The organism is Mitsuaria sp. CC2, from assembly GCF_048957715.1.
Classification (GTDB): Bacteria; Pseudomonadota; Gammaproteobacteria; order Burkholderiales; family Burkholderiaceae_C; genus Roseateles.
The window spans coordinates 171439-229109 of record NZ_JARVXN010000015.1; the positions used below are offsets into that span (position 1 = coordinate 171439).

General features: G+C 68.9%; 48 protein-coding genes (2 of these 48 only partly in view). 24 read left to right on the top strand and 24 right to left on the bottom strand.

Features of this window, described 5'->3' with window-relative positions:
• The 3 genes from PV762_RS11180 to PV762_RS11190 form a co-directional block, all read left to right on the top strand.
• A protein-coding gene (locus PV762_RS11180) for a bifunctional hydroxymethylpyrimidine kinase/phosphomethylpyrimidine kinase (RefSeq protein ID WP_421035105.1) crosses the window boundary here: on the top strand, positions 1–198 show its 3' end. The gene continues 1479 nt to the left of window position 1, outside the view; 198 of the gene's 1677 nt are visible here — the last part of the coding sequence; the start codon falls outside the window, past its left edge; it ends in the stop codon at positions 196–198.
• A gap of 269 nt (positions 199–467) precedes the next feature.
• The gene (locus PV762_RS11185) at positions 468–719 is read left to right on the top strand and encodes an AbrB/MazE/SpoVT family DNA-binding domain-containing protein (RefSeq protein ID WP_421035106.1); all 252 of its coding nucleotides are present in this window, start codon (positions 468–470) and stop codon (positions 717–719) included.
• Positions 713–1057, top strand: coding sequence for a type II toxin-antitoxin system ChpB family toxin (locus tag PV762_RS11190; RefSeq protein ID WP_421035107.1), 345 nt, complete (start codon positions 713–715; stop codon positions 1055–1057). Before PV762_RS11185 ends, PV762_RS11190 begins: the two co-directional genes overlap by 7 nt.
• Positions 1058–1126: 69 nt before the next feature.
• Here the strand turns inward: PV762_RS11190 and PV762_RS11195 are convergent, their stop codons facing one another.
• From PV762_RS11195 to PV762_RS11205, 3 genes are all read right to left on the bottom strand, one after another.
• On the bottom strand, positions 1127–2407 hold the full coding sequence (locus PV762_RS11195; RefSeq protein WP_421035108.1) for a hypothetical protein: 1281 nt from the start codon (positions 2405–2407) through the stop codon (positions 1127–1129).
• A 147-nt stretch (positions 2408–2554) separates the two neighbouring features.
• On the bottom strand, positions 2555–4615 hold the full coding sequence (locus PV762_RS11200) for an alkaline phosphatase (protein WP_421035109.1): 2061 nt from the start codon (positions 4613–4615) through the stop codon (positions 2555–2557).
• On the bottom strand, positions 4612–5190 hold the full coding sequence (locus tag PV762_RS11205; protein ID WP_421035110.1) for a hypothetical protein: 579 nt from the start codon (positions 5188–5190) through the stop codon (positions 4612–4614). Before PV762_RS11205 ends, PV762_RS11200 begins: the two co-directional genes overlap by 4 nt.
• Before the next feature lie 83 nt (positions 5191–5273).
• Here PV762_RS11205 and PV762_RS11210 point away from each other — a divergent pair, with 83 nt between their 5' ends.
• Positions 5274–5930 carry a class I SAM-dependent methyltransferase gene (locus PV762_RS11210; protein WP_421035111.1) on the top strand — a complete coding sequence of 219 codons (657 nt, stop codon included), beginning with the start codon at positions 5274–5276 and terminating at the stop codon, positions 5928–5930.
• Positions 5931–6019: 89 nt separating this feature from the next.
• On the opposite strand, the gene PV762_RS11215 is transcribed toward PV762_RS11210, so the two are convergent.
• Positions 6020–6385 carry a PspC domain-containing protein gene (locus PV762_RS11215; protein WP_421035112.1) on the bottom strand — a complete coding sequence of 122 codons (366 nt, stop codon included), beginning with the start codon at positions 6383–6385 and terminating at the stop codon, positions 6020–6022.
• A gap of 184 nt (positions 6386–6569) precedes the next feature.
• On the opposite strand from PV762_RS11215, the gene PV762_RS11220 reads away from it, so the two are divergent.
• Both PV762_RS11220 and PV762_RS11225 read left to right on the top strand, forming a co-directional pair.
• Positions 6570–7265 (top strand): alpha/beta hydrolase, encoded by a 696-nt coding sequence (locus tag PV762_RS11220; protein WP_421035113.1) that lies wholly within the window; start codon positions 6570–6572, stop codon positions 7263–7265.
• A 68-nt stretch (positions 7266–7333) separates the two neighbouring features.
• On the top strand, positions 7334–10552 hold the full coding sequence (locus PV762_RS11225; RefSeq protein WP_421035114.1) for a prolyl oligopeptidase family serine peptidase: 3219 nt from the start codon (positions 7334–7336) through the stop codon (positions 10550–10552).
• A 9-nt stretch (positions 10553–10561) separates the two neighbouring features.
• Here PV762_RS11225 and PV762_RS11230 read toward each other — a convergent pair whose 3' ends face one another.
• From PV762_RS11230 to PV762_RS11245, 4 genes are read right to left on the bottom strand one after another with little or no spacing between them, the layout of a single operon-like run.
• A complete protein-coding gene (locus tag PV762_RS11230) occupies positions 10562–11665 on the bottom strand; it encodes a M48 family metallopeptidase (protein ID WP_421035115.1) in 1104 nt (367 codons plus the stop codon).
• 16 nt (positions 11666–11681) lie between these two features.
• On the bottom strand, positions 11682–12962 hold the full coding sequence (locus PV762_RS11235) for a YjgN family protein (protein ID WP_421035116.1): 1281 nt from the start codon (positions 12960–12962) through the stop codon (positions 11682–11684).
• A gap of 42 nt (positions 12963–13004) precedes the next feature.
• The gene (gene speD, locus PV762_RS11240; protein ID WP_421035117.1) at positions 13005–13394 is read right to left on the bottom strand and encodes an adenosylmethionine decarboxylase; all 390 of its coding nucleotides are present in this window, start codon (positions 13392–13394) and stop codon (positions 13005–13007) included.
• An 8-nt stretch (positions 13395–13402) separates the two neighbouring features.
• On the bottom strand, positions 13403–13864 hold the full coding sequence (locus tag PV762_RS11245; protein WP_421035118.1) for a MerR family transcriptional regulator: 462 nt from the start codon (positions 13862–13864) through the stop codon (positions 13403–13405).
• A gap of 45 nt (positions 13865–13909) precedes the next feature.
• Here PV762_RS11245 and PV762_RS11250 point away from each other — a divergent pair, with 45 nt between their 5' ends.
• Positions 13910–14965, top strand: coding sequence for an MBL fold metallo-hydrolase (locus tag PV762_RS11250; RefSeq protein WP_421035119.1), 1056 nt, complete (start codon positions 13910–13912; stop codon positions 14963–14965).
• Between the two features lie 295 nt (positions 14966–15260).
• Here PV762_RS11250 and PV762_RS11255 read toward each other — a convergent pair whose 3' ends face one another.
• From PV762_RS11255 to PV762_RS11285, 7 genes are all read right to left on the bottom strand, one after another.
• Entirely contained in the window at positions 15261–16190 is a 930-nt protein-coding gene (locus PV762_RS11255; RefSeq protein WP_421035120.1) for a M48 family metallopeptidase, read from the bottom strand.
• Between the two features lie 15 nt (positions 16191–16205).
• A complete protein-coding gene (locus tag PV762_RS11260; protein ID WP_421035121.1) occupies positions 16206–17027 on the bottom strand; it encodes a lysophospholipid acyltransferase family protein in 822 nt (273 codons plus the stop codon).
• A gap of 5 nt (positions 17028–17032) precedes the next feature.
• Positions 17033–17683, bottom strand: a complete 651-nt coding sequence (gene gmhB / locus PV762_RS11265) for a D-glycero-beta-D-manno-heptose 1,7-bisphosphate 7-phosphatase (RefSeq protein ID WP_421035122.1) — start codon at positions 17681–17683, stop codon at positions 17033–17035.
• Positions 17684–17729: 46 nt separating this feature from the next.
• Positions 17730–19871, bottom strand: coding sequence for a glycine--tRNA ligase subunit beta (glyS, locus tag PV762_RS11270; protein WP_421035123.1), 2142 nt, complete (start codon positions 19869–19871; stop codon positions 17730–17732).
• Positions 19872–19890: 19 nt separating this feature from the next.
• On the bottom strand, positions 19891–20853 hold the full coding sequence (gene glyQ, locus PV762_RS11275) for a glycine--tRNA ligase subunit alpha (protein WP_421035124.1): 963 nt from the start codon (positions 20851–20853) through the stop codon (positions 19891–19893).
• A 99-nt stretch (positions 20854–20952) separates the two neighbouring features.
• Positions 20953–22446 (bottom strand): apolipoprotein N-acyltransferase, encoded by a 1494-nt coding sequence (gene lnt / locus PV762_RS11280; RefSeq protein WP_421035125.1) that lies wholly within the window; start codon positions 22444–22446, stop codon positions 20953–20955.
• On the bottom strand, positions 22446–23330 hold the full coding sequence (locus tag PV762_RS11285) for an HlyC/CorC family transporter (RefSeq protein ID WP_421035126.1): 885 nt from the start codon (positions 23328–23330) through the stop codon (positions 22446–22448). Before PV762_RS11285 ends, lnt begins: the two co-directional genes overlap by 1 nt.
• Positions 23331–23452: 122 nt before the next feature.
• On the opposite strand from PV762_RS11285, the gene PV762_RS11290 reads away from it, so the two are divergent.
• From PV762_RS11290 to PV762_RS11330, 9 genes are all read left to right on the top strand, one after another.
• Positions 23453–24616, top strand: coding sequence for a CobW family GTP-binding protein (locus PV762_RS11290; RefSeq protein WP_421035127.1), 1164 nt, complete (start codon positions 23453–23455; stop codon positions 24614–24616).
• 150 nt (positions 24617–24766) lie between these two features.
• Complete coding sequence (dksA, locus tag PV762_RS11295) at positions 24767–25411, top strand: RNA polymerase-binding protein DksA (protein ID WP_421035128.1); 645 nt, start codon at positions 24767–24769, stop codon at positions 25409–25411.
• Between the two features lie 76 nt (positions 25412–25487).
• The gene (locus tag PV762_RS11300; protein WP_421035129.1) at positions 25488–27251 is read left to right on the top strand and encodes a hypothetical protein; all 1764 of its coding nucleotides are present in this window, start codon (positions 25488–25490) and stop codon (positions 27249–27251) included.
• Positions 27252–27509: 258 nt separating this feature from the next.
• Positions 27510–28046: an ATP-dependent protease subunit HslV gene (hslV, locus tag PV762_RS11305; RefSeq protein WP_421035233.1), complete on the top strand. Its 537-nt coding sequence runs from the start codon at positions 27510–27512 to the stop codon at positions 28044–28046.
• On the top strand, positions 28043–29392 hold the full coding sequence (gene hslU, locus PV762_RS11310) for an ATP-dependent protease ATPase subunit HslU (RefSeq protein WP_421035130.1): 1350 nt from the start codon (positions 28043–28045) through the stop codon (positions 29390–29392). Before hslV ends, hslU begins: the two co-directional genes overlap by 4 nt.
• 82 nt (positions 29393–29474) lie before the next feature.
• Positions 29475–30299: a DNA polymerase beta superfamily protein gene (locus PV762_RS11315; RefSeq protein ID WP_421035131.1), complete on the top strand. Its 825-nt coding sequence runs from the start codon at positions 29475–29477 to the stop codon at positions 30297–30299.
• A gap of 223 nt (positions 30300–30522) precedes the next feature.
• The gene (locus tag PV762_RS11320) at positions 30523–30771 is read left to right on the top strand and encodes a hypothetical protein (protein ID WP_421035132.1); all 249 of its coding nucleotides are present in this window, start codon (positions 30523–30525) and stop codon (positions 30769–30771) included.
• A 101-nt stretch (positions 30772–30872) separates the two neighbouring features.
• Entirely contained in the window at positions 30873–31292 is a 420-nt protein-coding gene (locus tag PV762_RS11325; protein WP_421035133.1) for a YybH family protein, read from the top strand.
• Between the two features lie 106 nt (positions 31293–31398).
• Complete coding sequence (locus PV762_RS11330; protein WP_421035134.1) at positions 31399–31869, top strand: tautomerase family protein; 471 nt, start codon at positions 31399–31401, stop codon at positions 31867–31869.
• A gap of 39 nt (positions 31870–31908) precedes the next feature.
• Here the strand turns inward: PV762_RS11330 and PV762_RS11335 are convergent, their stop codons facing one another.
• Positions 31909–32691: a type III pantothenate kinase gene (locus PV762_RS11335; RefSeq protein WP_421035135.1), complete on the bottom strand. Its 783-nt coding sequence runs from the start codon at positions 32689–32691 to the stop codon at positions 31909–31911.
• A 181-nt stretch (positions 32692–32872) separates the two neighbouring features.
• Between PV762_RS11335 and PV762_RS11340 the strand changes: the two genes are divergently transcribed.
• Complete coding sequence (locus PV762_RS11340) at positions 32873–34744, top strand: methyl-accepting chemotaxis protein (protein ID WP_421035136.1); 1872 nt, start codon at positions 32873–32875, stop codon at positions 34742–34744.
• Between the two features lie 349 nt (positions 34745–35093).
• Positions 35094–36266 (top strand): YbfB/YjiJ family MFS transporter, encoded by a 1173-nt coding sequence (locus PV762_RS11345; RefSeq protein WP_421035137.1) that lies wholly within the window; start codon positions 35094–35096, stop codon positions 36264–36266.
• Here the strand turns inward: PV762_RS11345 and cobA are convergent.
• The 7 genes from cobA to PV762_RS11380 form a co-directional block, all read right to left on the bottom strand.
• The gene (cobA, locus tag PV762_RS11350) at positions 36234–37142 is read right to left on the bottom strand and encodes a uroporphyrinogen-III C-methyltransferase (protein WP_421035138.1); all 909 of its coding nucleotides are present in this window, start codon (positions 37140–37142) and stop codon (positions 36234–36236) included. The two genes, PV762_RS11345 and cobA, sit on opposite strands and share 33 nt — an antisense overlap.
• Entirely contained in the window at positions 37139–40009 is a 2871-nt protein-coding gene (locus PV762_RS11355; protein WP_421035139.1) for a molybdopterin-dependent oxidoreductase, read from the bottom strand. The genes cobA and PV762_RS11355 overlap by 4 nt, the downstream gene beginning before the upstream one ends.
• Positions 40010–40022: 13 nt before the next feature.
• Complete coding sequence (gene nirD, locus PV762_RS11360; RefSeq protein ID WP_421035140.1) at positions 40023–40403, bottom strand: nitrite reductase small subunit NirD; 381 nt, start codon at positions 40401–40403, stop codon at positions 40023–40025.
• A gap of 10 nt (positions 40404–40413) precedes the next feature.
• Complete coding sequence (gene nirB, locus PV762_RS11365) at positions 40414–42834, bottom strand: nitrite reductase large subunit NirB (protein ID WP_421035234.1); 2421 nt, start codon at positions 42832–42834, stop codon at positions 40414–40416.
• A 195-nt stretch (positions 42835–43029) separates the two neighbouring features.
• Positions 43030–43833 carry an ABC transporter ATP-binding protein gene (locus PV762_RS11370; protein ID WP_421035141.1) on the bottom strand — a complete coding sequence of 268 codons (804 nt, stop codon included), beginning with the start codon at positions 43831–43833 and terminating at the stop codon, positions 43030–43032.
• A gap of 63 nt (positions 43834–43896) precedes the next feature.
• Positions 43897–44769: a nitrate ABC transporter permease gene (gene ntrB, locus PV762_RS11375; protein ID WP_421035235.1), complete on the bottom strand. Its 873-nt coding sequence runs from the start codon at positions 44767–44769 to the stop codon at positions 43897–43899.
• 104 nt (positions 44770–44873) lie between these two features.
• On the bottom strand, positions 44874–46097 hold the full coding sequence (locus tag PV762_RS11380) for a CmpA/NrtA family ABC transporter substrate-binding protein (RefSeq protein WP_421035142.1): 1224 nt from the start codon (positions 46095–46097) through the stop codon (positions 44874–44876).
• 318 nt (positions 46098–46415) lie between these two features.
• Between PV762_RS11380 and PV762_RS11385 the strand changes: the two genes are divergently transcribed.
• Positions 46416–47396, top strand: coding sequence for a PEP-CTERM sorting domain-containing protein (locus tag PV762_RS11385; RefSeq protein WP_421035143.1), 981 nt, complete (start codon positions 46416–46418; stop codon positions 47394–47396).
• 69 nt (positions 47397–47465) lie between these two features.
• Here PV762_RS11385 and PV762_RS11390 read toward each other — a convergent pair whose 3' ends face one another.
• Entirely contained in the window at positions 47466–48095 is a 630-nt protein-coding gene (locus PV762_RS11390) for an ANTAR domain-containing response regulator (protein WP_421035144.1), read from the bottom strand.
• A 188-nt stretch (positions 48096–48283) separates the two neighbouring features.
• Here PV762_RS11390 and PV762_RS11395 point away from each other — a divergent pair, with 188 nt between their 5' ends.
• The 5 genes from PV762_RS11395 to PV762_RS11415 form a co-directional block, all read left to right on the top strand.
• Complete coding sequence (locus tag PV762_RS11395) at positions 48284–49312, top strand: PEPxxWA-CTERM sorting domain-containing protein (protein WP_421035145.1); 1029 nt, start codon at positions 48284–48286, stop codon at positions 49310–49312.
• 193 nt (positions 49313–49505) lie between these two features.
• Positions 49506–52811, top strand: a complete 3306-nt coding sequence (gene icmF, locus PV762_RS11400) for a fused isobutyryl-CoA mutase/GTPase IcmF (RefSeq protein WP_421035146.1) — start codon at positions 49506–49508, stop codon at positions 52809–52811.
• A gap of 81 nt (positions 52812–52892) precedes the next feature.
• Positions 52893–54272, top strand: coding sequence for a hypothetical protein (locus tag PV762_RS11405; RefSeq protein WP_421035147.1), 1380 nt, complete (start codon positions 52893–52895; stop codon positions 54270–54272).
• Between the two features lie 117 nt (positions 54273–54389).
• A complete protein-coding gene (locus PV762_RS11410) occupies positions 54390–55934 on the top strand; it encodes a methyl-accepting chemotaxis protein (protein WP_421035148.1) in 1545 nt (514 codons plus the stop codon).
• A gap of 200 nt (positions 55935–56134) precedes the next feature.
• A protein-coding gene (locus tag PV762_RS11415) for a methyl-accepting chemotaxis protein (RefSeq protein ID WP_421035149.1) crosses the window boundary here: on the top strand, positions 56135–57671 show its 5' portion. It continues 14 nt past the right edge of the window; the window shows 1537 of its 1551 coding nt (coding positions 1–1537); the start codon lies at positions 56135–56137; its stop codon lies beyond the right edge, outside the window.

Here is a 57671-nt window from a genome sequence, read left to right on the forward strand (position 1 = left end):
ACGACCAAGGACATGCCGTGGCTGCCGCAAGGCCTGGCACAGCTGCGCTGGTGGGCGCGCATGGCCGGCACGCCGGTAGTCGGCATTGGCGGCGTGCTGGAGGAGCGCCAGTGGCGCGCCGGCATGGCCGCCGGTGCGTCCGCCATGTGCCTGGTGCGGGCGGCGGAGGAGATGGTGGCGAATGGGAGGTTGAGGTGAGGCCCTCTTGCGTGGTGGCGTCGCATCCTGACTCTCCCATTTTCGGGATTCGCGACATCCCCTCCGATCCTACTTTCGCGTGATTCCTAATGACGGCCATCGTGCGCAAGATGAGGACTCGTTCGATGCGCGCCGGGCGGTCCGACCGCTCCCCGCTGCAACTGCCTCCCGATGGATCGCCCGGCGTTGCATTGAACGTATAACTTTGTTTTACACGAGCCACGCTGCTTCCTAGAATTCAGGGCAACCTGCAGATGGAGAGCGTGACCATGGAAGTGGTGTTGAAGAAAATGGGAAACAGTACTGCGTTGATCCTCCCCCCGACCGTGCTCCGCAACCTGGGTTTGGCCGCTGGCCACGCGATGACGCTGGAGACCACGTCCGACCGTCGCATCGTCCTGACGCCCAAGCGCAAGTACACGCTGGCCGAGATGATTGCCCAGTGCGATCTTTCCGCGCCTGCACCGGCAGACATGGCGGACTGGGACCGCATGAAGCCGGAAGGCGGTGAAGTGTGGTGAGGAAAGTCTTCGAACGGGGCGATATCGTCGCCGTGCCTTTCGACCCCGCGCGGGGACACGAGCAGCGCGGCACGCGTCCTGCCCTGGTCCTGACGACCAGCGAGTTCAACGCGCTGGGGGATGTTCTGGTGGCCCCCATTACCCAAGGAGGCGACTTCACACGCCATGCCGGCTTCGCTGTCACCCTGACCGGCACCGGCTGCAAGACCCAGGGCGCGGCGCTGGTCAACAAGATCCGGATGCTGGATCTCCAGGCGCGCAAGGCACGACGCATTGAGCAGGCGCCTGCGGAAGTCATCGACGATGCCTTGGCGCGCATCTGCGCGCTGATGCAATAGTTCGCACGCGCCAAGCGGACGAGAAGCCTGAGGGCCTCTCGTCGGTGCAAGTTCGAAAAGCCGGTTGCCTCACCAGTCGGCAGTCAGGGCATCCGCCTTGTCGCACCGGTCGGCGTAGGTGATGAAGCGCCTCTTGCCGGGATTCTTTTCGTCCGGCACGTACCGGTCATAAAGCGCCACGACCTTCTCGATCACGAAGTCATCGCCCTTGTCGGCTCGCCAGTCGGAGGGCGACTTCCCCCATTGGCGGAATGTGAAGCCTGGGCTTTGAACGAAGTTGATCGGCTTGCCGTTGTCGTCCTGGATGCCGACGGTATTGCCGATGAAGTTCTCCGCGGCAAAGAAGGGCGTCTTGCGCTCTCCGCTGTTCGGAGCAACGAAGAAGCAGGCATTCCCGCTCTTCGTCACCGTCATGGCCGCCATGATCTTTCCGTGGTTTGCCGTCGGCGTCCTCCAGATCGAGGTCTGCGCGATGCGTCCGGAATCCTCCAGGTGAAACCCGACCTGCTTCCCGAACTCGAAACCGAACAATGCTTCCTTGAGGGTCTGTCCCCGATAGACGGCCTCGTTCTTGAGTTCCACCTTGGTTCGCAGCGCCAACGACCGCCCCTCGGGCAGATTGAGATGCACGAGGATCGCGGGCTCGATCAATGAGTGCCATCCATTGCCCTCCGCGTCCTGCCAGGCGTCGCCCTTCGCGACGCGCGCGCCGAAGTCCTCGTCGATCTTGGGCGTCCGGCACCAGTGCCCCGGCTCGTCGTAGCTCTCCTCATCGAGCATGCGGCGATAGTGCGCCCCGCAGACGAGCGGACGGATCTCGGCCACCTTTGGAGGGGCGGTCTCGCCCTCCGTGGGCACTGTGCAGGACCTGCTGTCCGTGGAATGGCACATGACATCGCCGGCCGGCGTCTCGGCCAGCCATTTCTTCACCCCCAGGAAGGAGTAATCCACCCACTTCGCGAAGTGGGTCGCATACGCGGAGCGGCACCAATGAGTTTCGCCGTCATCGACGTAGTCAGGGTTCTTGATGTTGTCGTTGTAGCCATTGGTTCCCCACTTCGTCTTCCGGTGATCGGCACCGCACACCAGCGGTTTCAACTTCGACTCGTCGTAGGTTTGGGGCTCCGGCACTTGGTCGTGCCAAAAGCAGTTCTCCCCGTCGGGGCTGAGGCAGCTCAAATGGCGTTGAGGGCCGTAAGGCGTGATGACCTCGGCCTCGAGGCGCACCCATCCCCCACCCCACTGGATCCAGGCGGAGGGTGATGACGGCGGGATGGGAGGGTCCGCGGCAGCGAGGCCGGACCAGAGGCCACCGAGCATGAGCACGGTGGTCGCGATGATGGGACGCATGAAGGGCTCCTGATGAAACGAGGAGCCAGTTCAGTGTGGAGCGGTGCGACCGAACACCAAAGAAAAGGCCGTCGGGGACGGCGGCTTTTGCGAAGGTCCCGCGACAACCCGGCGGCGCCGGACGCCGCCCTCGCATCGGGCCGGAACTCAGCGCGCCGGCACGGCTTTCGCCGGCCGTTTCGCGCCGCTTGCATCAGCCGGAGCGGTCGCGCCCTTCACTACCGCCTGCGCGAGCTTGAAGAACACGTCCGTGTTGTCGATGACGCCGGTGAACGCCAGCGCGCCCGGGCCGAACGCCGAGAGCGGGATATCCGTCGCGGTGTGCACCGCCTGCTCGCCGGGCACCTGGCCTGTGACGAGGAACTCACCAGTCGCGTCGTCGCGCTCGGCGGCATTGGCGGGGTACCACTTCAGCGGCTCGGCCTTGGCCATCGGCTGCTGCGAATCCCGCAGCGGCGTGGCGTTCGTGCGCCAGTCTTCGTAGCGGTCCGCGTTCGCGCCGTAGCCCACCAGCAGGCGGTAGTCGATGTCGGTCGCTTCCGGATAACCGTCCTCGGCGATGCGGTAGCGCGGGAAGCCCGCCTTCTCGTACACGCCGACGACCTTGTCGCGCAGGTTGGCCGCCCCCTTCTTCGTCGCCGCGTCCAGCAGCGCCTGGTCCGTCAGCATCGAGCCGCCGATCAGCGCTGCGCCCGAGCACTCGTGGTCCGCCGTCACGATGACCAGCGTGTCGCCGTTCTCGCGCGCGAAGTCCTGCGCCACCTGGACCGCGCGATCGAACTCGATCGTGTCCAGCATCCAGCGCTCGCTGTCCATGTTGTGCGCCTGCTTGTCGATCGAGGCGCCTTCGATCATCAGCACGAAGCCCTGCTGCTGCTTCTTCAGCGTCGCGATCGCGGCCTTGGCCATCTCGTCGAGCATCGGCTGGTCGGGGAAACCGTAGTCGTCGACCACGCTGCCGCCCGCCAGACCCTTCTTCGCGCCGCGTCGGCCGTCGATCTTGTCCAGCGCCACGTTCATGTTGGAGAAGGCGAACAGGCCCAGCAGCTTGTCGGCGCCCGCGCCCGCCGTGGCGGCTTCGAGTGCCGTCTTCGTCGGCGCGTAGCGGTAGCCCGCGCCCTGGAATTCCTGGATCAGGTCGCGGCCCTTGTCCTTCGCGCCCGGCGCGGCGCCCCAGCGCTTGACGATCTCCGACGTGTGGGGATCGGTCGCCGAGAACGCGTAGTCGTTGCCGTCGGCGCGCTCCGATCCCGCCGTGCCCGCCGGCAGGAACCACTTGCGGCCGCCGCCCAGCAGCACCGTCAGGCCGGTGCGCGAGCGGTCGTCGAAGAACTGGTCCACGATGCCGGTGCCCGCGCCGCGGTTGCTCGTGTGCACCGCGTTGCCGGCCGGCGTCGCGTCGAACACGTCGGCCGTCGTCACGATGCCCAGCGCCTTGCCCTGCGTGCGATGCAGATACTCGGACAGGTATTCGATGCGCGGGTTGTCGAACGGTTCGATCGTGTCGTCGGGGAACACGCCTTCTTCATTGTTGTTGTTCTTGTTGCCCGAGACATAGGACGTCATGCCCGGCGACGAGTCCGTCACCACCGAGTTCAGCGACGCCGTCTTCACCATGCCTGTCGCCGGGAAGGTGTCCATCGCCAGCGGGTTGATCACCTTGCCCTGCGCGTAACCGCCCTTGACGATGCGGGCCGCGGTGCGTTGCGCCGCGCCCATGCCGTCGCCCAGCAGGATGATGATGTTCCTGACCTTCGGGCCCATCGCCGCGGCGAAGGGCACGACGTCGAAGTTGCCGGTGGCGGCGACCTTCTGGCCGTCCGACTGCGTGGCCTGGACGCTGAACTCGTGGCGTCCTGCCTTCTCCAGGCTCACCGCGCGGATCGTGGCGATCGCCGTCTCGGCGCTCACGCCCTTCACGCAACCGGTGGCGCAGTCGCGCAGCGCGACCGTCGCGTCGACCGGCTTGCCATCGATCACGAAACGCGCGGCCGTGATGCGCTGGCCGGCGTCCGGCTTGATCGTCGCCTGCAGGTCGAAGCGCTGGCCCGGCAGGAAGCGCGCGATCACGGGCTCCGGCTGGCCGGTGGAGAAGCGCTCGCTCGGCGGCGTCAGGCGCGTGACGGTGGGGGCGGCGAAGGCAGTGCTCGCGGCGCTCAGCGCCAGCAGCGCGCAGGCGCCGGCGAGCAGGGAAGGCAGGTGTTTCATCGTTGGGCGTTCACGTCGGGGGAATCGGAAAGGGCGTTGGTCGGCAGCTGCAGGCGGATCCAGGAGACCCGGCCGGTCTCGTCCTCGAGGCGACCGATCGACAACGTGCCGGTGAGCGTCACCAGGCCGTTGCGATGGGCGACGAGGCGGTCTTGCTGGGCCGGATCGAGCAGCACGGTGACCGTGGCGGCTGGCAGGTCATCTGCTTCGCCGTCGGCGTGTTCGCTCATGCGCACGGGGCGTGGCGTCAGCCAGAAGCGACCGGGCCTGGCCTGCTCCTGCGCAACCATGTAGCCGACCAGGCGAACCGGTCGGCCGTCGGCGGCGCGCAGCGCGTCGGACAGTTCCAGGCCCGCCGGACCGATCGGCGACTTGAAGAACTGCGAGAACTTCAGGTCGGTTGCCGCAGCGGACGCGGCGTCGGGCGGGGCGGACTCAGCATGAGTGCCGGATGCGGCCAGGGGAAGGACGATCGCGGCGCAGAGCGCGGCGATCGAGCGGGCGGCACGGCGGGCAAGCCGCATACCTGTGGTGAGTTGGACGCACATAGGGACGCGATTCTTTCGGTCCCGCATGACGGTTCCGTGACGCTCCGTTTTTCTTGCTTGACAGCGGCCTGCGCGCCACGCGAAGCTGGTCCGGCAGCACAAGGGAGTCCATGAACACGCCAGACCCCGGTCGCGGCCAGCAAGGCCGGGCCTCGAACGCGCTCTACGCGCGCCGTGCGCCGGTCTACGACTACGAGTTGATGCCGGTGGCGCCGCTGCGGCGAGAGGCCATCGCGGCGCTCGACCTGCAACCGGGGCAGACCGTGCTCGACATCGGCGCGGGCACCGGGCTGAGCCTGCCCGGCCTCAGCGCGGCGGTCGGACGCACCGGGCGTGTCGTTGCCGTCGAACCCTGCGAGACCATGATGCGGCAGGCCAGGCAGCGAGCGCGGGTGGACCGGCTGCCGGCACCGATCGACTTCCTGGGTGCCGCGGCGGAGGACGCCGACTACGCGTCCGTGCTCGGCACGCGTCAAGCAGACGCGGCGATCTTCTTCTTCACGCACGACGTGCTGCAGAGCGAGGAAGCCCTCGCCCGCGCTTTTGCAGCACTCAAGCCCGGTGCGCGCGTCGTGGCGGCGGGGCTTGTCTGGGCACCGCCGTGGATGCCCCTGAGCAACGTGTTCGTGCTTGGTGCGGCGATGCATTCGATCGTGCGCATGGACGGGCTCGACTGCCCGTGGCGCTTGCTCGAATCGCGGATGAAGAACGCGGAGGTCGAGCGCCGCTGGCTCGCCTCCGCGTATGTGCTGACCGGGCATCGCTGACTGGTGCCCTCTATCCCCTGCGCTCGCCCCCCGAGCCTCCCTTTCCCGCAGTGCGGGAGAGCGGATGAAACCCGAGGACGGGGGCCGTTTCAGTCCTCCAACGGCACAAAGATCCACAGCAGGAAGTACAACAGCAGCCCGCCGCCGGCGCAGGTCGTGAGCGCGACGAACACGATGCGCCAGAACCACGCCGCCAGGCCGCTCAGCCGGGCGAGTCCGCCGCACACCCCGCCGATCCAGCGGTCGTCCCGGCTGCGGCGGAAGGTGTTGATCGCGTTCACCACCGGCGCGCCGTTGCTGCTGCCGTGCGGCGTGGCGTAGGCATAGGAGGTCGAACTCGACGACCGCGCACTGGCGTTCAGCACGCGTTCCTTGGCCTTCGCGAACTCCTCGTCGCTGAGGATGCCGCGTTGATGCAGATCGGCCAGGCGGTTGAGTTCTTCGCTGTCGGACATGGTGTGCTCCTTTCCCGGAGGGTCGTGCATCGGAAGATGCGATGGAGTGAAGGCTACGCATCCGCTCCGTCCGGTGCGAGGCGCGTGCGACCGGCTGCGTCTGGGCGCGATGCGGAGCGGTTGAGCCGCGACAGGGCGTTTCCACCCAGTGCCGGCGCGGCGCGGCGGACTAGCATTCCTGCCCATGAACCTCGAAACCATCGAACTGCAGACGAAAGAGGCGCCCCGCTTCAGTCTGCTGGTGCTGCACGGCCTGGGCGCCGACGGCAACGACTTCGTGCCCGTGGTCCAGGCCCTGGACCTGTCGCCCGTGCTGGCGCTGGGCGGCCTGCGCGTCGTGCTGCCGAGCGCGCCCCAGATCCCCGTGACCATCAACGGCGGCATGCGCATGCGCGCCTGGTACGACATCCGCCACGGCGACCTCAGCCAGCGCGAGGATGCCGACGGCCTGCGCGTGTCGCAACGCCTGATCGAGGACCTGATCGCCCGCGAGGAAAGCGAGGTCGGCATCCCGCCGGAACGCGTCGTGCTGATGGGCTTCTCGCAGGGCTGCGCGATGACGCTGATGACCGGGCTGCGGTATCCGAAGCGGCTGGCGGGACTCGTCGGCCTGTCCGGTTATCTGCCCGTGCTCGACGCCACCGAGGCCGAACGGAACGCCGCCAACGCGGACACGCCGATCTTCCTGGCGCACGGCAGCAACGACGGCGTCGTCGTCCCCGCCCGCGCCCATGCATCGCTGGCCGAGCTGCGCCGGCTCGACTACGACGTCGAGTGGCACGAATACCCGATGGCCCACGAGGTCGGCATGGACGAGATCCAGGCCCTGCAGGCCTGGCTCGTGAAGACGCTGACCGGAGCGGACGCCGCGGGCGGCTGAGCCGCTTCCGCCCTCCGCCTCCCCTCCTCCCGCCTCTCCGCCCCTTTCCCGACTTCTTCCTCCGCCCTATGTCCACCACCCGGTCCTTCCTGTCCTCGCTCCCCGCGCTCTCGCTCGCCCTCCTGCCACTGGCGCCGCTGGCCGCCGCCACGCCTCCGCAAGCCGCCACGCCGGCCGCCGCCGCGGCCGCCGCCGTCGGGCAGCCAGACGCCGCCAAGCTGCCGATCACGCACGACGTCTACGCCACCTGGCGCAGCATCCAGCACACGCAGTTGAGCCGCGACGGTCAATGGCTCGCCTACGCGCTCGTCGCGCAGGAAGCCGACGGCGAGCTCGTCGTGCGCCACGTCGCCGACGGCCGCGAGTACCGCGCGCCGCGCGGCACCTCGCCGCAGTTCAGCGCCGACGGCCGCTTCGTCGCATTTGCCGTGCAGCCGACGCGGGTCGACCTCGACAAGGCGAAGAAGGACAAGAAGAAGGGCGACGATGCCCCCAAGGCCGGGGCGGCGTGGATGGATCTGTCGACCGGCCAGGTCGAGTCCGTCGACCGCGTGAAACGATTCGGTTGGGGCAAGGACGGAGGCCAGCATCTCGCGCTGCTGCTGGAAGCACCGGTCAAGAAGGATGCCAAGGACGCCAAGGACGTCAAGGAAACGAAGGCCTCCAGCGCGAAGGCCGATGTCGAGGGCGATCCCGGCAATCTCAGCGATGGCGACGATCGCTTCGACCAGGAAGCGCCGGCCGAAGGCGGCCCTTCCGCGAAGAAGACGCCCGGCAACGACCTGCTGCTGATCGACGCCGAGACGAAACAGCGCAACACCTTCAAGGACGCCTCCGACTTCGCCTGGAATAACACCGGCACGCTGCTGGCCTACGTGGTGTCCGTCAAGGAGCCGGCGAAGAAGGAGTCGGACAAGCAGGCCAAGCCGACCGCGCCGGTGCCTCCGGCTTCGGGCGGTTCCGCAGCTCCTTCCGCTGCTGGCGCTGCTGGCGCCGAAGCAACACCTGCCACCGACGAGACCGCCCGCGAAGGTGTCTACCTCATCGATCCGGCCGCGCCGACACAGGCGCGCGCGCTGCTCTCCGGCGCCGGCAGCTACAAGCAACTGCGCTTCGACGAGTCCGGCCGCCGCCTGGCCTTCGTGAGCAACCGCGACCATCTGGCGGAAACCAGGGCCGCCGACAAGGGCGAGAAGAAGGACGACAAGAAGGACGAGAAGGCCGACAAGCCCGATCCGACGCCCTTCAAGCTCTTCCTGTGGAAAGCCGGCCAGGACCGCGCCTCGATGCTGGTCAGCGGCCAGACCGCCGGCATGCCCGCCGGCTGGACGCCGAGCGAGCACGCCGCGCTCGCCTTCAGCAAGGACGGGTTGCGCCTGTTCCTCGGCACCGCCGAACTCCCCGCGCCGGACCCCAAGGAGGCGCCCGAACCGATGAGGGTCGACCTCTGGCACTGGAAGGATCCCGAGCTGCAGTCCGCTCAGAAATCCAAGGCCGAGCGGGAACGCGCCCGCAGCTACCGCGCGGTCGTCCACCTCGGGACCGACGTCGACGCCGCACGCTTCGTGCAGCTCGCGACGAAGGACCTGCCCACGATCCAGGTCAACGAGAACGCCACCGTCGCGCTCGGCCTGAGCGAGTTGCCGTATCGCCAGTTGATGTCGTGGGAAGGCCTCTACATGGATGCCTACGCCGTCGACCTGAACACCGGCGCGGCCAGGCCGCTCGCCCGCAAGCTGCGCCACGCGCCGACGCTGTCGCCCGCCGGCCGCTACGTGCTGGGCTTCGACGCCCCGGCCGCGCGCTGGATGGCCTGGCGGACCGACACCGCCGCCGCCGTCGATCTGACCGGCAGGATCAAGTCGCGCTTCGACAACGACGACCGCGACGTGCCCGACCTGCCCTCCCCCTACGGCAGCGCCGGCTGGACCGCCGACGACGACAGCGTCGTCGTGTACGACAAGTTCGACCTGTGGGCCGTGCAGCCGGCCACCGGCCAGGCGCGCAACCTCACGCAGGGCTGGGGCCGCAAGCAGCAGCTGCAACTGCGCGTCGTGGCGCTCGATCCCGAGGACGCCGACAAGAAGCCGCTGCCCGCCGACGCGTTGACGCTGACCGGCACGCATGACATCAGCCGCGCCAGCGGCTACTACCGCGTGGATGCCACCGGCGGCGCACCGAAGGTGCTGATCCAGGACGACCGCATGATCGGCGGCCTGATCAAGGCCAAGGACGCGGACCGCATCGTCTTCACGCAGCAGACCTTCACGCAGTTCCCGGACCTGTGGACGTCCACGCTCGCGTTCCAGCAGCCGCAGCAGATCAGCGCCGCCAATCCGCAGCAGTCTCGGTATGAATGGGGCACGCAGGAACTGGTCGAGTACACCGCCGCCGACGGGAAGAAGCTGCGCGCGCTGCTCGCCAAGCCGGCCGGCTTCGACCCGAAGAAGCAGTACCCGATGATGGTCTACATCTACGAGAAGATGACCGACAACCGGTACCGTTACATCCCGCCGGCGCCGTCGCAGAACATCAACGTCACGCGCTACGTGAGCAACGGCTATCTGGTGCTGCGTCCGGACATCGTCTACACGACGGGGCAACCCGGCAAGAGTGCAATGAACACGGTGCTGCCGGCGATCCGCCAGCAGATCGCCAAGGGTTACGTCGATCCCAAGCGCGTCGGCATCCAGGGTCACAGCTGGGGCGCGTACCAGATCAACTACCTGATCACGCACACGAACCAGTTCCGCGCGGCGGAGGCCGGCGCGTCCATGGCCAACATGGTCAGCGGCTACGGCGGCATCCGCTGGGGCGCGGGCATCAGCCGCGCGTTCCAGTACGAACACGGCCAGAGCCGCATCGGCGCCACGCCGTGGGAGCGTCCGGACCTGTACCTGGAGAACTCGCCGATCTTCCGTGTCGACAAGGTCACCACGCCCTACCTCACGATCCACAACGACGAGGACGACGCCGTGCCCTGGTACCAGGGCATCGAGTTCTTCACCGCCCTGCGCCGCCTCGGCAAGGAAGCCTACTGGTTCAACTACAACGGCGAGAAGCACGGCCTGCGCGACCGCGACAACATGAAGCACTACACCGTGCACATGGCCGAGTTCTTCGACCACTATCTCCTCGGCAGCCCGCGCCCGACCTGGATGGACCAGCCCGTGCCCTACCTGGAGCGCGGCAAGCGCGACGTGATGGGTCAGTTCAAGCCGGCGACGCCAGCGGAGAGCGCCGTGGCCAAGGGACAGGCGCCGTCGACGGCCCCGAGCGCGAAGTGAGGCGCGCGCTCAGGGCAAGGGATCGGCGTTCTGCGCCGCCCGCCGCGCGCCGTCGATGCGCTCGTTGATCGGCGGGTGCGTCGAGAGCCACGCCGTGCCGCTGTCGACGCGGCCGTCCCGCCGCATCTGCTCCAGCACCTTGATCCACGCGCCGACCAGCGTCTCGTTGGGCAGGTGTTCGAGCAGGATCAGGCGCTGGGCTTCGGCGTCCGATTCGCGCTCCGCGTCGCGCGCGTAGTGCAGCGTCTGCGCCGACGCGAGCGAGCCCGCCGCGACCGACGTGAAGTCGCCCGTCACGACGCCGGCCAGCGACAGCAGCCCGGCCCCTTGCACAAGGTGGCGCATCGCGTGGCGGTGCTTGACGTGCCCGGCCTCGTGACCGAGCACCGCCATCAGTTCATCGTCGCTCAACACTTCCGCGAGGCCGTCGAAGACGACGAGGGTGCCGTTCGGCAGCCCCATCGCGTGCAGTCCCGGACGGACGGCCTGCCGCGCGAAGCGGACGTCCAGGGGCATGCCGGGGAACACCCGCGCGGCGATGTCGGCGAAGCGCGCGCGGATGGCCTGCTGGCGCTGCGCGGGCAACTGCGACGGTCTCATCCAGGTGGCGGCGAGCTGTTCCTCGACACGCCGCCCCACGGCGACATCGAGCTGCTTCGGAATGAGCGGCAGCGCAACACGCGCCAGCAGGCTCACACCCTGGCGGTCGAACCACAGGACCAGCGCCGCGAGCACCACCAGCACGCACACGGCCAGACTCCAGCTGCCGGCCACCTGCGCCCGCAGCGTCTGCCCGCCAAGCACCCGGCCCATGGCGCTGTCCGCCGGGATCCAGATCGTGCCGCCGTCCGGCAGGCCGACCGGCGTGGGCGTGCCTCGCCACCATTCGCCGACCCGCAGCGCCTTGCGGGTGTAGCGGCGCAGGCCGGGCATGGACGGCCGGGACGCGGCCAACTCCGCCTCCGACGGCGGCATCGACGATGCCGACTGACCGCGCGGCGGCCAGGGCATGAATTCGAGGTGATTCCGGCTCAGGCGCACCCGCACTTCCTGCGACCGGCTCTCGGCGCCGTCGAACCAGCGGGCGGTGGCGGTGTGGATCTGGGGTCTCATGCCGAGTCCTCTTCGCTCACCAGCCGATGTCGAGGCCGAAGCCCCGGGCGGCCGCGTCGCCGGCCGGCCCGCGACCGGGACCCCGGCCAGGCCCATGGCGCTGGGGCGCCCGCACGACGATCGTGTCGATCGGCGCATCGGACAGCACCGTCAGCCCTTCGATGCGCAGCTTGGCGATGCGCACGGCGAGGAAGGGCCAGTACAGACCCAGTGTCAGCACCGTCAGCAGTCCGCCGACCAGCACCTGCCTGAAGAGTTCGACGACAGCAACCTCATACGCGAACTCGATGCCGCCAGTCAGGCGGGTGCTGCTCCAGACGAGGCGGTGCAGCCGCGCGACATACACCGGCCAGGCGATCACCCCGACCACGCCGAGCACGCCCAGCGGGAGCAGGGTCCCCAGCCAGGCGACCTGCGCGCCCATCATCTGCCTCAGTCCCGTCGACAGCCCCACCGCGAGCAGCCCGGCGACGGCGCCGGCGACGGCCAGGGCGGCGGCCAGCCACAGATACATCCCGAAGAACGCGTTCAGGGAGAACCGGAAGTCGAAGGCCGACTCCCCGTAGCGGGCGCGCCCCTGCTGGAACTGCTTGAGCCTGCCGTGCGCGAGCGGCAGCAGCAGCACCAGCGCGAGTCCGGCCAGACCATCGACCAGCGCCCCCAGCCCGAGCCCGCCGATGACCGACACCAGCGTCCAGGCCACCAGCATCGGCAAGCAGGACACGTAGGCGGCGACGGCATCGGCATCGAAACCGAAGCGCAGGCCGCGCCAGCTGGTGTTGGACAGCTTGAAGCGCTGGGCGCTCGCGAACAGCACCGGTCCGACGGCGTAGAGCACCGCCAGGAGGGCAAGACCCGCCACCGCGCCGGCATCGATCGCCCGCACGGCAGCCACCAGCATGACCAGCGCCAGCACGCGGCCGACGAGGATGCGACGCGGATCACCGTGGAAATCGAAGGGCTCGCCGGCCAGCAGCGTGTGCCGGGCGAACCAGCGCGCCTTGCGGCGCTTCGCCCAGGCGGAATAGACGCCGAGCGTCGCCAGCGTCAGCAGCGTGTTGAGGATCCAGACGCGGAAGTAGTCGCCCCCGGTGCCGGTGAACGCCAACCGATGCGCATGTCGCTGGACGGCCAGCGCCCCGGGCGCGGAGGACGCCCCCGACGTCCCGGACGGACGGCCGACCGCCCGGGCCGGCGCAGGCGCGGCCGGACCCTCGCCGCGCACAGGCGCGGACGGGGTGGGCACCGCCCGCGGCGCCTTGGGCACCAGCGTCAGCTCGGTCGTGCTCTCGATCAATCCCTCGACTCCCGGGCTCTAGGCGGCCCGGGCGAGAGTCTACTAAAGCGACCCGGCGCCCAGCCGCCCCCGGACGAGCGCGTGATGCCGGGCGTCAGCCGGTTGGAACAGCGCCACCAGGGTGGCCATCAGCGCGTGCGCCTTTTCGGAGTTGTCGCCCTCGTAATTGCAGACGTATACATCCAGCGTCACCGAAGCGATCTCCGGCCAGGTGTGCAGCGCGACATGGGATTCGGCCAGCAGCAGCATGCCGGTGATGCCGCCCGGCTGGCCGTCCGGCGCGTCGGGGAAGCGGTGCCAGTGGTCGCCGACGACGGTCAGACCCGCGACCTCCGCGGCGGCGTGGACCTCCCTGGCAAGACCTGGCCCGTCCGTCAGCAGGTCCTTGCTGGCGCAGCCGGCCAGGTCGGCGGTGAGATGCAGTCCGTTCATGGGCACTGTCAGTCCGCCGAGTGCCCCGCCTCGGACAGCAAGGCGTGGCAACGCTCCTCGTGCAGGGCGATCTCCTCGAGCGTGATCTCGATGTCGTTCAGCTGCTGCTGGAGCTGTCGGCGATGCTGTTCAAGGACCCCGAGAAACGCGCGCGCCTGGGGCACCGTGTCCGACTGGCTGTCGTACATGTCCACCAGCTGCTTGATCTCCTGCAGCGACAGGCCCAGGCGCTTGCCGCGCAGCGTCAGCTTCAGCCGCGTGCGGTCGCGCTGCGTGTAGACGCGGTTGCGACCGGCCCGGGCCGGGGTCAGCAGCCCCATGTCCTCGTAGAACCGGATCGCCCGGGGCGTGATGTCGAACTCCGCGGCCAGCTCGGTGATCGTGAACAAGGGGCCCGCGTTGTCGCCGGCCTCCGGCAGCGCGTCCTCGGACAGGTCGTCGGCCGGGGTCGGGCGGGGTGAGGGGCTCATGGCTACACTGGCAAATGACGTTGACGTAAACGTAAGTCTAAAGCCATGGCCAATCCTCGCGAATCGGAACTCTCCTACCCCCTGGGCGACACGCTGCCAGGTCCCGGCGAAGCGCTGGACCTGCTGCCCGGCGTGCGCTGGGTGCGGATGGGCCTGCCCTTCGCGCTGGACCACATCAACCTCTGGCTGCTGCGCGACACGGTGGACGGCCGCGAAGGCTGGACCATCGTCGACTGCGGCATCCACAACGACACCACGAAGGCGAACTGGGAACGGGTGTTCGCCGAACGCCTGGACGGTCTGCCGGTGCTGCGCGTGATCGTCACGCACTTCCATCCCGATCACCTCGGCCTGGGGCACTGGCTGACCGAGCGCTGGCAGTGCCGGCTGTGGATCAGCGCGACCGACTACCAGCTCGCGCGGGTCGCCTCCTCGTCGACGGTCGGAATGGGCGGGGAGGCCGCGGCGACCTTCTTCGGCAGCCACGGCCTCACCGACCCGGAAGCGCTGGACAAGATCCGCGGCCGGGCCAGCTACTACCCGAGCATGGTGCCGGCGATCCCGCCGGCCTTCCGCCGCCTCATGGACGGACTGACGGTGCGCATCGGCGACCACGACTGGCGCTGCCTCGTCGGCTACGGTCATGCGCCGGAGCACATCAGCCTGTTCAGCGAGACGCTGGGCGCGATGATCTCCGGCGACATGCTGCTGCCGAGGATCTCGACCAACGTGTCGGTGGTCGATGTGGAGCCGGAGGCCGATCCGCTGCAGCTCTACCTGGATTCGATCGCGCGACTGACCACCCTGCCTGCCGAGACGCTGGTGCTGCCCTCGCATGGCAAGCCCTTCCGGGGCCTGCATGCGCGCATCGATCAATTGGAAGAGCACCATCGCGAGCGCCTGGCCGAAGTGCTGGAAGCCTGCACCGCCAAGCCCTGCCACGCGGCGGAGCTGCTGCCGATGATGTTCCGCCGCCCGCTGGACCTGCACCAGACGACCTTCGCCATGGGCGAGGCGGTCGCGCATCTGCACCTGCTGTGGTTGGGCGGGCAGCTGCGTCGCACGCTGGACGAGGACGGCATCCACCGCTTCTCGGCGTGATGCCCGAGCCCGACGCCAAGCGGGCGTCGGCGCGCGAAAAACGAAAAAAGGGCTGCCAGAAAGACAGTCGCCGCCGCCCCGATCACGGGACGGCGGCGCTGGGCCTTTTATGCATCAGCTTGTCGGCTCTGAGCGCGGGTTGTCCTGGCGCAGCCTGTCGGCTGGGGAACCCTGGGCGCCGCCGGGAGCGGAACGCGGGAGGAAGTTCTGACTCAGATGCGAGTGATGACAGCAAGCATCAGTGTGTCCGCCACCCAAATCAGCGACAAGCCCCCCTGAAGGGGGAACACGCTTCTCAGGCCTCATCCATCAGCGGCAGCACCGCCTGCTTGAGGCGGTCGCGCGCGAGTTCGTACTCGGGGAACACGGACCGCACCACCGCCCAGAAGCGCGGGCTGTGGTTCATCTCCTTGAGATGCGCGAGTTCATGCGCGACGACGTAATCGATCAGCGCCGGCGAGAAGTGGATCAGCCGCCAGTTGAGCCGGATCATGCCGTCGGCGCTGGCGCTGCCCCAGCGCGTCTGCGCGGAGGAGAGCCGCAGCCCCGTCATCGTGACGCCCAAGGGCCCTGCGAAGTGCCGGCAGCGCACTTCGAACCGCTGCCGCGCCTGGCGTTGAAGCCAGGCCTGCACCGTGTCGCGGATCTGGTCGGGGGTCGCGTCCTGCGGCAGCCCGAGGTAGAGCATGCGACGCGGCACCGTGGCCAGCGTCGGCTGCGGATCGGTCTGCCCCTCATCCAGCCGCGCGCCCGTCAACGACGGATCGAGCACGACGATCAGCGGTTCGCCCAGGTAGGGCAGGCTGCAACCGTCCCCCCAATGGACGCGCGCCGCCTGCGTGCGCCGCGCGCGTTCGCGCTGCTCGACGAGCTTGCGCAGGATCCACTCGCCCTTCTGCTGCAGCGCCTTGTCGATGTCGCCCAGCGGCACCCACTTCGGCGCGGACACGCGCAGACCGTCCTCGCTGACAGTGAAGCCGATGCTGCGGCGTCGCGCGCGTCTCAGCTCATAGGGAATGGACTGTCCCTGGAGCAAGACCTGACGCGTGGACGCGCCCGCATCGCCGCGGGACCGCGGCGTGGGCGCGAGCGGTTCCGGCGCGGGCAGCGGAGGGGTCGTCGGGAGACCGGACGGGGGCTGGGGCTGAGGCTCGCTGTCGAACAGCGACAGCTGCGTGAAGCTGTTCAGCAGCGCGCCCAGTCCCCGCAGCTTGGAAGGCAGCATGGGCTGCGAGTGTAATCAGGCGGCGGCCGGCGTGGGCGGCGGCGCGGGAGGAACGGGCGGCGCGGGCGGCGCCTGGGACACCTCGCCCGACGCGGCCGGCGGATAGGCCCCGGGATCCAGCACCCGCATCTCGGTCTCGATCCAGGTCTGCACTTCCTTCATCAGCTCGGCCGGCGCCCGACCGGTGCTGGGGATCATCGGCCCGATGGACACATCGATGGTGCCGGGTTTCAACAGGAAGCTCTTGCGCGGCCAGCAGCTCGCGGAGTTCATCGCGATCGGCACCACCGGCACGCCGGTCTCGACCGCCAGGCGCGAACCGCCGGTCTTGTAGTCGCCGGCCTTGCCACGCGCCACGCGCGTGCCTTCCGGGAACATGATGATCCAGTTGCCCAGCGCCGCGATCCGCTTGCCCTGCGCGGCGACCTTGTTCCAGGCTTCGCTGCGCTTGCTGCGGTCGATGTGGATCATGTCCAGCCGCGCCATCGACCAGCCGAAGAACGGGATGTAGATCAGCTCGCGCTTGAACACGTAGGCCAGCGGGCGCGGCATCAGCATCGGGTAGGCGAAGGTCTCCCAGGTCGACTGGTGCTTGGACAGCAGGATGACCGACTGCGCCGGGTCGGTGGGCAGGTGCTCCATGCCGCGCACGCGCCAGTGCACGCCGCAGATGAGCTTCGCGCCCCAGATCGCGACGCGCAGCCAGTTGGCGCACATCCAGTACAGCTGGGTGCTGTTCAGGAACAGCGAGCACAGCACCACCGCGCTGCCCCAGGGGATGACGGTGACAATGAGGTAGAGGACGAACAGGAAGGAACGCAGCGCGGAGAGGAGCATCGGTATCAGCCCAGGTTGCCGGGGGCGGTATCGGGTTCGGCGGATTCGCCCCGCGACTCGGCGCGGGCGCGGCGTTCCGCGTGGATGAGGGTTTCGGCGAAGGCCGCCAGGTCCTGGTGCACGCGCGAGCCGGGCACGAGCGCGATCTGCTCCTGCAGCTGCGCCTCGTCGACGCCGCCCAGCCGGTCGCCGCGCACCAGGTGCGGCACGCAGCCGGCGTTGTGCGCGGTCTGCAGGTCCCGCACACTGGCGCCGACCATGTGCACGTTCTTCAGGTCCACGCCGAAACGCTCGCCGATCTGTTCGATCAGGCCCGGCAGCGGCTTGCGGCAGTTGCAGTTGTCTTCCGGTGCGTGCGGGCAGAAGAACGCGGCATCGAGCCGGCCGCCCTTCTCCGCCAGCAGCTGGTTGAGCCGCAGGTGGACGGCGTTGAGCGACGCCATGTCGATCAACCCGCGGCCGATGCCGGGCTGGTTCGTCGCCATGACGGTGTGCCAGCCCGCATGGTTGAGTCGCGCGACGGCCTCGAGCGCGCCGGGCAGCGGCTCGAGTTCCTCGGGCGACTTCACGTGGTCGTCGCGGTAGCGGTTGATCGTGCCGTCGCGGCCCAGGATCACCAGCTTCATGCCGTGCGAATGGTCGGACCGGGTGGGCATCGTGATCTCCAGTGGGCTGCGCGAGGGCGACGATGAGGTCCGACGATCAGACGGCCAGACGCGAGAGGTCGGCCACGCGGTTCATCGCGTCGTGCAGCTGTTTGAGCAGCGCCTGGCGGTTGGCGCGCAGCGCGGGGTCCTCGGCGTTGACCATCACGTCGTCGAAGAACGCGTCGACCGGCGCTTTCAACGCGGCCAGCGCCTTCAGCGATCCGGCGTAGTCGTGCTGCTCGAACAGCGCGTCGGCCTGCGGCTTCACGCCCGCCAGCGCGTCGGCGAGCGCCTGCTCGGCGGCCTCGGTGAGCAGCGCGGGCTTCACTTCGGTCGGCAGCTCGCCCTCGACCTTCTTGAGGATGTTGCCCACGCGCTTGTTGGCCGCGGCCAGCGAGGCCGATTCCGGCAGCGCGGTAAAGGCGCGCACCGCGCCCAGGCGCTTGGGCACGTCGCCCAGGCGCGCCGGGTTCAGCGCCAGCACGGCGTCGACCTCCTGGGCGCTGTAGCCCTGGTCGCGCAGGCTGACCGCCAGACGGTCGGCGAAGAAGCTCAGCAGCGGTTCGCTCGGGTCCTGGATCAGCTCGCCGAACGCGGGCAGCGCGCCCGCTATCAGCTCCGGCAGCGACAGGTGCATGTGGTTCTCGACCAGGATGCGGATCACGCCCAGCGCATGGCGGCGCAGCGCGAACGGGTCCTTGTCGCCGGTGGGCAGCTGGCCGATGCCGAACAGGCCGACCAGCGTCTCCAGCTTGTCGGCCAGCGCGACGACGGTGCCGGTGTGGTTGCGTGGCAGCGCATCGCCGGCGAAGCGCGGCTTGTAGTGGTCCTCGATGGCCTTGGCGACGCCGTCGCGCAGGCCTTCATGGCGCGCGTAGTAGCCGCCCATGATGCCCTGCAGCTCGGGGAACTCGCCGACCATGTCCGTCAGCAGGTCGGTCTTGGCCAGCAGCGCGGCTTCCTTGACCTTGCTGTCGAGCATGTCGAACTCGTCCTTGGCTTCCGCCGTGTACGGGTGCTGGGCCATGCGCAGCTGGTTGACGATGGCATGCGCGATCGCGCGGACGCGTTCGGCGCGGTCGCCCTGGCTGCCGAGCTTGCCGTGGTACACGACCTTGGCCAGGCCGTCGACGCGCGAGGCCAGCGTCTTCTTGCGGTCCTGGTCGAAGAAGAACTTCGCGTCGGCCAGGCGCGGGCGCACGACGCGCTCGTTGCCTTCGACGACCTTGGAGGCGTCGTCCGGATGCACGTTGCTCACGACCAGGAAACGGTGCGTCAGCTTGCCGTGGCCGTCCAGCAGCGGGAAGTACTTCTGGTTGGCCTTCATCGTGAGGATGAGGCACTCCTGCGGCACGGCCAGGAACTCGGGCTCGAACTGGCACGAGAGCACGTTGGGCAGCTCGACCAGCGCGGTGACTTCGTCCAGCAGCTCGGGCGCATCGATCGGCGTCAGGCCCAGCGGCGCGGCCTGCGCCTGCAGCTGGCGCACGATGTCGTTGCGGCGCTGCTCGAAGGACGCGATCACGCGGCCTTCCTCGCGCAGCTGCTGCTCGTAGGTGTCGGCGTTCCTGATCGAGATCGACGCGACCGTCGTCTCGAAGCGGTGACCGCGCGTCGTGCGGCCGGAGGTCAGGCCGAGTGCGTTGATCTCGACGAGTTCGTCGCCATGCAGCGCAATCAGGCCGTGAGCCGGGCGGACGAACTTGACGTCGCTCCAGCCGTCGGCCAGCTGATAAGTCATGACCTTGGGGATCGGCAGCTTCGCGAGCGCCTCGTCCAGCGCCTTCTGCAGGCCGTCCTTCAACGTGACGCCGGCGACGACGGTGTCCAGGAACAGCGCCTCGGCCTTGCCGTCCGGCGCGCGCTTCAGGCTGGGGACGACCGACGCGTCCGCGCCGACCGAGGCCAGCTTCTTCAGCAGCGCGGGCGTCGCGTTGCCCGAGGCGTCCAGCGCCACCGCCACCGGCATCAGCTTCTGCTGGACGGCGCGGTCGGCCGCCTTGGCGGCGACACCGGTCAGGTGCACGGCCAGGCGGCGCGGCGTGGCGAACGCGGTCACCGCGGCACCGGCATCGGCAAGGCCCTGCGCCTTCAGCGAATCGGCGAGCGCGGACGAGAACGCCTCGCCCAGCTTCTTCAACGCCTTGGGCGGCAGTTCTTCGACGAACAGTTCGACGAGCAGGTTCTTCGTGGTCATGCTGGGATGTTCCTCGTCGTCAGGCGGCGGTCTTCTTGTCGGCCTTCTCGGCTTTCGCCGCGACCTCGGCGCTCTTCTTCCCGATCTGCGCGATCACCTCGTCCGCCCAGTCCCTGGGCGCCATCGGGAAACCGAGCCGCGCGCGGCTGTCCAGATAGCTCTGCGCCACGGCGCGGGCGAGGTTGCGGATGCGGCCGAGGTAGGCGGCGCGCTCCGTCACGCTGATCGCGCCGCGGGCGTCCAGCAGGTTGAAGGTGTGGCCGGCCTTGAGCAGCTGCTCGTAGGCCGGCAGCGCCAGGTGCGCGTCCATCAGGTCCTTGGACTTGCGCTCGTACGCGCCGAAGGCGTTCAGCAGGAAGTCGACGTCGCTGTGCTCGAAGTTGTAGGTGGACTGCTCGACCTCGTTCTGGTGGAACACGTCGCCGTAAGTCAGACCGTCCGTGTACACGAGGTCGTACACCGATTCCTTGCCTTGCAGGTACATCGCCAGGCGCTCGAGGCCGTAGGTGATCTCGCCGGTGATCGGCTTGCAGTCGATGCCGCCGACCTGCTGGAAGTAGGTGAACTGCGTCACCTCCATGCCGTTGAGCCAGACCTCCCAACCCAGGCCCCAGCAGCCGAGGGTCGGGTTCTCCCAGTCGTCCTCGACGAAGCGGACATCGTTCTTCTTCAGGTCGAAGCCCAGCGCCTCCAGCGAGCCCAGGTAGAGCTCCAGGATGTTGGCCGGCGCGGGCTTGAGCACGACCTGGAACTGGTAATAGTGCTGCAGGCGGTTCGGGTTCTCGCCGTAGCGGCCGTCCTTGGGGCGGCGGCTGGGCTGGACGTACGCGGCCTTCCAGGGCTCGGGACCGAGCGCGCGCAGGAAGGTCGCGGTGTGGCTGGTGCCCGCGCCGACTTCCATGTCGTAGGGCTGCAGCAGGGCGCAGCCCTGCTGGGACCAGTATTCCTGCAGGCGGAGGATCAGTTGCTGGAAAGTCAGCATAGGGACGTCGGGCCCTCGGCGGGCACGTTGGGGAAAACCGACCGATTCTATGTGCGCCCCGGGGCGCGCACCGGGGTCGCGTCGCGAGGTCGCGCCCGTTCAGGCGAAGCGCGACGGGGCGGGACGGCGACGCCCGATCAGGACCGGCAGCACGCCGAGCGCGGCCAGCACCCACAGGGGCCACAACCCAAGCGTCGCCAGCCAGCGCGCATACGGCGTGACGCCGCTGCGGCCGTCGACGCTCACTTCCAGCACGCCGGCCTGCTCCGCCGGCAGCCGTTCGCGCACGCGACCGCGGTGGTCGACATGCGCCGTGGCGCCGGTGTTGGTCGCGCGCACGATGGGCCGCTGGAACTCCAGCGCCCGCATCTGCGAGAACTGCAGATGCTGATCCTGCACCATGCGCGGCCCGAACCACGCCAGGTTGCTGACGTTGACGAACACCGTCGCGGCCGGCCCGCCGCTGTCGAGCGCGCTGGCGACGATGTCCTCGCCGAACAGATCCTCGTAGCAGATCAGCGGCCGCAGCCGCTGTCCCGCGAACGGCAGCGCGCCCTCGTGCGTGCCGCTCGCCTGGTCGTCCAGGGGGATGTTCATCGCCTTGACGAACCAGTGGAAGCCCGGCGGGATGTACTCGCCGAAGGGCAGCAGGTGGCGCTTGCCGTAGTCGTAGCGCTGCGCGAAGCCGATGCCCACCAGCGAGTTGACGAAGCCGTCCGTCGTGTTGCCCAGGAAGGTGCCCAGCAGGAGCGGTCTCGTCTCGGCATCGTGGCGCAGGCGCTCGACGTGGCCCTCGTCGAGGAAGGCGAGCGGCACCGGCAGCACCGATTCCGGCGTGATCACGACCTGACCCCGCGCGGTGCGGATGAGCGCGATCAGTTGATCGAGGTTCTGGTCGAAGCGCTCGCGATCGAACTTCTGGTCCTGCGGGATGTTGGGCTGTACCAGCGACAGGGTCAGCGTGCCGGTGGAGCGGGTGAAGTCCTGCGGCAGGAACTGCCCCGCGACGATGCCGGCGATGAGCAGGATCAGCATCGCCCGGCGCCGCAGCGCCAGCGCCGCCGCGACGAGCGCCGCCAGCGCGGTGATGCCGTAGACGCCGACGTAGGGGGCGAACGCGGCGAGCGGGCCCTGCGCATGCGCGTAGCCGCTGGCGATCCACGGGAAGCCGGTGAGCACGGTGGCGCGGGCGAGCTCCGCCCCCAGCCACAGCCCGGCGAAGGCCAGGACCCGTCGCCACGGCGCGGCGCCGGCCGACCAGCGCGCGGCCAGCCCCATGCCGGCGGCGTAGTAGAGGGACAGGAACAGCGCCAGCGCCAGCACCGCGAGCGCGGACACGGCCGCGGGCAGGTGCCCGAAGTCGTGCATGCTGATGTAGAGCCACCACAGTCCGGAGGCCAGCCAGCCGACGCCGAAGAGCGCGCCGGTCAGCGCGGCGCGGCGCGGCCGCTGGCCGTCGCAGGCCCAGACCAGCCAGGCGAGCGCGAGCGGCTGCAGCCACCACGCGGGACTGGGCGAGAACGAGGCCGTGTGCAGGACGCCGGCGACGAGCGCCAGGGCGGGATGGCCCAGCCAGGAAACCCCGCGGCGCATCAGCCGCTGTGGTCGTCGGCCTCGGAGGCCGGCGCGCGGGTCACCTTGAACCAGCGCACGGCGCCGCCGCGGTTGATCATCACCGAGAAGCGCAGGCCGGCGACCTCGACCGTCTCGCCGCGACGCGGCACGCGGCCGTGCTCGTGCGCGACCAGGCCGCCGATGGTGTCGAACTCGGCCACCGACAGCGACAGCCCGAAGGACTCGTTGACGGCGGCCACATGCGCGTCGCCCGCGACGCGGTAGCTGCCGTCGGCCAGCGTGTAGATGCCGGCGTCGCCGTCGCCGACGTCGAATTCATCCTCGATCTCGCCCACGATCTCCTCGAGCACGTCCTCGATGGTGATCAGGCCCGCCGTGTTGCCGAATTCGTCGATGACGATCGCCAGGTGGTTGCGGTTGGAACGGAAATCGCGCAGCAGCTCGTTCAGGCCCTTGCTCTCGGGCACGAAAACTGCCGGGCGCAGGAGAGCGCGCAGGTTCAGTTCCGGCGCGCGCTGGAGCTTGAGCAGGTCCTTGGCGAGCAGGATGCCGATGATGTTGTCGCGCTGGCCGTCGTAGACCGGGAACCGCGAGTGGCCGGTGTCGATGACATTGGCCAGCAGGTCGTCCGGGGCCCACTGGATGTCCAGCAGGTCCATCCGCGGCGCGGCGACCATGACGTCGCCGGCGCTGAGTTCGGCCATCCGCAGGACGCCCTCGAGCATCTGGCGCGATTCGGGCGCGATCAGATCGCGCTCCTCCGCTTCGGCGAAGTTCTCGATCAGCTCGCTGGTCGAGTCGGGGCCGGGGTGCAGGAATTCGAGCACACGGTCGATGAGACCGCGGGTATCGTTGCCACGCCCGCCATGTTTGGCGGGCCGACTAGGCTGAGGTTCAGACACTGGGGTGTGTGCCGTCGTTGATGAGGCGCCAGAATAACCGATTGACATTGACATTCGCTTGAAACACAGTCATCCGCCCTCAGTTAGCGGGCCCAGGCTTCCCTTACAGATTGGTCTCCACCATGTCGTCCGTCCCTGATACCAACGTCCAGAGCGCCGCGCAGCCCTCCGCCGCGAGTCCTGCCACGGGCCTGATCCCCGCCACCATCCTCACGGGCTTCCTGGGCTCGGGCAAGACCACGCTGCTCAAGCGCGTGCTGACCGAGGCGCACGGCCAGAAGATCGCCGTCATCGAGAACGAGTTCGGCGAGGAGAACATCGACAACGACATCCTCGTCAGCGAGACGCAGGAGCAGATCATCCAGCTGAGCAACGGCTGCGTCTGCTGCACCATCCGCGAGGATCTGCGCACCACGCTGGCCGATCTGGCCGCGAAACGGCGCAAGGGCGAGCTGGACTTCGAGCGCGTCGTCATCGAGACCACCGGCCTGGCCGATCCCGGCCCGGTCGCGCAGACCTTCTTCATGGACGACGAGATCGCGGAGACCTTCCTGCTGGACTCGATCCTGACCCTGGTCGACGTCAAGCACGCCAACGACCAGCTCGACACGCGCCAGGAAGCGCGCCGCCAGGTGGGCTTCGCCGACCAGATCTTCCTGAGCAAGACCGACCTGGTGGACGCCGCGTCGGTGGAGGCGCTGTCGCACCGCCTCAAGCACATGAACCCGCGCGCGCCGCAGTCCAAGGTCCACTTCGGCGAGGTGCCGATCAAGGACGTCTTCGACCTGCGCGGCTTCAACCTGAACGCCAAGCTGGAGATCGATCCGGAGTTCCTGGCCGTGGACGACCATGGCCATGATCACGGACACGACCATGATCATGGGCACGACCATGGTCACGACCATGCGCACGGGCACGATCACGGCCATGAAGGCCACGACCACGCCCCGGGCGAGGCCTGCAACCATCCGCACCACCATCACCACGACGACGACGTCAAGTCCTTCGTCTTCCGCTCGGAACGGCCCTTCAATCCGGCCAAGCTGGAGGACTTCCTGGGCGCGATCGTGCAGGTGTACGGGCCGAAGATGCTGCGTTACAAGGGCGTGCTGAACATGAACGGCACCGACAAGAAGGTCATCTTCCAGGGCGTGCACCAGCTGATGGGTTCGGATCTCGGTCCCAAGTGGATGCCCGATGAAAAGAAGGTCAGCAAGATGGTGTTCATCGGTATCGATTTGCCGAAGGACATCCTCATGCAGGGGCTGGAAGGCTGTCTGGCTTAGTGCCACACTGAATGATGGTTCACAGCCATCGCTGGCGCGGCGGCGGAGGTGGCTACAATCCGCCGCGCCCGAACCAGGCCCCTGCGCCAACGGCGGGAAGCCCCGGCTTCTCATGTCGAGCAGGTATAAAGAGCCGCTAGGAGAGTGAACGTGAGCAAGACCCCGGCCTCCAAGACCGCAGCGACCAAGACCCCTGCGGCGACAGCCAAGGCGTCCAAGTCCGCGGCGGAGGGCAAGTCCGCCGACGCGGACGCGCCCGACAGCACGGTCTCACTGCTGGACAGCCCCGTCCGGCCCTCGACCCCGACATCAACGAACCAGAACAGCCGACCTGCCGTGAAAGCCGATCCCAAACTCTCCTCCGCCTGGAAAAACAAGGCCGGTGCCGAACTGTCCGATGCCGAAGTGCTCGCGATGCCCGACACCGAATACATGAACGACAAGCAGGTCGAATTCTTCCGCGCCAAGCTGACGCAGTTGAAGGAAGACATCCTGTCCAACGCCGGCGAGACGACCGAGCACCTGCGCGAGGACACGTCCATCGTCCCCGATCCGGCCGACCGTGCCACGATCGAGGAAGAGCACGCGCTGGAACTGCGCACCCGCGACCGCGAGCGCAAGCTGCTGAAGAAGATCATGCAGTCGCTGCAGCGTCTGGACAGCGGCGAGTACGGCTACTGCGACGAGACCGGCGAGCCGATCGGCCTGGGCCGTCTGATCGCCCGCCCGACCGCGACGCTGTCGCTCGAGGCGCAACAGCGCCGCGAGCTGAAGCAGAAGATGTTCGGCGACTGAGTCGCCGCCTCCTTCAGAATCAGGCAGTACCGCCAGTTCCACCGCCACTACTGCGAAAAGCAAGGTCCGCGTGAGCATGTCCGACCCCAAAGACGGCACCAAAGAAGGCGAGAGCTTCTTCCGCAAGGTGGCGCGTTTCGTCGCCAATCCGACGACCGACTGGGCGGAGATCAATTCGCGCCAGGACGACCCCGAAGCCGATGCCGCCAAGGCCGAGCTGCGGGCGATGGTGGAGCGCAAGCGGCGCAACGACTTCGTGCGCAAGCGCGAGCTCGACATGCTGCGCAAGATCCGCCGTGAAGGCCTGACCCCCGAGCAGCTGGCCGCCCTGGGCGGCCACGCCACGTCGGGCATCGACGAACTGGGCCGCATCAGCGAGATCCAGGGCGTGCGGCGCGACGACGGCACCGTGAAGGCCAAGATCGACCAGATCGAGCAGCAGATGGTCGGCGAGGGATTCGTCCCGACGCAGGTCCAGAGCCAGCACCCGCCCGGTTTCTTCGACACCAGCACCCGGCCGGTCAACTTCGCGCCGACGCAGCCGGCAGACCCGATCGGCCAGGTCGGCGCGCGGGTCTCCGACCACGCCCCGGCGGCGGACATCGAACGGCTGGACCTGTCGCCCGCGCCCGCCGCGGCCTCGATGGGCGGCGGCATGGCGCCGCCGACGCCGGCGGGCGCGCCGGCCCCCATCCCCGAGTTGAAGAAGGAAATCCCGACGTTGAGCTTCCGCGTCGCGGATCCGCAGGTCGAGGTCAGCGAGGTCGTCCACGACGCCGAGCTGGACGAGGCCGTCATCGCCTTCGCCAACGCCGACTACGAACACTGCGAACGCAGCCTGATCGACCTGACCCGCCAGGGCGGCGCCCGTCACCAGCATCCCGAGACCTGGCTGGTGCTGTTCGACCTGTACCGGGCGACCGGTCAGCAAGGCAAGTTCGAGCACCTCGCCAACGACTACGCGCAGCAGTTCGGGCTGTCGTCGCCGCAATGGTTCTCGCTGCCCAAGCTGGTGGCCGAGGCCGTGCAGGCGGAACGCGCGCCGCGCGGCCGTGCGAGCAGCGTCTCGTGGACCACGCCGGAGTATCTGGACGTCGAGGCCGTGACGCAGATGCGCACGCGCTGCGAGAACCTCCCGATGCCCTGGGTGATCGACTGGGCGCCGCTGCGCCAGATCGACATCGAGGCCTGCGCCAAGCTGCGAGACCTGTTCCGCGCCTGGGCGCAACAGGCGCTGGACCTGCGCTGGCTGTCCGGCGACCATTTCTTCCAGGTGCTGCGCGAGCAGGCGCCGGTGGGCAGCCGCGACGCCGATCCCATCCTCTGGATGCTGCGCCTCGAAGCGTTGCGCCTGGCCAACCGCCCGGACCAGTTCGACGAGGTCGCGATCGACTATTGCGTGACCTACGAGGTCTCGCCGCCGAGCTGGGAAAAGGCGCTGTGCCATGTCCGGATCAGCGGCAACGCCCTGTCGACGAGTTCCCCGTCGTCCATCCAGCCGGCGGCGATGGACACCGGCATCGCGTTCCTGGAATCGACGATGACCGACGCGGTCAACACGGCGGCGCTGATGGAACTGTCGGGCCAGCTCAGCGGCGACATCAGCGAGACGCTGGCCTTGATGACCGAGCAGCTGGGCGGCGCCTCGCTCGTGACGATCGCCTGCCCCAAGCTGATCCGCCTGGACTTCATGGCCGCAGGCGATCTGCTGAACTGGGTCCTGGCCCGGCGCAGCGAGAACCGCGCGGTGCAGTTCAGCGATGCGCACCGCCTGGTGGCGCTGTTCTTCGGCGCGATGGGCATCAACGAACACGCCCGGGTCAAGGTGCGCCACGTCTGAGGCACCGCCTTCAAGCGTCGCGACCTTCGCAGCAACGGGGCCCCTGGCCCCGTTGTGCTTTCGGATGTCCGATCATGGCCACCAGAACATCGACATCCGCAACCGGCATTCGCACAGGCGACGCCGCAGGCTTTTCCGCACCGTCTCTCCACCTTGTGATTCCCGCCAGGGAACCCACGTGAGAGTGTCATGACGTCCTCCGGGACGTCCAACGAGTTCCAGAGGTCGGATCCCATGTCTCAAGACCACTCCTCCCCGCTGCCGCCGTACCACGGCACCACCATCGTCAGCGTGCGCCGCGGCAACCAGGTCGCGATCGGCGGCGACGGCCAGGTGACGCTGGGCACCATCGTCGTGAAGTCCACGGCGCGCAAGGTGCGCAAGCTCCACAAGAACCAGGTGCTGGCGGGCTTCGCCGGCGCGACGGCGGACGCGTTCACGCTGTTCGAGCGCTTCGAGGCCAAGCTGGAGAAGTACGAGGGCAACCTCGTGCGCGCGGCGGTCGACCTGACGCGCGACTGGCGCACCGACCGCGTGCTGCGGCGGCTGGAGGCCATGCTGGCGGTGTCCGATCGCACCTCGTCGCTGATCATCACCGGCAACGGCGACGTGCTCGAGCCCGAGCAGGGCATCGTCGCCATCGGCAGCGGCGGCGCCTATGCGCAGGCGGCGGCGAAGGCGCTGCTCAACCACAGCGAGCTGAGCGCGGTCGACATCGTCAAGCAGTCGCTGGTCATCGCCGGCGAGATCTGCATCTACACCAACGGCAACCACACCATCGAGGTCCTGGAATGAGCAGCAGCATGACGCCGCAGGAGATCGTTTCCGAACTCGACCGGCACATCGTCGGGCAGGCCGATGCCAAGCGCGCCGTCGCGATCGCCCTGCGCAACCGCTGGCGGCGCCAGCAGGTCGACGAGAAGCTGCGCGGCGAGATCACGCCGAAGAACATCCTGATGATCGGCCCGACCGGCGTCGGCAAGACCGAGATCGCACGCCGCCTCGCGAAGCTGGCGGATGCGCCCTTCATCAAGGTCGAGGCGACGAAGTTCACCGAGGTCGGCTACGTCGGCAAGGACGTGGACAGCATCGTGCGGGACCTGGTCGACATCGCGGTCAAGCGAGAGCGCGAGCGCCAGATGCGTTTCCAGCGCGCGCGGGCCGAGGACGCGGCCGAGGAACGCCTCCTCGACGTGCTGGTGCCGCCGGCGCGCTCCTCGACCGGCTTCGCGCCGGCGGCGACGGAGACCGGCGGCGCGGACAACACCGCGCGCCAGGTCATGCGCAAGCGCCTGCGCGAGGGCTCGATGGACGACAAGGAGATCGAGATCGCGCTGAGCGAGGCCAAGCCGTCGATGGAAATCCTCGGCCCGCAGGGCATGGAGGAGATGGCCGAGCAGCTCAAGGGCCTGTTCTCGCAGATGGGGCAGGAGAAGAAGGTCACGCGCAAGGTCAAGATCGCCGAGGCGCGCAAGCTGCTGGTCGAGGAAGAGGCCGGCAAGCTGGTCAACGAGGACGAGATCAAGACGGCGGCGCTGGCGCTGGCGCAGGACAACGGCATCGTCTTCATCGACGAGATCGACAAGGTGGCGACGCGCAGCGAGCACAGCGGCGGCGCGGACGTATCCCGCCAGGGCGTGCAGCGGGACCTGCTGCCGCTGGTCGAAGGCACGACGGTGAACACCAAGTACGGGATGGTCAAGACCGACCACATCCTGTTCATCGCCTCGGGCGCGTTCCACCTGAGCAAGCCCAGCGACCTGATCCCCGAGCTGCAGGGCCGATTCCCGATCCGGGTGGAGCTGAAGTCGCTGTCGGTGGGCGACTTCGAGGCCATCCTGTCGAGCACGCATGCGAGCCTGGTGAAGCAGTACCAGGCCTTGCTGGCGACGGAAGGCCTGACGCTGGAGCTGAGCCAGGACGGCATCCGCCGTCTGGCGCAGATCGCCTACGAGGTCAACGAGCGCACCGAGAACATCGGCGCGCGCCGCCTGGCGACGGTGCTGGAGCGGCTGCTCGACGACATCAGCTTCGACGCGCACAAGCACGCCGGCAAGACGGTGACGATCGACGGCGCGCAGGTCGACGAGAAGCTGGGCGCGCTGGCGCAGGATGAGGATCTGAGCCGGTTCATTCTTTGAGGACCAGGCCCGCGGCGCTCGGGCGCTCCGTCTCTCCAACCGGAGCCTCTCCGATGCGTGTCAGGCGGTCAGAATGGCGGCCATGAACGCCGTTCCCTCCACCGACATCTCCGCCATCCCCGAAGCCGCGCGGGCCGAGGTCCATGCCCGTCTCCGGGCCGCCGAATCCGAGCACCAGGTCCGCGTGCTGCTGGCCATCGAGTCCGGCAGCCGTGCCTGGGGCTTCGCATCGCCCAACAGCGATTTCGACGCCCGCTTCATCTACGCGAACCGGACGGACTGGTACCTGTCGGTCGGCCTGGAAGAACAGCGCGACGTCATCGAGTACCCGATCGTCGATGAGATGGACATCAACGGCTGGGACCTGCGCAAGGCCCTTCGTCTGTTCCGAAGCTCCAATCCGGGCTTCGTCGAATGGATCCAATCGCCGATCGTTTACGAGAGCAGCACCAGCTTCCATGCCCGGGCGCGCGAGCTGCTGCCGATCGTGTACTCCACCGTGCGCGGCATTCATCACTACCGCAGCATGGCCAAGACCAACTTCCGCGGCTACCTGCAGGCCGATGAAGTGCCGCTGAAAAAGTACTTCTACGTGCTGCGACCGCTGCTCTCGGTCCGCTGGCTGGAACGCCACCAGCAGCCCGCGCCGATCGAATTCCATCGGCTGCTCGAGACCATCGCCGACGAGCCAGGCTTGCCTTCGGCGATCGACGATCTGCTGGCGCTCAAGCGCCACACGCCGGAGCTCGGCCTGTCGCCGCAGGTCGTTCCCATCCAGCGCTTCATGGAGCGGGAGTTGGATCGGGTGGAAGGTCTGGAGCTCCCGGCCAAGGATCGACCGGAGGTCGAGCCGATGTTGTCCGAACTGTTCCGCGACGTGCTGCGGGAATGCTGGGAGCCGGCGTGATCGGCGACTTCGTCGCCGACGCCTCTTCGCAGGGGAACTCGCCCAGTGGCGCGAGCTGGCGGTGTCGCCGGACTCCCCACGTGATCGTGCAGTGATCGCAGTGCGCGGTACGCCTGCCGTGCGGCGTCCGCCGTCTTCACCCTGAACTCACACAGGGCTCATGCTGAGCTCGAACCCCATGGCGAGACTGGGTCCTTCACCTCAAGAAAGGAACCGTCCCGCCATGAACCGCTTTCTCGCTTCCGTGCTCATCGGGCTGCTGGTCTGGAACGTCTCGACCGCCCTGCTCATCGACGTCTACGTCCCCTCACCCTGCAATGCCCTTGGCCGCTGCGACGGGGACATGGCCTTCACGCTCAAGGTGATCGGCATCTGGTTCGGCATGTTCTGGGCGACCTCGGCCTCCGTGCTGCTCTACAACATCGCGTCGTGGAAGCGCGAGTGGGCGCGGCATCAGCAACGCGTGGGGTGATCGCCTGGCCCCCGAGCGGGCGTCCCGGTCGGCTCGTGTCGACATCCCCGGCGCTCAATCGTCGTCCGTCATCTACCCTCGATGAACTGAAGGAGCCCGCGATGACCGACGATCCCGTTCACGCCTTCCTGCGCGACTATGCCGCCGCCGTCTTCGACCGCGATCTGCCGCGCTTCCTGGACCTGTACGCCGACGAAGTCCAGGTCTTCGACAGCTGGAACCGCTGGGAGTACGCAGGCCGCGAGGATTGGGCCGGCATGATCGCCGCCTGGTTCGAGGGCATCCAGGATGTGCGGGTCCGTGTCACGGCGAAGGACGTCAAGACCTGGCACGACACGCAGGTAGCCGGCGGCTCTGCAACGCTGGAATTCGCAGCGCTGGATGCCGATGGACAGCCGTTGCGCGCGACCGAGAACCGTCTCACCGTGCTCCTGCGAAACGACGGCGGCACGTGGCGCATCGTCCATCAGCACACCTCGGTGCCGGTCGACTTCCAGAGCAAGCAGGTCGTGAGCCGCTGATCGCTCGTTGCGACCGACTTCACACCGACCTCACCGCGGCCTCATGCTGCCCTCGATGGGCATGACGAGACTGGCGTCTCCTCAACGAGTGGACACCGATTCCGTCATGCCGCACTTCCACGTCTCCCTCCGCATGGGCCGCGATAAGCTGGAGGCCCCGTCGCCCCCCACCGCCGCGCCCATGCCGAGCACCCTCATCGAAGTCCGCCGCGCCTATTCGCAGGAACAGGAAGTCCAGCTGATCGAGGCCGTGCAAGCGGCGCTGGTCGAGGGCTTCAAGATCCCGGCGGAAGACCGCTGCGTTCGCCTCATCGCGTACGAGCCGCACCGGTTCATCTATCCGCCGCGCCTGTCGCGTCCCGAGTGCTACACGCTCGTCACCGTCACCGCTTTCGCCGGGCGGACGATCGAGGCGAAGCGCCGTCTCTATCGCAGCATCGTCGAACGGCTGGGCGCGCTCGACATTCCCGCCGACCACGTCACCATCACGCTCAACGAGGTCGACCGCGAGAACTGGGGCCTGCGCGGCGGTGTCCCGGCGTCGGAGATCGACCTGGGGTTCAAGGTCGACGTGTGAGCGACGCGGCTCTCGCGGCGATCGGGCCGCTTGGGGCGCTCAGAGCGCCAGCCGATGCGCCTGCAGCGCCAGCAGCCCGTCGAAGATCAGCGAGTCGATCAGCTCGTGCGGGATGTCCAGCGCCGGCGAAACCTTCCAGCCCGCGCCGCCGGTCATCAGCGTGACCGGCGCCTGGCCGCAGCGCTTGAGGATGTGGCGATGCATGCGCTCGATCGCGCCGGTGATCGCGTAGTTGCCGCCGCTGGTGAGCGCATCCGACGTGTTCGTCGGGAACTCGCGCACCTCGCCGGTCGGCACGCGCAGGCCGGCGGTGCCGCCTTCCAGCGAGCGCAGCATGATCCCGTGGCCAGGCAGGATCAACCCGCCGAGGAACCGTCCGTCCGCGTCGAGCGCGTCGACGGTCACCGCAGTGCCCACCATCACCACCAGCGCCGGCTTGGGCGCCTGTCCGCGCCCTCGCGACAGCACATGGTGGCGCGCGCCGATCAGCGCGACGAAGCGGTCCGCCCCCAGGCGTCCCGGATGGTCGTACCCGTTGGTCACGCCGCCCGCCTGCGCCGACGAGGCGACCCAACGCGGCTCGATATCCCAGATCTCCTCCATCTGCTCCTCGACGCGATGCCGCATCGCATCGCCGGCGACGTTGCTGCCGAGCATGCTGCCCGGCACCGCGGGCAGCTTCGCCCAGTCGCCTTCGGCCAGCGTCTCGATGTTCTCCAGGAACTGCGCCCCGTGCGCCAGCATCGGGCTGCCCGGTTGGGGGCCGGCATAAAGCGCCCACTTGAGGCGGGTGTTGCCGATGTCGATGGCCAGGAAACTCATGGAGGGCGATGCCAGCAAGTGTGGAGTACTTGGGAAATGTCAGTGCCGTGAGGGACAGGGCGGCAGGTTAGCAGTGTTTGTCCTCAAGCCGGTGCACCGGACGGCCGATTTAGGATTGAATCGAGGCTCGTCGCACCACCCCGGGGCGACGCCGTCGGCACAACAACAAGGCTCCCGACCGATGAAGTTCTCCATCGCCACGCGACTGTGGATTCCCGTCGCCGTCATGTCCGTCATGACCGTCGTCATGACGCTGGGAGCGGCTTCCCGGACGCGCGCCCTGCTGGAAGTCGCGCAGGTGACACAGGAACGGCAGCAGCAGCGTTTCGAGCTGGCGCTGCGCTGGCGCGGGCTCACCGAGGCGAACGCCAGCCGTGTGCAGGCCGGGCTGGCCGCGAACGACAACGCCGTCGCCGACGCGATGAAGGGCGACATCGCCCGAACCACCGAGACGATCAACGAGGTGCAGAAGCAGCTCGAGGCGCTGGCCGAGGGCGACGAGGACAAGGCCGCGATGGCCAGGATCGCCGACCAGCGCAAGGCCTACATCGCCGCGCGCAACGACGCCAACAAGCTCAAGGCCGGCGGCGACAACGAGGGCTCGCACCAGGCGCTCAAGCAGAAGGTCGTGCCGGCGATCGAGCAGTACCTGGCCGCGCAGCAGGACTTCGTCGTGCTGCAGCAGAAGCGCTCCGCGGCGCTGCGCGAAGCCGCCGGCGCCGAGCGCATGCGCACCGTGTGGGGTGTGGCGGCGCTGATGGCGGTGATCGTCGGCCTGCTGGCGCTGGCGACCGCGTACTTCGTTCGGACCATCTCCGCGCCGCTGAAGTCGCTGATGGCTGAGGCCGAGCGCATCGGCGACGGCGACCTGTTCCATGTCGAGCGCGACTATCGCGAAGACGAGATCGGCGACGTGCAACGCGCGCTGGCGGCGATGAAGAGCTCGCTGCGCAAGGTCATCCGCGAAGTGCGCGCCACCGCCGACGGCATGCAGACGGCGAGCCAGGAGATCGCCAGCGGCAACCTGGACCTGAGCCAGCGCACCGAGCAGACGGCGTCCAACCTGCAGCAGGCGGCGTCGTCGCTGTCGCAGCTCACCGGCACCGTGCAGCAGAGCGCCGAGAGCGCGCGCACCGCCAACCAGCTGGCGGGCAGCGCGGCCGAGGTGGCCGAGCGCGGCGGCACGGCGGTGAGTGACGTGGTGGGCACGATGGCGCAGATCGACGCGTCGGCCAAGAAGATCAACGACATCATCGGGACCATCGACGGGATCGCGTTCCAGACCAACATCCTGGCGCTGAACGCCGCGGTCGAGGCGGCCCGCGCGGGCGAGCACGGCAAGGGCTTCGCGGTGGTGGCGTCCGAGGTGCGGGCACTGGCGCAGCGCAGCGCCGGCGCGGCGCGCGAGATCAAGGCGCTGATCGGCGACAGCGTGACCAAGGTGGAAGTCGGCTCCCAGCAGGTGCGCGACGCCGGCGCGACGATGAACGAGATCGTCGCCAGCGTGCAGCGCGTGTCGGACATCATCGGCGAGATCAGCGCGAGCACGGTGGAGCAGAGCCAGGGCATCGGCAGCGTGAACGGCTCGGTGGCGCAACTGGACCAGATGACGCAGCAGAACGCCGCGCTGGTCGAGGAATCGGCCGCGGCCGCCGAGTCGCTCAGCGAGCAGGCGCGCAAGCTCACCGCGCTGGTGGGTCGCTTCAAGGTCAGCGATCCCAAGCCGAAGCCCGGCGATGCGATGAACGTCGTCGCGGCGCCCGCGCCGATCGCCCGCGCGCCGGCACCGGTGGCGAGACCCGCGGCCGCTCCGCGTCCAGCGACAACGCCCGTCGCGAAGAAGCCGCTGGCCCCGAAGCCGTCGACGACGACCAAGCCGCCGGTCGCCAAGACCGCGACCAAGGCGACCGCTTCGAAGCCTGCGGCAAAACCTGCCACCAAGGCGCCGTCGCCAAGAGCGCCCGCCGCGACCCATACACCAAGACCGGCAGCGCCAGCCCCCTCGGGACCCAGCGCAACAGCGGCTCCCGACGGCGATTGGGAGACTTTTTGATCTAGCGCAACGACCTCTTGAATAGAGGTCGTTTTGCTTTGGGAATGGGTTTTTGGCGTCCGCGACAGGTTTAGGCTGACTGCCCTCCTCCAACTCTTGCGGACGTAGCATGCACGTCATCCGGCATCCCGACGATGCCCCCTCTCCCGTCCCCGACCGCCACATCGCCACGATGGCTACTCTTAACCTCGGATTGCCCGACGAATTGGCGCGTTGGGCACAAGTCCCCTCAGGAGGTCTTCTATGTTGAGACCGAAGATCATGTACGCGTGATCGACGTGATTCATGAGCGTCGTAACATGACGCAATGCCTTAGTTGCGACTGACCTCCTTCATCGATTCGTGAGCGATGCGCAGCGCCAGTCCCCTCCATCCCTGGCAAGTCTCCGCCGGCGGCATCGCCGGCCTGATCCTGAGCATCGGGCTGGCGCGCTTCGCCTACACGCCGGTGCTGCCGCTGATGCAGCATCAGGCCGGGCTCGGCGATGCGATGGGCGGGACGCTCGCCGCCGTCAACTACGCCGGCTACATGAGCGGCGCCGTCCTCGCCGCGCTCATCGACGATCCGCGCTGGCGCTCGCGCTTGTACTTCTGGGGCATGCTGCTCGGCCTCGTCGCCACCGCGATGATGCCGCTCGCGCCCAACCTCGGGTTATGGGCCGTCTCCCGCTACCTCGGCGGACTCAGCGGCGCCGCCGGCATGCTGCTCGGCTCGGGCCTTGTGCTGGGCTTCCTGATGCGCGCGGGCAGACGTCCCGAGCTCGGCGTCCACTTCATGGGACTCGGCCTGGGCATCGTCGTCTCCGCCATTGGCGCGATGGCGATGGACCAGCTCGCGCTCGACTGGTCCGGTCACTGGTGGGGCTTCGTCGTCATCGGCGTGCCGCTGCTCGCGATCACCTGGTGGTGGCGTCCGCCCGTGCCGCCGCCCGCTACAGCCGCGCTCGGCACCGGCGCGCCCAGCACCCGGTGGATGCGCTGGATGATCGCCGGCTACTTCTGCGCCGGCTGGGGCTTCGTCATCAGCGCCACCTTCATCGTCACCATCGTCGAGCGCCAGCCGTTGCTGCACGGCCAGGGTCCATGGGCCTGGCTGCTCGTCGGCCTCTCCGCCACGCCGGCCGTGTTCCTGTGGGATCGCGTCGCCCGGCGCTTCGGGGATCTCAACGCGCTGCTCGCCGCCTTCGCGCTGCAGATCGTGTCCGTCGTGCTGCCGATGCTGTCGGGCAGCCTCGCCGCCGCGCTCACCGGCGCGCTGCTGTATGGCGCAACCTTCATCGGCCTCGTGAGCCTCACCCTGGCCCTCGTGGGTCGGCGCTCGCCCGGCAATCCCGGCAAGGCGATGGCCCGTCTCACGCTGAGCTACGGCGTCGCGCAGGTCACGGCGCCCGCGCTTGCCGGCGCGATGGCGCAGGCCAGCGGCAGCTACCGCGCCTCGCTGTGGCTGACCGCCGCCGTGCTCACGATCGGCATGCTGATCATGCTGAGGCTACGCCGCCTGGAAGCGCGCGGCGACGCGTGAGTCCTCGATGGCATCGCCCAGGGCGGCCGTCTCCGACAACGCAATCGACGGGACCCTCGCGCCCATTGCGCCCATCGCACTCATCGAGCCGTCGAGCCCGACATCCGACCGCCATTGCGGCGAGAGCGCCACTACCTCTCCGATGACCAGCAGCGCCGGGCTCGGCAGTCCCTCGCGGTCGATCGCGGCGGGCAGGTCGGCGAGCGTCGTGAAGCATTCGCGCTGACGCGGCGTGTGGGCCGCGCTGACGATGACCGCCGGCGTTTCCGCGGCCAGTCCCCCGTCCCGCAGCGACTGCGCGATCACCGCGGCTCGCGTCAGCCCCATGTAGACCACGAGCGTGAGCCGGCTGCGCGCCAGTGCCGCCCAGTCCGGGGCGACGCCGTGATCGCCGTTGTGTCCGGTCACGAAGGCCACGCCCGGCGTGCAGCGCCGGTCCGTGACCGGCACGCCGACCGACGCCGGCGCCGCGAGACCGGCAGACAAGCCGTTGATGACCTCGACCTCGATCCCGGCCTCGCGGAGCGCGTCGACCTCCTCGCCGCCGCGTCCGAAGACGAACGGATCCCCGCCCTTCAAGCGGACAACACGTGCACCGGACCGGGCCTCGCGGATCATCAGCTCATGGATGAAGCGCTGCTCCGTGGAAACGCAGCCGCCGCGCTTGCCCACACGCAGCACGCGTGCAGACGCCGGCAGGCACGCCAGCACGCGCGTGTCGACCAGATCGTCCGTCAGCACCACCTCCGCCTGCCGCAGACGCTTCAGCGCCTTGACCGTGAGCAGGTCCGGATCGCCCGGCCCCGCGCCGACGAGGGAGACACACAGGGGGCGGGCCGTCTGGCCGGCGGTCGGACTGCCGTCGAGCGGGCTCATATCGGTTCCTTCACTTGATTCGAGACAGGCATCACCGGGATCGATGGCAACGACGACGAGGCGGCCGAGGTCGTCGGCCCCACGGTCCGCACCAGACGCCGCAGCGCCGGCAGGCAGGAACCGCACTGCGTGCCGCATCGCAGCTCGCCCTGCAGCGACGCGAGGCGAGCTTCCGGCGCCGCATCCGGCTGACGGCGCAGGCACGCGGCGATTGCGTCCTCGCGCACGTTGAAGCAATTGCAGACCTGCGGACTGGCCGCCGCGGCGGGCTGTTCCGCGTCGGGCGCCAGCAGCCGGCGTCCGAACGGCGCCACCGGCGTGCGCTCGCGCCAGAGGGCGTCCAGCCACGCGGCCTCTCCGCCTTCACCCACGCGCATCAAGGCCTGCAACCTCGCGTCCGCGCCTTCGCCGTCGAGTCGCAGCGAACGGCTGCGTCCGCGACGCCCGTCGGCATAACGCAGCACGCCGACGCCATTCAACTGGAGCACCGCCGCCAGCGCCTGCACGACGGCTGCGGGCGGCGGCTCCGCGAAAGCGAGTTCCAGGCTCCACCCCTCCAACCCGCCCGACCCTTGCTGCGTCCCCCGCGCCTCCTGCGCGGGTCCGGGCAGGCAGCAGGCGTAGTCGGCTTCCGCCATCAGGGCGCGGAGCCGGCTGCGCAGCGCGGCGCCCTCGCCAGGCCCGATCCACGCGGCGCCGAAGACCCGCCACGGCAGGTCGACCGCTTCGACGGCCACGGCGGTGAACTTCAGTTCAGGCTGCCGGGCGTCGGGGCAAGACGCCGACTGCGTCAACGCGTTGATGCCGGACAGGCCACGCCCGCCGAGGAACTCGCTGCCCCAATGCATCGGCAGCCAGGCCTGCTGCGCGCCGGCGCCGTCGTCCGAGCGCAGGGGCACGATCACCTCGCCGCGCCGCGAGCGCACGCGCACCAACGCTCCCGCCTTGAGTCCGCGGCGGTCCATGTCCTGCGGGTGCATCGTCAACGCCGGCCCCGGCTCGCCGGCGAAGAGCTTCGCCACGGTGCCGCTTCGGCTCATGCCGTGCCACTGGTCGCGCAACCGGCCCGTGCTCAACGCCAGCGGGAACTTCGCATCCTGCACCTCTGCCGTTGCCGCGAAGGGCTTCGTGATGAAACGCGCCTTGCCGTCGACATGAGCAAACGCACCGTCTTCGTAGAGCCGCGCTTTCGCGGCGTCCGCGCCCACGGGCCATGGCCACTGCCGGGGCGATTCCTCCAGCATCGGATAGCTCAACCCGCCGATGTCGAGGTCCCGGCCGAGCGTCGCCTCGCGATGCTCCAGCCAGAGCTGCTCTTCCCGCTCCCAGGCGAAGAGCGAGGGCTTGGTCGGCCGCAACGCCGCTTCGACGCGACGCGCCACGTCGCGCACGATGCGCCAGTCCGCGCGGGATTCGCCGGCCGCCGGCAGCGCCGCGCGCACGCGGCTGATGCGCCGCTCGCTGTTGGTGACGGTGCCTTCCTTCTCCGCCCAGGTCGCCGCCGGCAGCACCACGTCGGCGAACGCCGCCGTCGCCGTGCCCGCGAATGCTTCCTGAAGGATCACGAGCTCGCAGCGCTCCAGCGCCGCGCGGACCAGCGCCTGATCCGGCATCGACTGCGCAGGATTCGTACAGGCGATCCAGAGCGCCTTCACTTCGCCTCGCGCCGCCGCCTGGAACAGCTCGACCGCCGTCTTGCCCGGCCGCTCCGGCAGCGCATCCACGCCCCACATCGCGGCGACTTCCTCGCGATGCACGGCGTTGCCGGGATCGCGGTGACCGGGCAGCAGCGTGGCCATGCCGCCGCTCTCGCGGCCCCCCATTGCATTCGGCTGTCCCGTCAACGAGAACGGTCCCGCGCCCGCACGCCCGATCTGTCCCGTCGCGAGATGCAGGTTGATCAGCGCGGTGTTCTTCGCCGCGCCGCTGCTGCTTTGGTTCAGCCCCATGCAGTACAGCGACAAGGTCGACGGCGACTGCGCGAACCACTGCGCCGCCTGAAGGATGTCCGTTTCCTTCAATCCCGTCAGCCGCGCCGACTCGGCCGGCGTCATCGTGCGGACCAGCGCCTTCAACGCGTCGAAGCCGCTCGTGTGCCGCGCGATGAACGCGGCGTCGATCCAGCCCTCCCAGATCGCCGCATGCAGCATCCCGTGGAACAGCGCGACATCGCTGCCGGGCTTGAGCGCGAGATGCAGGTCGGCGAACTCGGCCGTCTCGGTGCGGCGCGGATCGACGACGATGACCTTCATCCCCGGCCGCGCCGCGCGCGCCGCCTCGATGCGGCGGAACAGGACGGGATGTGCCCACGCCGTGTTGGCACCGGCGATGAACAGGCAGTCCGTCTGCTCCAGGTCCTCATAGCAGGTGGGCGGCGCGTCCGCGCCCAGCGACTGCTTGTAGCCCACGACGGCCGAGCTCATGCACAGCCGCGAGTTGCTGTCGATGTTGTTGGTGCCGATCAGCCCGCGCGCCAGCTTGTTGAACGCGTGGTAGTCCTCGGTCAGCAACTGGCCCGAGATGTAGAACCCGATCGCGTCCGGGCCGTGCTCCGCGCGGATCGCCAGCAGTCGATCGGCGATCCGCTGCGTCGTCGTGTCCCAATCCAGCGGTTGGAGCGGCGCGTCGCGCGTCGCCCGCCACGCCGGCTGCAGCAGCCGCTGATGCGCGCGCACGACAGGCGTGGCGGTCAGGTGCAGCGTCGATCCCTTGGTGCAGAGCCGCCCGAAGTTGGCCGGATGATCCGGATCGCCGCGCACGCCGACCATCTGCGCCTGCGCGCCTGCGCCGGTCGCATCGATCAGCACGCCGCAGCCCACGCCGCAGTACGGGCAGGTCGAGCGCGTGGTGCGGACGTCCGGGCTCATCGCCACCGGCCTCTCAGCAGGCCACCCGGGTGCAGGGGCCGGCCTTCATCGGCGGCAGATCGACGCCGACGGTGTCCAGTTCGTCGCGGTCCAGCAGCACGACACCGTCCTCGACCTTCACCTGGAAAACCGGCGTGCGGCCTTCATCCGGCTCGCGGGCGCAGCCGCTCTCCAGCGCGATGGTCCAGTTGTGCAGCGGACACGCGACCGCGTTGCCGAAGACGATGCCCTGGCTGAGCGGCCCCGCCTTGTGGGGGCAACGATCGAGCAGCGCATGCACGCGATCGTCGGCGGTGCGGAACAGCGCGACCTGCGGCCCCTTGGCGCGGGCGACGCGTCGCGAGCCCAGCACGGGGATGTCGGCCACGGTGCAGACGGAGATCCAGTTCGTCATGGGATGTTCCTCACGCTTGAACGGTGGCGACCGGCTCGAACTGGCGCACGTCGACCTGGGCCTTCGCGAACTCGAACCACGGATCCGGCTCGCCGTCGAGCGCGAACTGCAGCTCGGCCCACAGCGCCTTGCGCCCCTCGTGGTCATCGAGGATGCGGCGCTTCACGTGGTCCAGACCCACCCGGCTCACATAGTGCACGGTGCGCTCGAGGTACCAGCCCTCCTTGCGGTAGAGCTGCATGAACGCGCCGGTGTACTCCATGACCTCCTGCGAAGTCTTGAGCTTGACGAGGAAGTGGGCCACCTCGGTCTTGATGCCGCCGTTGCCCGCGACGTACATCTCCCAGCCCGAGTCCACGCCGATGATGCCGACGTCCTTGATGCCGGCCTCGGCGCAGTTGCGCGGGCAGCCACTGACGGCGAACTTCACCTTGTGCGGCGCATACATCCGCCACATCGCGCGCTCCAGGTCCTTGCCCATCTGCGTGCTGTCCTGCGTGCCCATGCGGCACCACTCGGAGCCGACGCAGGTCTTCACCGTGCGCAGCGCCTTGGCGTAGGCATGGCCGCTGGGCATGCCGATGTCGCGCCAGACGTCGACCAGATCCTCCTTGCGGACGCCCAGCAGGTCGATGCGCTGGCCGCCGGTCACCTTGACGGTCGGAATCTTGTACTTGTCCACGGCGTCGGCGATCCGACGCAGCTCATCGGCGGTCGTCTCCCCGCCCCACATCCGCGGGATCACCGAGTACGTCCCGTCCTTCTGGATATTCGCGTGACTGCGCTCGTTGATGAAGCGCGACTGCGGATCGTCGACGGCCTCCTTGGGCCACGACGAGATCAGGTAGTAGTTGAGCGCCGGCCGGCAGGTCGCGCAGCCATTGGGCGTCTTCCAGTTCAGGCGCGCGTAGACGTCGCCCAGCTTGATCAGGTGGTCCTTGAAGATGGCGTCGCGCACTTCCTGGTGGCTCAGGTCGGTGCAGCCGCAGACCGCCTTCTTCTTCGGCGCCGACGAGTAGTCGCCGCCGGCGGTGAACATCAGCAGCTGCTCGACCAGGCCGGTGCAGGAGCCGCAGCTCGCGCTCGCCTTGGTGTGCTTGCGCACCTCCTCCAGCGTGAACAGGCCCTTCTCCTTGATCGCCTTGCACACGGCGCCCTTGGTGACGCCGTTGCAGCCGCAGACCTCGTCGCTGTCGGCCATCGCGGCCGCCTTGTTGTGGCCCTGGTGGCCGACGTCGCCGATGTTGCTTTCGCCGAACATCAGCTTGTCCCGGATGTCGCCGATCTTGCGGCCTTCGCGCAGCAGCTTGAAGTACCAGCTGCCGTCGACGGTGTCGCCGTAGAGGCAGGCGCCGACGAGCTGGTCTTCCTTGATCACGAGCTTCTTGTAGACGCCGGCGAAGGGATCGCTCATCACGATCTCTTCGGTGCCCTCGCCGCCCATGAAGTCGCCGGCCGAGAACAGGTCGATGCCGGTGACCTTGAGCTTGGTGCTGGTCTGGCTGCCGAGATAGCGGCCGATGCCGAACTGCGCCAGGTGGTTCGCGCAGACCTTGCCCTGCTCGAACAGCGGCGCGACGAGACCGTAGGCGATGCCGCGGTGCGCGGCGCATTCCCCGACGGCGTACACGCGGGGATCGGTGACCGTCTGCAGCGTGTCGGTGACGACGATGCCACGTTGGCAGTGCAGGCCGGCGCGCTCGGCCAGCGCGGTGTTGGGACGGATGCCGGCGGCCATCACGACGAGGTCGGCGGGGATCTCCTCGCCGTCCTTGAAACGCACGGCCATCACCCGTCCGTCCTTGTCGCCGATCAGCGCCTCCGTCTGCGCGCCCATCCGGAAGCGCAGGCCGCGTTCCTGCAGCGACTTGCGCAGCAGCTCGCCGGCCTGGTCGTCGAGCTGGCGCTCCATCAGCCAGCCGGCGATGTGGATCACCGTGACCTGCATGCCGCGCAGCATCAGGCCGTTCGCCGCCTCCAGGCCCAGCAGCCCGCCGCCGATGACGACGGCGTGGCGGTACTTCGTCGCCGCTTCGATCATCGCGTTCGTGTCGGCGATGTCGCGGTAGGCGATCACGCCCGCCAGTTCCTTGCCCGGCACCGGCAGGATGAAGGGCGTGGAGCCGGTGGCGATCAGCAGGCGGTCGTACTCGGCTTCCGTGCCGTCGTCGGCGATGACCTTGCGCTTGATCCGGTCGATCGTCGTCACCGTCTTGCCGAGGTGCAAGGTGATGCCGTGCTCGTCGTACCAGGACAGCGGATTCAGGACGATCTCGTCCAGCGTCTGCTCGCCGGCGAGCACCGGACTCAGCAGGATGCGGTTGTAGTTCGGATGCGGCTCCGCGCCGAAGACGGTGATGTCGTAGAGATCGGGCGATATCTTCAACAGCTCCTCGAGCGTGCGAACGCCGGCCATGCCGTTGCCCACCATCACCAGCCGCTGGCGCGTCCTGGTCGGAGCGGTAGCGGCTGCGGTCGCGGCTGTTGTCGCGGTTGTGGTCGCGGTTGTGATCGCGGTTGTGGTCGCTGATGTCGTCTCGGAAATCGTGGTCATGGGAGTCTCCTTCGGACAGGGCTCCGCGACGCCGGGCCGCGAAGGCCCCGGCGAGGAACGGAGCGCTCGGGATCAGGCGGCCTTGGCCTCGACGTGCCGATGCCGCGTGTAGAGGAAATCGATCACCGCCTTGCGCGCGTGCACGTAGGTCGGCTCCTCGGCGAGCGCGACGCGGTCGCGGGGACGCGGGAGCGTCACGGGCAGGATCTCGCCGATCGTCGCGGCCGGCCCGTTGGTCATCATCACGATGCGGTCGGACAGCAGCACCGCCTCGTCCACGTCGTGCGTGACCATGACCACCGTGCTGTGCGTCGCGGCGACGATCTTCAGCAGCTCGTCCTGCAGATGCGCGCGCGTCAGCGCATCCAGCGCGCCGAAGGGCTCATCCATCAGCAGCACCTTGGGCTCCATCGCCAGCGCCCGCGCGATGCCGACGCGCTGCTTCATGCCCCCGGAGATCTCATGCGGCCGCTTGAACATCGCATGGCTCATGCCGACGAGGTGCAGCGCTTCCTCGGTCCGCGCCATCAGGCGTGGACGCAGCTCGCGCCCGCCGAACACCGACTCCACCGCCAGCAGCACGTTGTCGAAGCAGGTCAGCCACGGCAGCAGCGAATGGTTCTGGAACACGACCGCGCGCTCCGGCCCCGGTCCGGCGATCTCGCGGCCGTCGCACAGCAAGCCGCCCCCGGTAGGACGCAGCAGCCCGGCGATCAGGTTCAGCAGCGTCGACTTGCCGCAGCCCGAGTGGCCGATCAGCGTCACGAACTCGCCCTTGGCGATGTCGAGGTCGATCTCGCGCAGCGCATGGAAACGGCCCTTGCGGCTGGCGAAGACCATCTCGGCCTGCTGCACGCGGATGAAGGGAGTGCTCATCGGAATCTCCTGAATGCCCGAACGTCGTGGATGTCCTGGATATCGCCGTTGACCGCGGGACGGTCAGTCATCGAAAGAGAAGCGCTTGGCCAGCGCCATGAGGAACCACTCCAACATGAGGCCCACGATCCCGATCACGAAGATCGCGATGAGGATGTGCTGCACGTTGAGGTTGTTCCACTCGTCCCAGACCCAGAAGCCGATGCCGACGCCGCCGGTCAGCATCTCGGCCGCGACGATCACGAGCCACGCGGTGCCCACGGACAGCCGGACACCGGTCAGCATGTAGGGCAGCACGGCGGGGAACAGGATGCGCGTCACCAGCTTCCACTCCGACAGCCGCAGCACGCGGGCGACGTTCAGGTAGTCCTGCGGCACGCGCTGCACGCCGACGGCGGTGTTGACCACCATCGGCCAGATCGAGCAGATGAAGATGGTCCAGATCGCCGCCGGGTTGGCGCTCTTGAACACCAGCAGGCCGATGGGCAGCCACGCGAGCGGCGACACCGGCTTGAGCAGGCTGATGAGCGGCGACAGCATGCGGCTCGCGAATTCGAAGCGGCCGATGATGAAGCCCAGCGGGATGCCCACCGCCGCCGCGAGGCCGAAGCCCAGCGCCACCCGCTGCAGCGAGTTCAGGATGTTCCAGCCGATGCCCTGGTCGTTCGGCCCGTTGCGATAGAACGGATCGGCGAACAGCTTCACCGCCGCGTCCCAGGTCTGGCCCGGCGTGGGGAACTCGCCGCCCTTCATGGTCGCCACGAACCAGACCAGCCAGAGCAGGCCCAGGCCGCACAGCGGCGGCAGCACGCGCATCCAGACGGCGCGCCAGTCGATGCCGGCACGCGGCGGCCGGGCGACCGGCGCCGGCGTGGCCACCGGCTCGTTGGCCGCGTCGCGCGCCAGCGGCACGGGGGTGGCGACGGACACGCTCATCGCGTCGCCCGACGCGTCGTCGGCGGAATGGAAGACGGCACTGACCATGGTGGGCTCCTGCGTCGATCAGAAGGGGCAAGCTGAAGGGACAGATGGGGCGCGCGTCATGCGCGGACCTTGAACGAATCCGCGTATTTCGCCGGATCCTTCGCGTCCCAGACGACGCCGTCGAACAGCTTCGCCGAGCGCATCGTCTCCTTGGGCACCGATACGCCCAGCGCCGAGGCGGCCTGCTTGTAGAGCTCGATCTGGTTGACCTGGCGCGCGACGCCGAGGTAGTCCGGGTGTTCCTTGATCAGTCCCCAGCGCTTGTGCTGCGTCAGGAACCACATGCCGTCGGACAGCCAGGGGAAGTTGACCTGGCCGTCGTTGAAGAACTTCATGTAGTTGGGGTCGTCCCAGGTCTTGCCCAGGCCGTTCTGGTAGCGGCCCAGGATGCGCTGGTTGATCGCGTCGACGCTGGTGTTGACGTAGGCCTTGTCGGCGATGGTCTCGGCCATCTTCTGCTTGTTGGACAGGCTGGCGTCGATCCAGCGGCCGGCCTCGAGCACCGCCATGATCACGGCGCGCGCCGTGTTGGGGTACTTCTTGACGAAGTCGCCGGTGGTGCCCAGCACCTTCTCCGGGTGGTCCTTCCAGATGTCCTGCGTCGTGGCGGCGGTGATGCCGATGCCGTCGATGATGGCGCGGTGGTTCCAGGGCTCGCCGACGCAGAAGCCGTCCATGTTGCCCACGCGCATGTTGGCCACCATCTGCGGCGGCGGCACGGTGATGACCTTGGCCTCCTTCATCGGGTTCACGCCCGCGGCGGCCAGCCAGTAGTAGAGCCACATCGCGTGCGTGCCGGTCGGGAAGGTCTGCGCGAAGGTGTAGTCGCGCTTGTCCTTCTTCATGACCTTGGCCAGCGAAGCCGCGTCCACCGCGCCGGCCTCGGCCAGCTTCTTCGACAGCGTGATCGCCTGGCCGTTGTTGTTCAGGGTCATCAGCACGGCCATGTCCTTCTTCGGACCGGCCACGCCCAGCTGAACGCCGTAGATCAGGCCGTAGAGCACGTGCGCCATGTCGAGCTCGCCGTTGACGAGCTTGTCGCGCACGCCGGCCCAGGAGGCTTCCTTGGTCGGGATGATCTTGATGCCGTACTTCTTGTCGAAGCCCAGCGCGGCGGCCATCACCACCGACGCGCAGTCGGTCAGCGGGATGAAGCCGATGCGCACTTCCTCCTTCTCCGGCTTGTCGGAACCGGCGGCGTACGCGCCGCCGCCCGGCAGCGCGGACAGCCCGCCCAGCGCCGCGCCGGTGGCGAGCAGCTTGCGACGTTCAGCGCTCATCAGACCCTCCTGGGAACCGTGTTGCATTCAGGACCTCCGGGTGGCGCGGTGCCGCGCCGTCAAAGTGCATCGACCAAAGAAAAAAGGCGTCACGATCGACCCGGCGCGGTGCGCGGGTGCGATCGGACGCCTTTGTCCGAACCTTCTTGGGGCGGCCCTCACGCCGTTGTGAGGGCTTGCCGATGTACTTGCACGAAGCGTGCCAATGCCGTGCACGCCGCGTGCCCGCGGAAGCGGATTCGAGGGGCCGCGGTCCGACCCGTACTGCACTACCTTCCGTGAAGCCGCCGTGAACGATGCGGCAAGGGAGAGAACCTCATGCCTGCCATCCGAAGCTTCGGATCGCGCGGAAGCGCCCTGAGCGCTGCCGCGATCACCGTCCTCGCGCTGAGCGTCATCGGCCCCGTCGAGGCCGCGACCTTCCACAGTTCCAACTCGATCAGCATCCGCACCTCCGGACAGCGCGACGTGTGGAAGGAGTCGTACGGCGACTTCGCGGCGGGAGAGATCCGCTCACTGTCCTCGACGGTCACGGTCGATGAGCCGGGCGTCTCCGTGTCGTCCTCCGCCAACGTGTGGAGTCAGGCCGGCTGGGGCTGGGCGAAGGCCTACTCCCAGGGCACCGCGTCGATCGCCCACGACTCGCTGTCGGCGGGCACCGTGGTGGAAGCCACCGGATCGGCGGGCTTCGCCGATACGTTCATCATCACCTGCCCGACCTGCGTCGAAGGCAGCATCGGCCGGCTCTACGGCGGCGTAGGCGGCGGCGCCTCGACGGAGACCCGCGATGGCGGGCGCAATGCGGGCGGCTGGTTCCAGACCCAGACGACCTGGAGCTCGGGCGTGAGCATCCGGTCCGAAGGCATTCCCTACGACTGGGAAAACCAGATCGACACGTCCTACGACTCCAGCGGCGGCTGGGAGACCCATCTGCTCACCCCCAACGGAGAGACCGCCTGGGGCGACTTCGACGGGCTGTCCGTGTCCATCGAATTCGTGTTCGGCAAGCCCATCCACCTCTCCTTCGGCCTGGGCGCCCAGGTCCTCGCGTGGGCCGGGGCGAATGAAGGCGGAGGACAGGCCTGGTCCGACGGCCTCACCGACCTGGGCCACACGCTCGCCTGGGGCGGCTTGACCGTCTTCGCCAACGACGTCCAGATCAACGACTTCACGGCGCTGAACGCGCAAGGCATGGACTACGCGCTGGCAATCACGGCCGTGCCCGAACCCGGCACCTGGGTGCTGATGCTGGGCGGGCTGGCGGCGCTGGGCGCGCTGGCGCGGCGTCGGCGTAGCTGAACACGACCGGCGGTTCGCACGCACCGTCCTGCGGCACCCGTGCGCCGCGGCGGTGCACCCAGTCCCGGTTCAGCCCCGCAGCAGCTCGTGCGCGTCGATGACGCGCCGCGCGACCTGCCCGATCGCCTCGCCGCGGTCCATCGCGAGCTTGCGCAGCCGCTGGTAGGCCTGGTCCTCGTCCAGCCCCTGCTCGCGCATCAGGATGCCCTTGGCCTTGTCGACCAGCTTGCGCGAGGCCAGTTGCGCCTGCGCCTGGCTCAGTTCCGCGCGCAGCGCCAGATCCTGCTCGAAGCGCGCGATCGCCACGTGCAGCACCGGTGCCAGGCGTTGCGTCTGCAGGCCCGCGACGACATAGGCGCTGACGCCCGCCTGGATCGCGCGGCGCATGGTGCCGCGGTCCTCGTCCTCGGCGAAGACGACCACCGGTCGCGGCATCTTCGCGTTGAGCGTGGCGAGGTTCTCCAGCGTGTCGCGCGTCGGCGATTCGGCGTCGACGATCACGACGTCCGGCTGCAGACGCAGCACGCAGTCGTGGATCAGGGTCGCCTGCTCGATGACGCCGACCACCTCGTGCCCCTGGCGTGCGAGTTCGTCGCGCAGCAGGTCCGCGCGATGCGCACCGTCGTCGATGACGAGCACGCGCAGTCCCGCCGGGGCGGGCGGCTCCGGGCTGGCGGCGGGGGCTTGCGGCGGCTTCACGAGAGACGCGGCGCAAGTTCCATGCCGTGCGGCAAGGCACGGTGAACCCGGGGGCCGGCCGGGAGCAATCCACGCGCCCGGAGGTCCGCACGCGGCGTGCCCGCGGTCGTGTTTTCCAGGGGCTGCATCAGCCGTCGCCGAGGACTACTGTCGGACCACGCACCACGAGCCGGTGCGGGGAGTCCGTCATGACCCAGCTGTCCACCTGGACCTCTCCCCTCGCGATGGCTGCCCTGGTGGGCGCGCTGTTCGCGCCCCTGGCGAACGCGGCCCAATACCGCGCCGCCCAGGACTACGTGACACGTGTCCCGGGACAGCCGGACCGGGGCGCCGTGCAGGACGTCGCCATCCTCCCGGGATTGATGCTGAGCTACGGCCAGGGCAACTCGTATCGCGACGGCGACCAGTTCGCCAATGCATTCAGCGTCGGCTGGAGCGGCGCGGATCATGGCCGGCTGTGGGCCGGCATGACGGCCGATGCCGAGATCTCGGTGCATGCGCCCCTGCAGGCGGCGGAGGTTCGCTCAACGGTATCCAGCTCGCTCAGCGACGACATCGTCATCCAGTGCGCGACCTGTGCCGCCGGCACCCTGGGATGGATGAACTTCCGCATCAACTATGAAGGCATCACCAGCCGCTCGGGACAGCTCGGCCAGCCGCCGGGCGAGCTGGGCCGCTACACCGCCGACACGAGCTGGGGCGCCAACGTGTCCCTGCAGTCCGAAGGCGTGCCCCGCCCGCCGCCCGATCCGCCTTGGCAGTACACGCCGGACACCGTCGGCATCCAGTACTTCCGGCTGGAAACCGAGACGAACGGGTCGTGGAGCGTCTACGAGCCTCCTCACGCCACCTCGGGGTTGCAGGAGCTGTCGATCCAGTTCGCGTTCGGGCGCCCCATCCATCTGGACCTGCGTCTGTACGCCAGCACGATCACCGCCGTGCTGAGCGATGACAGCAGCGCCCCGTTCACCGCACGGTCGAGATCGACGATCGACGTCACCTCCACAGGCTTGTACTGGGACGGCATCACCGGCGTGACGGACGCCGACGGTGGGGTGGTCAACGCGTACACGGCCTTCGGCACCGACGGGGTGGACTACCGGCAATCCTTCCTGCGCGTGGCCGTGGTCCCCGAGCCCGGCACCTGGGCCTTGATGCTGGCCGGCCTGGGCGCGCTCGGGGCGCTGGTCCGTCGCCGCGGCGCCTCGTCGTCCTGAGGATTCCTAGGGATTTCCCGCTCTTCGCGCGTCGACAAGCACGGGCTTCTCACGTTTACGTAAACGTCAACCGGCACCTAGAATCTGGCGCACACGATCGATCCCCAGAAGGGGTCGACCCACGACAGGCGCCGCGGCGGGACCACCCTCGCCTGCCGCAGGCGACCGCGCCCCCACGCCGGAGACAAACGTCATGACCGAGATGTCCGCCGAGTACAAGGCCCTGGCCGAGTACCGCCCCACCCAGAAGGTCCGCTTCGTGACCGCCGCCAGCCTGTTCGACGGGCACGACGCGGCGATCAACATCATGCGGCGCATCCTGCAGAGCATGGGCGCGGAGGTCATCCACCTGGGGCACAACCGCTCGGTGGACGAAGTCGTCACCGCCGCCCTGCAGGAAGACGCGCAGGGGATCGCGGTCAGCTCCTACCAGGGCGGCCACGTCGAATACTTCAAGTACATGGTGGAGCTGCTGCGCCAGCGCGGCGGCGAGAAGATACAGGTCTTCGGCGGCGGCGGCGGCGTGATCGTGCCGGCCGAGATCCGCGACCTGGCCGACCAGGGCGTGCGCATCTTCAGCCCCGAGGACGGTCAGCGCATGGGCCTGATGGGCATGATCGGCGAGATGGTCATGCGCTGCGACCAGGACCTCAGCGCCGCCGCGCCGAAGGCCGTCGCCGCGCTGCAAGGCCATTCGGAAGGCGCCTGGCGCGCGCTCGCGCAGGCGATCACGGCGCTGGAGAACGGCCGCGCCGATGCGGCCTTCACGCAGTCGCTGCGCGACGCCGCCAAGGGCTTGCGCATCCCTGTCCTCGGCATCACCGGCACCGGCGGCGCGGGCAAGTCCTCTCTCACCGACGAACTGATCCGCCGCCTGCGCCTGGACCAGGACGATGCGCTGCGCATCGCCGTGATCTCGATCGATCCGTCGCGCCGCAAGAGCGGCGGCGCGCTGCTGGGCGACCGCATCCGCATGAACGCGATCGCGCCTTGGGCGGCCGGACAACGCGTCTATATGCGCTCGCTCGCCACGCGCGACTTCGGCTCCGAGATCTCGCAGGCGCTGCCCGACGTGATCGCCGCGGCCAAGGTCGCGGGCTTCGACCTCGTCATCGTCGAGACCTCCGGCATCGGCCAGGGCGACGCGGCCATCGTGCCGCACGTCGACGTGCCGATGTACGTGATGACGCCGGAATTCGGCGCGGCCAGCCAGCTCGAGAAGATCGACATGCTGGACTTCGCCGAGTTCGTCGCGATCAACAAGTTCGACCGCAAGGGCGCGGCCGACGCGTGGCGCGACGTCGCCAAGCAGGTGCAGCGCAACAAGGAAGCGTGGGGGAAGAAGGCCGAGGAACTGCCGGTCTTCGGCACCATGGCCAGCCGCTTCAACGACGACGGCGTGACCGCGCTCTACCAGGCGCTGAAGCCCCGCCTGACCGAACTCGGCCTGGTGCTCCGCGACGGCCGCCTGCCGGTCGCCGACACGCGCTTCAGCACCCACCAGACGCCCATCGTGCCGCCGGCGCGTTCGCGCTACCTCGCCGAGATCGGCGACACGGTGCGTTCGTACAAGAAGCGGGCGCGGGCGCAGGCGCGACTGGCCCGCGAGATCCAGCAGTTGACGGCCAGCGCCGCGATGCTCGGCAACGTCGCGACTTCGGGCGATGCCCAGACGCACGCCGCATCGCTGTCCTCGCTGGAAGCGCTCGCCGCATCCCGCCAGGCGAAGCTCGACGCGGACGCGCGCCAGCTGCTCGCACAATGGCCCGACATGCAGCAGGCCTACGCGGGCGACGAGTACGTCGTGAAGATCCGCGACAAGGAGATCCGCACCGCGCTGGTGTCGACCTCGTTGTCGGGCACCAAGATCCGCAAGGTCGTGCTACCGCCGTACGAGGACCAGGGCGAGCTGCTCAAGTGGCTGATGCTGGAGAACGTGCCGGGCAGCTTCCCGTACACGGCCGGCGTGTTCGCCTTCAAGCGCGAGGGCGAGGACCCCACCCGCATGTTCGCCGGCGAGGGCGACGCCTTCCGCACCAACCGGCGCTTCAAGCTGGTGTCCGAGGGCCTGCCGGCCAAGCGGCTGTCGACGGCCTTCGACTCGGTCACGCTCTACGGCGCCGATCCGGCGCCGCGTCCCGACATCTACGGCAAGGTCGGCAACTCCGGCGTCAGCATCGCGACGCTGGACGACATGAAGGTCCTGTACGACGGCTTCGACCTGTGCCACCCGACGACCTCGGTGTCCATGACCATCAACGGCCCGGCGCCGTCGATCCTGGCCATGTTCATGAACACCGCCATCGACCAGCAGCTGACGAAGTTCAAGGCCGACAACGGCCGCGAGCCGACGGCCGACGAGGCCGCCAAGATCCGCGCCTGGGTGCTGGCCAACGTGCGCGGCACGGTGCAGGCCGACATCCTCAAGGAGGACCAGGGCCAGAACACCTGCATCTTCTCGACCGAGTTCTCGCTCAAGGTGATGGGTGACATCGCGCAGTACTTCGTCAACCACGACGTGCGCAACTTCTACTCGGTGTCGATCAGCGGCTATCACATCGCCGAGGCGGGCGCGAACCCGATCTCGCAGCTGGCCTTCACGCTGTCCAACGGCTTCACCTTCGTGGAGGCGTATCTCGCGCGCGGGATGCACATCGACGACTTCGCGCCCAACCTGAGCTTCTTCTTCAGCAACGGCATGGACCCGGAGTACACCGTGCTGGGCCGCGTCGCACGCCGCATCTGGGCCGTGGCGATGCGCGACAAGTACGGCGCCAACGAGCGCAGCCAGAAGCTGAAGTACCACATCCAGACCTCGGGCCGCTCGCTGCACGCGCAGGAGATCGCCTTCAACGACATCCGCACCACGCTGCAGGCGCTGATCGCGATCTACGACAACTGCAACTCGCTGCACACCAACGCCTACGACGAGGCGATCACCACGCCGACCGAGGAATCGGTGCGTCGCGCGATGGCGATCCAGCTGGTCATCAACCGCGAGTGGGGCCTGGCGAAGAACGAGAACCCGAGCCAGGGCGCGTTCATCATCGACGAGCTCACCGAACTGGTCGAAGAGGCGGTGTTGACCGAGTTCGAGCGCATCGCCGAGCGCGGCGGCGTCCTGGGCGCGATGGAGACGGGCTACCAGCGCAGCAAGATCCAGGAAGAATCGATGCACTACGAGATGCTGAAGCACACCGGCGAGTACCCCATCATCGGCGTGAACACCTTCCGCAACCCGCACGGCGACCCGGTGCCGGAGCACATCGAGCTGGCGCGCTCCACCGAGGACGAGAAGCAGGGCCAGCTGACGCGACTGGGCGATTTCCATGCGCGCCATGCGGCCGAGGCGCCGGCCATGCTCAAGCGCCTGCAGCAGGCCGTGATAGCCAACGGCAACGTCTTCGACGTGCTGATGGACGCGGTGCGGGTGTGCTCGCTCGGACAGATCACCGCGGCACTCTTCGAGGTGGGCGGGCAGTACCGGCGCAGCATGTAAGCGCCGGGAGGCGAGCACCCCGGACGCGCCTCGCGCGCGCCGTCGCGGCACTCAGGCGGACCGTCGTCGAGGTCCGCCCGCATGTTGCCCCCCCTCCCCCTCTTCACCTTCACGAAGACCCTGTCCACCGTGACGCGCGGCGGCGACCGAACGGTCCTCGATCCGTTGCATCATCGCCTGACTGGCGCCGGCACGGTCGTGGCCGACCTGCGCGACTTGGGCGCGGCGATGCTCGACGAGTTGCCGGACGGCTTCCTGCGCGGCCTGATGCGGTTGTCCCGTCCCCCGGCGCCGCGCGATCCGCTCATGGTCGCCTTGCCGGAAGGCTGCGCGGCGGCGACGGTCAATCGATTCCTGCGGGAACTGCCCGGCACCGAATGCCTCAGCGCCGCCGGCATCGTCGCCCAGGGCGGGCCGGTCGATCTTCCGACGGACACGGCCCTTCGACTGTTCGAGACCACGCTGCCGCGTCCGTTCCTGCGCAACGCCGCGGACGCCCCCATCCCCGTGCTGTTTCGCAAGACCGCGCAGGCATGCACCATCGTGCCCGGAGCGGCGCCGGATGGCGCCCCGGACCCGGCGGCGTCCGATGTGCGGCTCGCCATGGTGACGAGCCTGCGCGACGCGCTGTGCGACGACGACTGCTGCCTGGAACTGGCGCCGACCGCCGCCTTCCGCGAAATGAGCGCGCGGCTGAAGGACACCGTCTCCGACCTGCGGGCACGACTGCCCGCCGCCGCACCGGGTGCGAGCGGACGATCCCTCGCGGGCGCCGTCGACAGCATCGTCAGGCGGGTCGTCACGAAGGGGGCCGCGAGAGCCGCGCTCCCGGGCGCGAGGACCGGCGCATCGACGGGCGCATCGATCGGCGCCACCAGTCCTGCCACCGTCACGCCGACCTCCGCCGAGAAGCACACCCTCCTCGCCGCGCTGCGCATGACGCCCCGGGAGCTGCTGACGGCGCCGGCGTCCATCGTCGTGCAGGGCCTGCTGAGCCGCCTGCCGGCCGAGGGCGACGCGACCGGGCTGGACGCGAACGACCTGAACCGCGTCACCAAGCTCCTCGCCGACCAGTGGGACATCGCCTGCCCGGTCCGCGGCAGCCTGCGCCCGTCGCGCCTGCCGCGCGATCTCGTCACCGTCGCGCGGCTGCAGCGCTGGGTCTGGCCGGACTCCGCCCACGCGACGGCCCAGCACGTCGACGACGAGCGCAAGGCGTGCCAGCAGGCGGCCCGGCTCCTGCGCCTGGACTGGGAATCGCGCCGCGGATTCGACCGGGCGCTCAAGCGCTTCGCCGAACTGGGCGTGCCCTTGCCGGAGACCCCGCTGCTCTATCGCCTGGGCGTATTGAAAGCCGAAGCGTTGGCGGCGCAGCAACGGACCCGGCATGTCTCCTTCGTCGATCCGGTCGCGCGCAAGGACCCGCCTCCGGGCGCGGACGGCGCGGATCCTGCGCCGTGACGCGCATCACGGCGGACGCGGTTCGTCGTCGATGGCCTGCGGGGCCTCCCGGTCGCTGGCACACATCGTGCAATCGGTTCCGGCATCCGTCGTTCACAAGATCCCGTGGAGACCGCCATGACCTTCCTGCGCCGTTTCAACACCGGCAAGCGCCTGTCGCTGGCCTTCGGCCTGATGCTGCTGCTGATCCTCGGGGTCTCGGCGCTGGGCATCCAGGGCAGCGCCCGCGTGTTCGCCGACCTCAAGACGATCTACGAGGACCGGACCCTCCCGCTCAAGCAGATCGGCGACATCGACAGCCTGATGCTGCGCAACCGCATCCTGGTCACCGAGATGATCCGCGACCCCGCCCAGCTGTCGACGCTGGACACGCAGCTGCAGGCCAACATCGCGAGCATCACCGGCCTGTGGAAGGACTACCTGGCCACCTACCTCACCGACGAGGAGAAGCGGCTGGCGGACGCCTTCGCCGAGGTCCGCGGCAACTACGTGCGGCAGGGGCTGCTGGCGGCGCGCGACGCGCTGAAGGACGGCGACGTGGCCAAGGCACAGACGATCTACGGCGACCGCATCGTGACGCTGGGAGCGCAGGCGAAGGTCGCGATCGACGCCCTGCTGGCGCTGCAGGTGCGCGTGGGCGCCGAGTCCTTCCATGCCGCCGAATCGACCGCCGCGTCGGTGCGCGGCTGGAGCCTGGCCGCCGCGCTGGCGGCGGTGCTGGTCGCGCTGGGCGCGGGCGTCTTCACGACGCGTTCGATCACCGCGCCCATGCAGGAGGCGGTCCACTTCGCCGAGGCGGTCGCGCAGGGCGACCTGCGCAGCCGCGACGCCACGCCCGGCCAGGACGAGGCCGCGCGGCTCATCGCCGCGCTGGACGCCATGGCCGGCTCGCTGCGCGACATCGTGAGCCGCGTGCGCAACAGCAGCGAGAGCATCGCGACCGGCTCCAGCGAGATCGCCACCGGCAGCCTGGACCTCAGCCAGCGCACCGAGGAGCAGGCCAGCAACCTGCAGCAGACCGCAGCCTCGATGGAGGAGCTGTCGAGCACGGTGCAGAACAATGCGTCGACCGCCGGCCAGGCCGACGCGTTGGCGACGCGCGCGGCCGAGGCCGCGGGCCAGGGCGGCGGCGTGGTCCAGCAGGTGGTGCGGACCATGCAGGACATCAGCACCTCGTCCCGGCAGATCGCCGACATCATCGGCGTCATCGACAGCATCGCGTTCCAGACCAACATCCTGGCGCTGAACGCGGCGGTCGAGGCCGCGCGCGCCGGCGAGCAGGGCAAGGGCTTCGCGGTGGTCGCGTCGGAGGTGCGCGCACTGGCGCAGCGCTCGGCACAGGCCGCGCGCGAGATCAAGGCGCTCATCGGACGCAGCGTCGAGCAGGTGCAGTCGGGCGCCGGACTCGCCGACGACGCCGGCGCGGCGATGCAGGGCATCGTCGATCAGGTGCGCCAGGTCAGCGTGCTCATCGGCGAGATCGCCTCCGCCAGCGGCGAACAGTCTCGCGGCATCCAGCAGATCGGCCACGCGGTCACGCAGCTGGACCAGGTCACGCAGCAGAACGCCGCGCTCGTCGAGGAAAGCAGCGCGGCCGCCGACAGCCTGCAGCAGCAGGCCAAGGAACTCGCGGAGCTGGTGCGGGTGTTCCGGCTGGCATGAGCGATCGCGAGGCGCCTACCTCCGTCCCGTGTCGGCGTCCGCGCCACGCATGACCCGGCACCTGTCGTGAGATTGGTCTCGGAACGGCCCCATCCCCTTATTCCATCGCCCCCCGGACGAGGGATCCGGGTTCACCCTCGTGTTGCCGGGGCCTGAGGGCACTCCCATAATCGATTGCACCATCGCCATCGGAGTACGCCATGCTGCACGCACTGAGCCGGATGAAAATCACGACGTTGTTGCAGGTCGGATTCGCGGCGGTGCTCGCGATGGCGGCCCTCATGACCGGCGTGGGCGTGTACAAGCTGCGCGAAATGGTGAGGCTCAGCGACCAGCTCCACACGCTGGAGCAGCGCCGGCTGATGGCCACGAACTGGCGCGCCGCGACGGAGCTCAACCTCAACCGCGTGCTGGCGATGGCCAAGTCCGGCGGACACGAAGGCCTGAGCGGCTTCCTGTCCGGCGAGATGACGAAGACCACGGAGCGCATCAACGGGCTGCAGGCCAGCCTCGACCAGGCGATCGGCGATCCTGAGCAGAAGGCGCAGCTGCCGGTGATCGCCGCGGAGCGGCAACGCTACGTCGACATCCGCAAGGGCGTGATGGCCGCCATCAAGGCCGATCCGGAAGGCGGCGCGCGACAGGTCGACCAGACACTGATCCCGGCGGCGACCAGCTACCTCGCGTCGGTCGAGAAGCTGGTGACGCTGATCTCGCAGGACACCGACGCCTTCGCCGAACAGCAGCGCGCGCAGGCCGCGCAGGCGGCGACGTTGATGCTGACGCTGACGGCCCTGGCGGTGGTGCTGGGCATCTTCATCGCGTGGCGCATCACGCATTCGGTGCGGGCGCCGATGGTGCGGGCCGGCGCGGTGGCGCAGACGATCGCCAGCGGCGACCTGAGCCAGGACATCGTCGTCGACCGCAGCGACGAGATCGGCGTGCTGCTGCGCGAGTTGAGCGCGATGCAGGATTCGCTGCGGCGCATGGTGCGCCAGGTGCGGGACGGCACCGAGACCATCAACGTCGCGACGCGCGAGATCGCGACCGGCAACGAGGACCTGTCGGCGCGGACGGAGGCCACCGCCTCCAACCTGCAGGAGACGGCCTCGTCGATGGAGGAACTGACCGGCACGGTCGCCAACACGGCGAGCTCGGCGCAGCAGGCCAACGATCTGGTGAGCGCGACGCGGGTCTCGGCCTCCAAGGGCGGGGACGTCGTCGGCGAGGTGGTCGCGGTGATGCAGCAGATCGAATCGAGTTCGCGCCGCATCAACGACATCATCGGCGTCATCGACGGCATCGCGTTCCAGACCAACATCCTCGCGTTGAACGCGGCGGTGGAGGCCGCACGCGCCGGTGAGCAGGGTCGCGGTTTCGCGGTGGTGGCGGGCGAGGTGCGTGCATTGGCGCAGCGCTCGGCGGGCGCGGCCAAGGAGATCAAGGCGCTGATCGGCGAAAGCGTGCTGCGGGTGGACACCGGCACGCGGCTGGCGCAGAACGCCGGGCTGGCCATGGGAGAGATCGTCCAGGGCGTGAGGCGCGTGGCCGACATCGTCGGCGAGATCGCGACGGCGGCGGCCGAGCAGAAGGACGGCATCGGCCAGGTCAACGTCGCGGTGCAGCGCCTGGACGAGATGACGCAGCAGAACGCCGCGCTGGTCGAGGAATCGGCTGCGGCGGCGGGCAGCCTGCGCTCGCAGGCCGAGCAGCTCACGGCACTGGTGAGCACCTTCC

Bases quoted from the DNA above. Each gene is read 5' to 3' on its own strand.
- PV762_RS11185 (WP_421035106.1), top strand. From the start codon at position 468: ATGGAAGTGGTGTTGAAGAAAATGGGAAACAGTACTGCGTTGATCCTC.
- PV762_RS11195 (WP_421035108.1), bottom strand. From the start codon at position 2,407: ATGCGTCCCATCATCGCGACCACCGTGCTCATGCTCGGTGGCCTCTGG.
- PV762_RS11200 (WP_421035109.1), bottom strand. From the start codon at position 4,615: ATGAAACACCTGCCTTCCCTGCTCGCCGGCGCCTGCGCGCTGCTGGCG.
- PV762_RS11205 (WP_421035110.1), bottom strand. From the start codon at position 5,190: ATGCGGGACCGAAAGAATCGCGTCCCTATGTGCGTCCAACTCACCACA.
- PV762_RS11210 (WP_421035111.1), top strand. From the start codon at position 5,274: ATGAACACGCCAGACCCCGGTCGCGGCCAGCAAGGCCGGGCCTCGAAC.
- PV762_RS11215 (WP_421035112.1), bottom strand. From the start codon at position 6,385: ATGTCCGACAGCGAAGAACTCAACCGCCTGGCCGATCTGCATCAACGC.
- PV762_RS11220 (WP_421035113.1), top strand. From the start codon at position 6,570: ATGAACCTCGAAACCATCGAACTGCAGACGAAAGAGGCGCCCCGCTTC.
- PV762_RS11225 (WP_421035114.1), top strand. From the start codon at position 7,334: ATGTCCACCACCCGGTCCTTCCTGTCCTCGCTCCCCGCGCTCTCGCTC.
- PV762_RS11230 (WP_421035115.1), bottom strand. From the start codon at position 11,665: ATGAGACCCCAGATCCACACCGCCACCGCCCGCTGGTTCGACGGCGCC.
- speD (WP_421035117.1), bottom strand. From the start codon at position 13,394: ATGAACGGACTGCATCTCACCGCCGACCTGGCCGGCTGCGCCAGCAAG.
- PV762_RS11245 (WP_421035118.1), bottom strand. From the start codon at position 13,864: ATGAGCCCCTCACCCCGCCCGACCCCGGCCGACGACCTGTCCGAGGAC.
- PV762_RS11250 (WP_421035119.1), top strand. From the start codon at position 13,910: ATGGCCAATCCTCGCGAATCGGAACTCTCCTACCCCCTGGGCGACACG.
- PV762_RS11255 (WP_421035120.1), bottom strand. From the start codon at position 16,190: ATGCTGCCTTCCAAGCTGCGGGGACTGGGCGCGCTGCTGAACAGCTTC.
- PV762_RS11260 (WP_421035121.1), bottom strand. From the start codon at position 17,027: ATGCTCCTCTCCGCGCTGCGTTCCTTCCTGTTCGTCCTCTACCTCATT.
- gmhB (WP_421035122.1), bottom strand. From the start codon at position 17,683: ATGCCCACCCGGTCCGACCATTCGCACGGCATGAAGCTGGTGATCCTG.
- glyS (WP_421035123.1), bottom strand. From the start codon at position 19,871: ATGACCACGAAGAACCTGCTCGTCGAACTGTTCGTCGAAGAACTGCCG.
- glyQ (WP_421035124.1), bottom strand. From the start codon at position 20,853: ATGCTGACTTTCCAGCAACTGATCCTCCGCCTGCAGGAATACTGGTCC.
- lnt (WP_421035125.1), bottom strand. From the start codon at position 22,446: ATGCGCCGCGGGGTTTCCTGGCTGGGCCATCCCGCCCTGGCGCTCGTC.
- PV762_RS11290 (WP_421035127.1), top strand. From the start codon at position 23,453: ATGTCGTCCGTCCCTGATACCAACGTCCAGAGCGCCGCGCAGCCCTCC.
- PV762_RS11300 (WP_421035129.1), top strand. From the start codon at position 25,488: ATGTCCGACCCCAAAGACGGCACCAAAGAAGGCGAGAGCTTCTTCCGC.
- hslU (WP_421035130.1), top strand. From the start codon at position 28,043: ATGAGCAGCAGCATGACGCCGCAGGAGATCGTTTCCGAACTCGACCGG.
- PV762_RS11315 (WP_421035131.1), top strand. From the start codon at position 29,475: ATGAACGCCGTTCCCTCCACCGACATCTCCGCCATCCCCGAAGCCGCG.
- PV762_RS11320 (WP_421035132.1), top strand. From the start codon at position 30,523: ATGAACCGCTTTCTCGCTTCCGTGCTCATCGGGCTGCTGGTCTGGAAC.
- PV762_RS11325 (WP_421035133.1), top strand. From the start codon at position 30,873: ATGACCGACGATCCCGTTCACGCCTTCCTGCGCGACTATGCCGCCGCC.
- PV762_RS11330 (WP_421035134.1), top strand. From the start codon at position 31,399: ATGCCGCACTTCCACGTCTCCCTCCGCATGGGCCGCGATAAGCTGGAG.
- PV762_RS11335 (WP_421035135.1), bottom strand. From the start codon at position 32,691: ATGAGTTTCCTGGCCATCGACATCGGCAACACCCGCCTCAAGTGGGCG.
- PV762_RS11340 (WP_421035136.1), top strand. From the start codon at position 32,873: ATGAAGTTCTCCATCGCCACGCGACTGTGGATTCCCGTCGCCGTCATG.
- PV762_RS11345 (WP_421035137.1), top strand. From the start codon at position 35,094: ATGCGCAGCGCCAGTCCCCTCCATCCCTGGCAAGTCTCCGCCGGCGGC.
- cobA (WP_421035138.1), bottom strand. From the start codon at position 37,142: ATGAGCCCGCTCGACGGCAGTCCGACCGCCGGCCAGACGGCCCGCCCC.
- PV762_RS11355 (WP_421035139.1), bottom strand. From the start codon at position 40,009: ATGAGCCCGGACGTCCGCACCACGCGCTCGACCTGCCCGTACTGCGGC.
- nirD (WP_421035140.1), bottom strand. From the start codon at position 40,403: ATGACGAACTGGATCTCCGTCTGCACCGTGGCCGACATCCCCGTGCTG.
- nirB (WP_421035234.1), bottom strand. From the start codon at position 42,834: ATGGTGGGCAACGGCATGGCCGGCGTTCGCACGCTCGAGGAGCTGTTG.
- PV762_RS11370 (WP_421035141.1), bottom strand. From the start codon at position 43,833: ATGAGCACTCCCTTCATCCGCGTGCAGCAGGCCGAGATGGTCTTCGCC.
- ntrB (WP_421035235.1), bottom strand. From the start codon at position 44,769: ATGAGCGTGTCCGTCGCCACCCCCGTGCCGCTGGCGCGCGACGCGGCC.
- PV762_RS11380 (WP_421035142.1), bottom strand. From the start codon at position 46,097: ATGAGCGCTGAACGTCGCAAGCTGCTCGCCACCGGCGCGGCGCTGGGC.
- PV762_RS11385 (WP_421035143.1), top strand. From the start codon at position 46,416: ATGCCTGCCATCCGAAGCTTCGGATCGCGCGGAAGCGCCCTGAGCGCT.
- PV762_RS11395 (WP_421035145.1), top strand. From the start codon at position 48,284: ATGACCCAGCTGTCCACCTGGACCTCTCCCCTCGCGATGGCTGCCCTG.
- icmF (WP_421035146.1), top strand. From the start codon at position 49,506: ATGACCGAGATGTCCGCCGAGTACAAGGCCCTGGCCGAGTACCGCCCC.
- PV762_RS11405 (WP_421035147.1), top strand. From the start codon at position 52,893: ATGTTGCCCCCCCTCCCCCTCTTCACCTTCACGAAGACCCTGTCCACC.
- PV762_RS11410 (WP_421035148.1), top strand. From the start codon at position 54,390: ATGACCTTCCTGCGCCGTTTCAACACCGGCAAGCGCCTGTCGCTGGCC.